Genomic DNA, 42,288 nt, shown 5'->3' with positions numbered 1-42,288 from the left:
ACGACCGGCCCCCTGCGCGCCGCGCAGCCACCACGGCTGGTAGCGGAAGATCGCGTCCGCCGGCTCGGTGAAGGACTCGAGCTTGACCTCGCCACGCACGCCGAACGCGCCGCGGATCCGGCCCAGCAGAACCTGCTTCTGCGGGGCGGACGGCGGCGCGTCGGTCATGGCGATGCGGGGCGCGGGCGCGCCGCGGATCAGGCGGCGGCCTTGCTGGCCTGCTTGTAGAGGTCGGCGACCTTGTCGGTCAGCTGCGCGCCCTGGCCGATCCAGTGCTGCACGCGCGCGACGTCCAGTTCGACCCGCTTCTCGTTACCGGCGGCGACCGGGTTGTAGAACCCGACGCGCTCGATGTTGCGGCCGTCGCGGGCGCTGCGGCTGTCGGTGACGATGATGTGGTAGAAGGGGCGCTTCTTGGCGCCGCCACGGGTAAGGCGGATCTTGACCATTGCTTGATTTCCAGTGTTGCCCAGTCGCCAGGATGGCGAGGTAAGCTGGCTATTCTAAGCCATTGAACGGCGGAAGGAAACCGCCCCTCAGGCGGGGATTTCCCAGGCCTGGCTGGCCAGGGCCGCCCTCAGCCGCGCCATGAGGGCCAGATCCTGCACATAAACGACCCCATCAATGCCCAGGATGGCCTGCAGGCCGCTGGCGTTGGTGGCGAAGGCGGCCTGGAAGCTGCCTGCCTCGGCCAGATGGACCGGGCGGACCCGCTGCGGAACGCCCTGCTTCGCCAGTGCGGCCTGGAGCAGTTGCTCGCAGGTGCCACGCAGCGCCGGGGCCTCGGGCCAGACCACCGTTTCCCCGTCCCAGAATCCCAGGTTCCAGATGGAACCCTCGCCGACGGCGCCGTCCGGCGTCACGAACAGGGCGTCGTCGTAGCCGTCGAGCAGCGCCTGCCGCCGGTAATGGAACAGCGGAAACGTGCCGACATGTTTCAGGTGAGGTTGCGACCGCAGGAACGGGTAGGACTTCACCCGCAGTGCCGGTTTGTCTTCCGGCGCCGCCGGCCCGAGGGTGATCAGCACGTCCGGCGTCACCGGCCGCAACGGCTGGCGGTAGTCGAAATCGCGGGCGAACACGGTGAAGCGCAGCGAGGCGTCGGCGGGGCCGGCCCGCAGCGCGGCCAGGATCTCGCCGACGATGCGTTCCCGCGCCAGTTCGGCGCCGAACAGTTCGCGGTTGGCGCGTTGCAGGCGGGCGACATGGAAATCCCAGCCCTGCACCGCCCGGCTCCGCACCTGCATGGCGGTGAAGTGGCCATAGTTCACCACCGCCAGCGCGCGCAGCGTGTCGGCGTCGGCGGGTTGTCCGTTGAGCAGGGCGATGGACATGGTTCCATCTCAACCGTTGTTGTCGAACACCGTTGCGGGAGCGGCTTCAATCGCGAAATCCCGGAGGTTCCACCGCCATCGAATCGCGACTGACGTCGCTCCCACAGGAGGAGGCATCAGGCTCAACGGAACGGCAGGCCGCCGCGCGCGCCCATCATGCCCTTCATGCCGCGCATCAGCCCCTTCATGCCGCCGCCGGCCATCTTGCTCATCATCTTTTCCATCTGCTGATACTGCTTCATCAGCTTGTTGACGTCGGCCGGCGTGGTGCCGGAACCGCGGGCGATGCGCGCGCGGCGCGAACCGTTGAGCAGCGCCGGGTTGCGGCGCTCCTTCTTGGTCATCGAACCGATGATGGCGATCATCCTCGGCACTTCCTTGCCCTGGCTGACCTGCTGCTTCACGTGATCGGGGATCTGGCCCATGCCCGGCAGCTTGTCGAGCAGGCCGCTGATGCCGCCCATGTTCTGCATCTGTTCCAGTTGATCGCGCATGTCGTTGAGGTCGAACTTCTTGCCCTTGGCGACCTTAGCGGCGAGTTTCTCGGCCTTCTCGCGGTCGAAGTTCTGTTCGACCTGCTAGACCAGCGACAGCACGTCGCCCATGTCGAGGATGCGGTTGGCCACGCGCTCGGGATGGAACACGTCCAGGCCGTCGGGCTTCTCGCCCACGCCGATGAACTTGATCGGCTTGCCGGTGATGTAGCGCACCGACAGCGCCGCGCCGCCGCGCGCGTCACCATCGGTCTTGGTCAGCACCACGCCGGTCAACGGCAGCGCCTCGCTGAACGCCTTGGCGGTGTTGGCGGCGTCCTGGCCGGTCATCGAGTCGACCACGAACAGCGTTTCCACCGGCTTGACCGCCGCGTGCAGCGCCTTGATCTCGGTCATCATCGCTTCGTCGATCGCCAGGCGGCCGGCGGTATCGACCAGCAGCACGTCGACGAACGACTTGCGCGCATCGTCGATGGCGGCGCGCACGATGGCTTCGGGCTTCTGCGAGGCGTCGGACGGGAAGAACAGCACGTCCACCTGTTCGGCCAGGGTCTTGAGCTGCTCGATCGCGGCCGGACGGTAGACGTCGGCGCTGACCACCATCACCTTCTTCCTGCGGCGTTCCTTCAGGTGCTTGGCGAGCTTGCCGACGGTGGTGGTCTTGCCGGCGCCCTGCAGGCCCGCCATCAGGATGACCGCCGGCGCCGGCACGTTGAGGTTCAGGTCGGTCGCCTGCGAACCCATCACCGCGGTGAGTTCATCGCGGACGATCTTGATCAGCGCCTGGCCGGGGGTCAGCGACTTGAGCACTTCCTGGCCGACCGCGCGCACCTTGATGCGCTCGATCAGGGCCTGCACCACGGGCAGCGCGACGTCGGCTTCCAGCAGCGCGATGCGGACCTCCCGGGTCGCCTCGCGGATGTTCTCCTCGCTCAGGCGGCCACGGCCACGCAGGCGCTCGATGGTGCCGGAAAGACGCTGGGTGAGGGACTCGAACATGGGGGGCGGGAACCTGGGAAAAACGGACGCGGATTATAGCCCGGCGCGCCTCGTGCTCCCCCAACGCGGGCTCCGGCCCGGTTCCGCGCTGTTCCCGGTTCCGGCCCTATGCGACACTTCGCCGATGACAATCGTTCTCATCGCCGTCCTCTGCTACCTGGCCGCCACCGCACTGCTGGTCCGCGCGGCCGCGCAATCGGCGCTGGACACGCGGCGCGGCTGGCTGTGGCCCGCGCTGGCGGCGGTGGTCCTGCATGGCGGCTACCACCTGCTGGTGGCCTGGCGCACAGTCGGCGGGCCGGACATGCATTTCTATTCGGCGCTGTCGCTGGTCAGCCTGGGCATGGCCGCGCTGACCACGCTGGCTGGCGCGCGCGGACGGATGGCGGCGCTGGGCGTGGTCGCCTTCCCCTTGTCGGCGGTGCTGCTGCTGGCCTATCACCAGCACGGCCACCTGCCCAGCGCGGGTCTGGACTGGCGGCTGCAGCTGCATGCCTGGCTGGCCCTGCTGGCCTACGCCACCCTGGCCATCGCCGCGCTGCTGGCGGTGATGCTTTGGGCCCAGGAGCGCGCGTTGCGGCGGCGCCAGTTCCACGTCTGGCTGCGCGCGCTGCCGCCGCTGACCGAACTGGAGGACCTGCTGTTCCGCACCATCGCGGTCGGCTTCGCCCTGCTCACCGCCACGCTGCTGACCGGCGTGCTGTTCGTCGAGAACCTGCTGGCCCAGCACCTGGTCCACAAGACCGTGCTGAGCGTGCTGTCCTGGCTGGCCTTCGGCGCGTTGCTGGTCGGGCGCTGGCGCTACGGCTGGCGCGGCAGCAAGGCGGCGGGATGGACCCTGTTCGCGATGGCGCTGCTGCTGATGGCGTTCTTCGGCAGCAAGTTCGTGCTGGAACTGGTGCTGCGTCGCGCCTGATCGCGGGCGGGACGGCATCCCCCCGATTTTCATCGCCGCCACGACCGGGTTCATCGCCCGGCGCCGGCTTCCATCGGATCCGCCCGCCAGCCGGCATCGGCCCTCGCTATCGTCGCGTCTTCCGCCGTCAAGGAATGAACGCGCATGGCCGCATCCAACCCCGCTTCCCGCCCTCCCCGCCGCTGGCGCTGGCTGAAGCGACTGAGCCTGGCCGTCATCGCGCTCTTACTGGCCACCATCGCCTGGGACGTGGCCAGCTACGACGCGCGACCCTGGCTGGCCGACTACCAGCGGCTCAAGCGGGACATGGCGCAGGGCTACGCGAACCTGGACTGGATCGCCACCCACCGGCAACTGGATCTGGCCGCGCTGGATCGGGAAACCACCGTCGCGCTGAATCGCGCGCATTCACGCGTGCGCGCCTTCCTGGCGCTGCGCGGTTTCGTGCAGCGTTTCGGCGATCCGCACCTGCGGCTGCAACCCGCGCAAGGTCCCGCGCCGTCGCTCCCCGTCCCTTCAGCTCCAGTCGCAACCGAACCCGTTGATCCCCCGGCGGGCGCGGACTGCGAAGCCGCCGGGTACGAAGACGACGACCACGGCTTCACCCTGCCCTTCGCGCGGTTGCCGGACTGGCGCGCGTTGCCTGGCGGGCACTTCCCCACCGGCCGTTTCGGCGATGTCGGCGTGCTGCGCATCGCCCAGTTCGGCGAGCAACGCTATCTGGCCGCCTGCCGGCAGGTATTCCAGGCCGGCATCGGCCAACGCGCGTTGCAACTGCGCGTGCGCGCCCGGCTGCAATCGGAAATCGCACGGACGCTGGCGATGCTGCAGGCCAACGGTGCGCGCCGATTGCTGGTGGACGTGACCGGCAACGGCGGCGGCAGCGAATGGGTCAGCGAAGTCATCGCCCTGGTGGCGCCCGGCGAAATGGAGCGAGCAACGCCGCGCCGGGTCGCACCGACCTGCGATCGCGACCGGATCTGGTACGGCGAGCCGGTCTGCCCGGTGCTGGCTCCGGCGGGCGAACGCGAGCGGCTGTCCGGACGCGGCGCATGGCATGGCCGCATGTTCATCCTGACCGACCAGGGGACCGCGTCGGCGTCGGAGGACTTCGTCGCCTGGCTGCAACAGAACCGGTTCGCCATCGTGCTCGGCGAACGCACGCTCGGGGCGGGCTGCGGTTATGTCGACGGGGGCGGTCGCACCGCGTTGCGCGTGGCGCCGTTCGACGTGGTGATGCCCAACTGCGCGCGCTTCCTCGCGAATGGCGTCAACGAGATCGAAGGCATCGCGCCCGACATTCCGGTCGCGCTGCATGAAGAGGATGGATTGCAGCGCCTGATCACCGCACTCGCGCAGCCCGCGCTGCGCGCGCCGCCGCTCACTCCGCCGCCGCCTCCAGCGCCTGCGACAGCCGCTCCACCGCGATCACTTCCAGTCCCTTGAACATGCCGGACTTGGGCGCGTTGCCTTTGGGCACGATGGCGCGCTTGAATCCATGCGTGGCCGCCTCGCGCAGGCGCTCCTCGCCGTTGGGTACCGGGCGGATCTCGCCGGACAGTCCGACCTCGCCGAAGGCCACGGTCTTGTCGGCCAGCGGGCGATCCCGCAGCGACGACAGCACCGCCAGCAGCACCGGCAGATCCGCCGCGGTTTCCTGCACGCGGATGCCGCCGACCACGTTGACGAACACGTCCTGATCACCGACCACGATGCCGCCGTGGCGATGCAGCACCGCCAGCAGCATCGCCAGCCGGTTCTGCTCCAGGCCGACCGCCACCCGGCGTGGATTGGACAGCGGCGACGCATCCACCAGCGCCTGCACCTCCACCATCAGCGGACGGGTGCCTTCGCGGGTGACCAGCACGCAGCTGCCCGGCTGTTGGGAACTGCCGCCGGACAGGAAAATCGCCGAAGGATTGGAGACTTCCTTCAGTCCCTTCTCGCCCATCGCGAACACGCCCAGTTCGTTGACCGCGCCGAAGCGGTTCTTGAACGCGCGCAGCAGGCGGAAGCGGCTGCCGCTTTCGCCCTCGAAATACAGCACCGCGTCGACCATGTGTTCCAACACGCGCGGACCGGCGATGCCGCCTTCCTTGGTGACGTGGCCGACCAGGAATACCGCGGTGCCGGTTTCCTTGGCATAGCGCACCAGTCGCGCCGCGCTCTCGCGGACCTGGCTGACCGAACCGGGCGCGGCGGTCAGCGACTCGGTCCACAGCGTCTGCACGGAGTCGGCGACGATCAGCCGCGGCCGCGCGGCGGAAGCATGCTGGAGGATGTTTTCGATACCGGTCTCGGCCAGCGCCTGCAGGTTGTCCAGCGGCAGATCCAGGCGCACCGCGCGTCCGGCCACCTGCGCCAATGATTCCTCACCGGTGACGTACAGCGCCGGAAAGCTTGCCGACATCTTCGCCAGCGCCTGCAGCAGCAGGGTGGACTTGCCGATGCCGGGATCGCCGCCGACCAGCACCACCGCACCTTCCACGAGACCACCGCCGAGCACGCGGTCGAACTCGCCGATGCCGGTGCTCACCCGCGCTTCCTCGCTGTGACGGACGTCCTTGAGCGCGGTGATCTTCGGCGCGTCGGCCTTGCCCGCCCAGCCGCTGCGGCGGGTCGCCGGCGGACCGCTGGCGGCCTCCAGCGCGATCTGGGTCAGCGTGTTCCAGGCATTGCATTCGCCGCACTGCCCCTGCCATTTGTTGAATTCCGCGCCGCATTCACTGCACACATACGCGGTCCTGGCCTTTGCCATCGTCTCGCCTTGCCGAACTGAAGGCGCTCAGGATACCGGAGCGGGATCGCAGGGGTGGAGACGCGGCCGGCATCCATGACATCCCACGGAAATGCTCCGTCGTCCGCCACGCGACCACCCGTTGCTTTTTCAGGCGCTTTTCAAGCGCCCAATGGCTGGTCAAGAGGGGCGGGAAACGTCAGCCCACCACTTTTGAACATCCAACTTGCTTGAACTTGCTTGAAAAGGAACGGCAACGAAAAACCAACGCCTTCGCCACCCCTTTTGAAAAAAGGGGGATTGAGGGGGATTCGCCCCAGCAACCGGCACAATGCGCAACCTGGGTCAATTCGGGCCCGGCAGGCTGTCCCCGCGTCCCCAGGAACACCCCCATCGGATGAAACGCCCCGCCACCCGCCGCAGCTACGCCAACCGCATCGAGAAGGTCGTCTCGCACCTGGTCGCGCATCTCGACCAGCCGCTCACCCTCGAACACCTGGCGGAGGTCGGCCATTTTTCGCCCTATCACTTCCACCGCATCTACCGCGGCGCGATGGGCGAGACCGTGGCCGATACCCTGCGACGCATGCGTCTGCACCGCGCCGCGGTCGAACTGCGGCACGGCACCCGCCCGCTGTCGGCCATCGCGGGCCGCTGCGGCTACGGCAGCGCGGCGGCGTTCAACCGGGCCTTTGCACAGGCCTATGGCGTTCCTCCGGGCGCATTCCGCCAGCGCGGCATGGAAGCGATCCTTCCGCCGCGCCCCGACCTGTCCGAACCCGAGGATTTCCCCATGTACGAAGTCAGCATCCAGACCTTCCCCGACATCACCGTCGCCGCGTTGCCCCATCGCGGCAACTACCAGGACATCGGCGCGAGCTTCGAGAAGCTCGCCGCCTGGGCCGCCGGCCAGGGCGTGCCGCCGCAGGCGCGTTCTTTCGGCCTGTATTACGACGATCCCGAGAGCGTGCCCGCCGACGCGCTGCGCTCGGATGCCTGCGTGGAAATCGCATCCGCCAACGCCGTACAGGCGCCGCTGCGATCGCTGACCATCGCCGGCGGCCGCTATGCGGTGCTGGTGCACGTGGGGCCGTATGCGGAACTGGATCGTCCCTATCGGTGGCTGTTCGGCGAATGGCTGCCAGCCAGCGGCGAGGAAGCCGCCGACGCGCCGGTGATGGAGGAATACCTCAACGACCCGCGCAGCGCGCCGCCCAGCGAATGGCGCACGGCGATCTGCCTGCCACTGCGCTGATCGGCATCGAACGGCGCGGCGGTCGACACCGCCGCCGCGCCCCGGCGCATCAGCGCGCCTTGTAAAGCTCGGCCAGCCGATCCGGCTTGCCGGCGATGCGCTCCAGATGCGGGTACTGCAGGCCGTCGTAATACGCGATGCGCACGGTCTCGATTCGGTCGAAACGCTTGACCACCAGTTCGATCGGCGACTTGCTTTCCTTGGCCGTCGTCACCGCGTCCTTCAGCGCCTCGCTGCTGTACTCGCGGCCATTGACGCCCAGCAGGGTCATGCCCGGCGCCAGTCCCGCATTGAATGCGGGACCATCCCAGCGCACGTCGCCCAGCACGCCCGCACCATTGACGGACAGTCCCAGCGAATAGGTCAGGTTGGCGTCCTTGCGCTCGCTTTCCATCGCCTTGAACGCATCACTGGGCTTGTCCGTGTAGACCAGCTTCCAGCCCGCCGCCTCCAGCCCGCCAATCAGCGGACCGTGGCCATCCACGCGCGAACGCAGGAAGCCCGCCCAGTCGAACGGCGCGATGCCATCGAGCGTGGCGACGATGTCGTCGAAGGTGTACGGATTGACCTCCCACACGCCGTTGTCCATGCCGAAGAACGCCTTGGCGAAATCGTCGATGGAACGCTTGTCGTGGCTGAGCTCGCGCAGCTTGCCGTCCACTTCCAGCCAGATCATCTGCCCGCCGGAGTAGTAGTCCTCGCTCATCTGGTAATTGCGGAACGGCAGTGAGCGGCGCGACGCGATGGTCGGATCGTTGGTGGTGTCCTGGATGTTGCGCCAGGCCAGGCCGGGCCGGCCGCGGTCATACACGCCGGCCACCAGCGCGAGCGAGTCGCGCGCCTGTTCCTGGCTCCACAGACCCGAGCGCGCCGCCAGCACATGCCCAAAGAACTGGGTCTGGCCTTCGTACAGCCACAGCAGGCTGTCGCCCATCGGCACGTTGAAACTCGGCGTCGCCAGATCCGCGCCACGGCGGTATTTGCCGTTCCATGAGTGGTTGAACTCGTGCGGCAGCAGATCCCGTCCCTGCCAGGTCTTGTCCCAGTCGGTGAAGTAACCGCGCTCGCCGCTGTTCTCGCTGGAGCGGTGGTGCTCCAGGCCGATGCCGCCCAGCTTGTCGGTGAGGGCGAGCAGGAATTCGTAATGATCGAAATGGCGCGCGCCGTAGAGCTTGCTGGCCTGGGTGACCAGCGCCTGGTGCGCCTTGATGTGCTCGGGCTTGGCGTCCAGATCCTTGGCCTCGTCGGCGAACACGTTCAGATGCACCGGCTGCTTCGCGCCCGGATCCAGATCGATGCGCTTGTAGTGCTTGCCGGCGAACATCGGCGAATCGACCAGGTCGTCGTAGCGGATCGGTTTGAAGCAGACCGTGTCGCCGTTGCGGGTGTCGGTGGTCAACGCGGTGGCGTAGGACCAGCCCTGCGGCAGCTTCACGCAGGCCTGCGCCTGGATGTTGCGGCTGTAGTAACCCGCCGGATACAGCGAGGTGGAATCCCATTGCAGGTTGAGCATGTCCGGCGTCATCACCACCCGCCCCTGCGATCCGCCCTGCGAGGAGAGGAATTGGAACTCGGCAATCACTTCGTTCGCGCCCGCCGGCACCTCCACGTGGAAGGCGTAGACATTGAACTGATCCCGCACCCACGGCAGCCGCTGGCCGTTGGCGGTCACCACCAGCCCGGCCATCTTCTCGATCGGGCCGGCCGGCGAGTGCTTGCCCGGCAGCCACTGCGGATACAGCAGGGTCAACCGACCCACCTGCGCCGGAATGGTCTCGCGCACCCGGAAGATGCGGCGGTTCAGATCGGTGGCGTCCACCTCGATGCGCAGTTGTCCGCTGAACGGCACATCCTTCGGCGCGGGAACCTCATCCGCCCGCGCGGCGGAGGGGGCCAGCCCGAACAGGGGCGCCAGCAGGGACAGGGAGACGGCAACGGCAAGCGGTTTCATCGGCGATTCCACGAAGCGGTAACCGCCCGATGCTACGGGCTGGATCCGGGCGGATCCGTAGGCCATTGGTCATGGTGGCCGCCGGTGGCGGTGGTTTTCGCCGTGGCGGTGGCGGACTACCATGCCCGGGAAACACCGCCGTCACCCAGGGAGGCTCCATGGCAGAGTGGATCTGCAAATCGTGCAACGCCAGCAACGAAGGTGAATTCGATATCTGCTGGCAATGCGGCACCGGCCACGACGGGACACCGCCCGATCCGGCCTTCAGCCGCAGCCAGGAAACCCATCACGAATCCTTGCGGGTATTGCAGTGCCTGCGTTGCCAGTCGCCAATGACCCTCGTCGGGATCAAACGTTTCCACGAGGGCTCCCGATTGGCGCCCTTCCTGCTGGGCGACCTCGGAGAGTTGCTGGTCAACCGCGAGAGCTTCGAACTCTACGCCTGCAGCGCCTGCGGCAAAGTCGAGTTCTTCCTTTCATAGCAAGGCCACCGGCTCCCGTTGCCTCGCCTGATCACCGGAAAGTCGGTGCGTGACGGGCACCCGGCAGACGCATTCCATCAGCCACAAAACAAAGGCCCCGCCAAAGCGGGGCCCTTGTTTCAAGCTGGTGCCGGAAATAGGTGTCTCGGGTCAAATTCCACTGTCTCACGCTGTGAGCCGGTATGCGTAGATAGTAAGTGTCATCAATGGCTTGCGGGCTAATTGATTCACCTGCCCATTCAGCCTATCCCCGCTGAGAACCGACACCACTACGCCAGAAATTACGCCACGATCTCCCCATGCCATCTATACGACGCCGAGGCGAGTCTTGGCGTGCCGAGCTATACAAGGACGGTACGCGAGAGAGCCAGACCTTCCCCACTAAGCGCCTGGCTGTTGCTTGGGCAACCCAGCGCGAGGCTGAGCTTGTCGGGAAGCGACTGCCGGACCATACCGTAGGAGACGCGCTAAGGCGATACGCCAAGGAGGTCGCCCCGAAGCACCGAGGGCAGCGCTGGGAGCTTGCCCGCCTGAAGGCCCTAGAACGCGACAAGCTCGCCGCCGTGCGCCTGCCGTCACTTCGTCCTGTCCACGTCGCGGAATGGCGCGAGCGGCGCCTGAAGGAGGTCTTGCCGGCATCGGTGCTGCGCGACATGAACTTGCTCCAATCGGTCCTCAAGGTGTGCCGAAAGGACTGGGGCTGGCTGGATTCCTCGCCTATGAAGGACGTGGACCGGCCGCCCAATCCGCCGCCTCGCCGGAGGCGCATCAGCCAAGACGAGATTGACCGGGTGACGCTAGCCCTAGGATATGACGGGGGCGCTCCTGAGACAGCCTCAGAGCGTGTTGCTCTGGCCTTTCTGCTGGCCTTGGAAACGGCCATGCGCACGAGTGAGATTCTGGGGATGGTTTGGGCGGATGTCGGTGAGAAGTCGGTAACCCTCCCCCGGACGAAGAACGGCGACGTTCGCCGGGTCCCATTGTCGGCACGGGCGCGGGAAATCTTGGCCCTCATGCCAAGAGGCGGCGATACCGTCTTTGAAGTAGACCCGGCCACCAAGGACGTCCTCTGGCGGCGCGCCAGGGACGCTTCCCAGATTCAGGACCTGCACTTCCACGACAGCCGCGCGGAGGCCATCTGGCGGCTGTCCAAGAAGTTGGACGTCATGGAGCTGGCCCGGATGATCGGCCACCGCGACATTCGCAGCCTGATGTTCTACTACAACGCGGACCCGGACGAACTGGCGGACCGGCTATGACCTACCCCCGCCACGTCTGCGTCCTGAGATACGCCGCCCGGCTGGCCTCAATCTCGGCCCGAATCCTGGCCTCGTGACGCGCGGCCCACAGCTCTACACCGACCTTCCCGGTCTCGTAGCTGCGGCAGTCGCGGAGGATTAGCTTGTCGCCAGACAAATGCATGTCCAGGCGCACGTACCACTCGCCGCCAACCCGCTCCATCAGGCGGGCTACCTCCACGATGCCGAGTTGGTAGCTGATCAACCGGCGCTGCGGCTCAATCGCCATCGTCTTCCAGTTGAACTCGTCGCGGGCCATATCGGGAAGGCTAGCCCCGCCCTCCCTGGGTCGCTAGGTGAAAGCCTGAACTGGCCGCCGCAATGTTTGAGATTTGAGCATCAGCCCCAGGCCGTGGCGCCGCTCGGCAGGAAGGCCAGCGAGGTGGTGCGGATGCGAACCGAGGCGCTGTTCTGGAGACTGGCCGCAGGGTAATAGGTCTTACCGCTGGTGATGGGAATCAGGCCACGGGTAATGGCTACGCCGTTCTTGTAGAACTGGGCTTGATTGGTTCCAAAGTTCACGTCGCACGTCACTACGTCGCCTGCGTCGTAGCGCGGCGAGGTGTTCCCCGACTCATTGCCCACAGTCATGCGCTTGAACACGCGGCCTGTATTGGCAATAGCGCCCTGGTAGTCGTTGTATCCGAGCGTTTCCACGCTTCCCGAGTTGTCGCCAAGATACGTGGTGACCACAGATGCCGAGTTGGTCTTGTCGGCGATGCCAACCAAGATGGCGGATGGCGTGGGGTTCGCCAGAACAATCATCTCGAAGGCGTATCTGCCGCTATTCCGCCCCTGGGTGCCGTATACCGTTTGGTATCCGCTTGTGGTCTTGATGGCGTCCAGGTTCCCATTGGAAAGCGTGATGGCAGCGCCTTTCAATGAAGGGTCGAACGTCGAGGCCGAGACGACCACCTTGGGGCCAACAATGCCGAGTCCGGCAGGTAGGCACATCATGCCGCAGTGTCCCCGGCCAGCACGTACTCGGCCGCCGAGCCGCCTGAGTTTGAGCGCACGTACAGGGTCACCTCTCCCCACTGCCCCGCAATCTTGGTGTGCGATGAGCGATTGCGAAGGGTCGCACCAGACGCTGCGGAGAACGTCACCTGTCCTGCGCCCGTCTGAGCATAGGTGCAGCACCAACCCACTGGCAGATTATTCGGAAGTGTCGTGGTGATGGCCGAGCCGTTTGCGTGGTCGATGATTTTCCCACTGTCCGAGGTCTGTACCGTGTAAGTGGTGCCGGTTTGGAAATTGATGTTCCCGCGATAGCCGCTGATTTCGTTGTTGTCTGAAACAACAACGCCAGAACCTTGGATGACCTTGCCGGTCGTTCCATCCATGCGGACTAGCGTGTTGTCCGTACTGGAACCGGGGCCCGTCACGTCACCGGTCGCTGCGGATGTCCAGGCGGTGTCGTAGTCGGCTCCGCTTGCCTTGGCGAGCACCTGACCCGTCGTTCCGCCAGCAGGTACGCCAACGCCTGGGATGCCTACAAGCGAAGTCACCACGCCAGCATCGTCCTTGAACGACGGCTCGCCGTTCGAGCTGTCAAAGAAGAACGAATAGCGGCCAGTTGGCGGGGTCGGCACGTCAGCCGCCGCCATTTCGTACAGCCTCAGAAAGCTCATCAATCAACCTCTACGAGGATGCCTTCGACAATCAGCCCAGAACCTAGGCCGATGTCGATGGGAATGGTGAATGGTGCCTGTTTGTTCTCGCGGACCGTGTAGGTCTCGCCGTCCGGGATGGCGTACGGGACGGTGTGGTCGAACACAGGGAACGAATGGAATCCCTTAGCTCCTGATGCGTCGGTTCCGTAGTACAGCTCAGCTGCGGGCGACTCTTGGTCATTGACCAGCTGCAAGGTCACCGAACCGCTGGACAGACTGCCTAGCACCCGAACCGAGGCCGGCCCGACAATCCCTGCCGTCAGCGCCTCTTGGATTCGCTCTATCTCAGCCTGGATGTCAGCAATCTCGTCCTGCTGGTCGGACGAGGTGTTGAGGCTGGACGCGAGACGATTGAGGAAGTCGTACCACTGAAGGGTCGGGCGATAGGAGCCACGTTCACCAGGTCGCCCCGGCTCCACCATCGGAGCGAGGGCTTCAGGGATGGTTTCCCGACCAGCCATCAGGTCACCGTCTTGGTGCCAATGGCAATCCACAGGAACGGCACGGCATTGACGACGCCCGAGCCGCTGGAGTTACCCTCCGCCACGTCGAACCCGAAGCTGGCAGTGGTTATGCCGGCCGCAGACGTGCCGTACGCCACGATGGGGCCGCCGGACTGGGAGTTGGTCGTCGGGAACGCAATCGCGCCCCAGCACACGGTGAAGGCCTCTGGGTAGGTCACCGTCTTGGTGGTGGCCGTGTTGCCTGGCGCAGCCGGAGCCGTGTCCGTGCCCACCTGGATGAAGAATTTGGTGGTATCCGTGGACACACCGGCCCGGAACGACTTGTTGGTCTGGCTGACCACAATCTCCGGGTCGGGCACGTCCACATCAAACGGGGTGGCCGTCCACTCCCCATCCACCACCAGTGGGAAGTAGTTGTTAAGTCCGGTCGGGTCCGGGAGCAGCAGATGGGTGATGATTTGCCACAGCAGATTGGACCCGTCATTGGTTAGGAACGCCCCATTGACCAAGGCCGGGATAGTCGAATTGGCGGGGGTATCGGGCTGGACGTTGTTGAAGGTCCGGTAGACCACATCGTCGGCATCCGCCAGTTCCACCCCATAAGCCCCGTCGCCCCAGACATCGCTCTCCGGATACCCCTCAGCCGTCAGTTGCAACGGATTCGGGTTTGGAATCGTCAGGTCTGGGTCGGAGTACGTCGCCTTCGGGGTCGTCAGGTCCGTCTCGTAGAAGTACAGCCAACCCCCGTCGTTGACCCGGCCATCCGGCAGTAGGTACTGGGGGAACTGGCCCAGAGGGCGGTAGCTCATTCAGGTTGCTCCAACGAAAAACCCCGCCGGAGCGGGGTTGGGGATGGGGTGTGGTAGGGTTGGCAGGTCACGTGCCGGGGTTGCCCATGAACCTTCCTAAAGACTGGTCCAAGAAGCCGGATTGGCTGGATCGTGCTGCTGAGCCGAGCCACTTAGGTGTAAAGGAACGCGCCCTAGTCATCGGTACAGCTGTCCTATTGCTGGGCGGATTGATCTTGGCTGCGGTTTTCGTTGGCTCGCGCCTGTTCTAGGGCATCTGCAAGCGCAAGTACGTCCTCATCCTGGTCCTGTTCGCCAATACGCCGCAGAATCTGGATTTGCGCGGTTGCTGACCCAACCGGAACTGCCGTCGATCTAGCGAGCCAATTCACGACCTTCGGATTGGTCATAACGCGCGCCAAGCCATTCGCGCCAAGCCCACTCAGCACGAGGGCGCCGGTAGTGGTCATGCTCGGGTCGAGCAGAGAAAGCAAAATAGAGCCGCCATAGGTGAACGCCGCAGCGCGATTTGCGGTTCCAGACGAGTTCTGGAACACCTTCGCGCCGTCCTTGATGTTCTGGCTGACGCGGGCGATGCGGTCCATGTCGCGGCTGAATCCAGCCCCGAACCTGTTAAACAGCGCACTCTTGGCCTCGGGGCTAACACGGTTCCAGTTGGTCAGGAACGTGGCAGCACTGAACACATCACCAGCGGCATCCTGGTTACCGGGAGTTGCCATACCCATTCTCTTGAGGACGGCGGCACTAACTGCTTTCTGCCCATCTGGCGGGAGTGAGCGCATGACGGCGCGGAGTGTCGTGCCACCGTCACGGGTTCCCGCCATCGCGGCTTCATAGACCCGTTCGGGGCCGCCATTCTTGTCGACTACTCGCTGGACCTGCTCAAGGCGATTGGCGACAACCCGCGTGTAGTTATTAGCTCGCTTGGCGGCGCGTACGGCTTCCGGGCCAACGCTTCTTGCCGCCGCCTCCATGTCATCCGACAGTGCCCCATACAGCTGCTTGAGTTCCCTCGTCGGGGTATCCGGAGAGAGCGAGTAGTCAGAGATTGCCTCGCCTATATTGGTGCGAATGCGCTTCACAGCCTCGTAGGGAATCTGACCGCCGCCAGCGGCAATATCCTGCGCCAGAGTTTGCCGCAGTTGAGAAATTCTCGGGTTGATAAGGGCGCCTGTCGTTGCTGCGGCACCTGGCGATGGTGTGGTCAGTTGCGCCACCTTCTGCCAGGTATTGGCGAGGGGAACTTGCGTTGCTCCAGGAATGTGGCGGTCGGCATCCCAATATAGGGCCCGCTTGGTCGCGTTGGCGTTCTTCCCGAACAGCTCCACCCCGCGCTCGATGGCGCGCCCAGCGCGCTCTGCGCTGGCATTCCTACTCAGGTTGTTCGCCGCACCCTGCAAGCCTTCGCCAATATTACGGGCCTGCCGCTCAGCGAAGTTTCCCATCACACCGGCGCTGGTCGGGCCGCCGGCGAGCAGGTTTTCAGCGCCCTGAATCAGACGATTCCCCGATGCCTGCCCAACCGATGGGGTTGCGCCTAGGGACGCGAAGTCCTGAATGGCCTGCTCCATGTTGGCGCCGGAACGGCCACGAGTAAGCCCACGCAGGGTTGCGCCAGTTGCTGCGCCAGCAGCCCCAGGAGCCAAGCCGCCAGCCAATCCGGCAACCAACTGTGCGCCTTCGCCCCCACCCGCCTCACGGGTCGCGCTGGATGCGCCACTACCAGTAACGGTGCTGACCGTCTGAAGGCCAGGCTGCGCCTTCAGGAACGTTCCGACCCGGTTGGCGATGGAGGGCGCAACGGTGCCAGTCTGACCGCCGAGGTTTGCCAGAGCGCCGCCCACGCCCAAGGTCAAGGCGGTGCCGGTCAGTCCCTCGCCAATGTCCGAGATGATGCGCTCAGACGCGGTCTGCGGACGACGCATCCCCCACTCGTCCGCTTGCTCAGCTGCAGCCTGACGGTAGGTGCGGTCTCCAATGCCTAGCTGGTTGCCCCAGCCGATGGCGCGGTCGATGGGAGACAGCACGTACTCATTTAGCGCATCGCCACCCAGCGCCCCGTACAGGCCATACGCGCCCTGCAGCACCTGCCGTCCGCCAATCTCTCCCAAGAATCGAGTCGCGGCGTTTCCGCCCTTCGGCTGCGCAGGCTGTCCGGAGATGAGGCGCGCGAAGTCGGATTGGTTTGCGGGATTTGGCTGGACCTCGCTTTCACGGCGTCCGCCGACGATTTCGATGTCGAGGCCATTGTCATCGTCCCACTGTACGTCCGCTTCCGTCAGGGCGCCCTTCGCTGGCTCCGCATCCCACTGAACGGTGGCCGGGTCAATCGGCATATTCGATAGTCCCATCGCTGTATTGGACGACGCGGCGCCCATTGGCTGTGCCAGTGCGGGTCACCGTCTTTCCGCCGGCCGGTCTACTTGCGTATTTTTGCTGTAGGCTGCGAATGGTCTTCAGAGCGGCCATTCGCGTCTCCCTGGGCACGTTGGGATTGGCAAGGTCGCCGGCCATATCGCGATACATCTGAACATCCTTGTCAGATTGCGGGCCTTCCATGCGCGGCATGGATGCAGTCAGCTGCCCAGCGATGGTGCGCAACTGGGCAATAGCTTGTCCGCCCTGCGTGGCATAGCCACCGGCAGCAGCAGCTTGGTCAGCGACGCTCCCGGCCATGCTTCCAGTCGAGATGGGAATCAGGCGCTCAGCTTCCGCAAGCAGATTCAGGGTGCGGTCCGCGTTGACGGTCCGCGCCTGGGCAACGGCATCAAGTTTCGCCCTGTTCTCAATTTCGGCCTTGGCCTGCGCCTCTCTGGTTGCCTGGTTGACAGCGGCATCAGAGCGCAGGCCTAGTTCTGCCGGAAGGTTTCCTAGCTGCACGTTCGCCTTGGCCTGCTCAGTCAGTGCCGCCTGCTCTTCTGGCGCCCTTCCGACCGCAAGACCAGCCGCAGGCGACGTGACCTGTGTAACTCCAGCAGCACTGTTCATAACCTGTTCTTGCGCAAGCTGGGCAGCACGGATCTGCTCAGGCGTGAATCCCGCCTGCTGAAGCTGCTGCGTAAAGGCCTGCATCTGGCGGACAAATTGATCGTCCTCTGCCTGGGTCGTCGCTCGGCCTGGCGCCGTTGCAGGCGCGCCCTGAGGCGAACCACCGAGAGGCACCCATTGGCCGCCATCAAAGACCACATAGCTCTGGGTTGCGGGGTCATACTGATACGGACGTTCGCGACCATCCGCGCCAGTAATGGTGCCCACTTTCGGCGCTCCGGTGACCGCACGCGGGTCAAGTCCGAGGTTGACACGCCGTGCCTTCATCACGTCGTCCGGAGACAGGCCGGCCGTCATTGCGTTGAATGTCTTCAGTTCCGGAGTTGCCAGCGAGTTCCCAGCCTGAGCCATCTTGACTCGCTGCTCAATCTGCTCGAAAGCCGGGAGCATGGAGTCGTCCCACTGCGGAGGCACGGGGCGGCCGCCAGACATTTCTTGAAGGAAAGGGGTGATGGTTTGATGAGCGCGCTGGATAGCCTGTGGATTCTTGCTGTCAATCGCTTGCCGCATGATTCCAATGACATTCCCTAGGCGCCGATACTGCCGGTCGCTCGCATCTTGAAGTTCGGTCGCTGCGCCCGGATTGATGGCAGCTGCCTGGTTAAATGCCGAGGCATCGCCCTGTAACACACTTGGAGCAAGCTGGCGAAGTTGGTTCCGCTCCGCCTCAATCCGCTTTTGCTCCTTCTGGGCTGTGCCGAACTGGTAACCGCGCTGGAAGTTGCCAACGACATCAACAGGATTGACTGGCATCAGGAACCCCACCCACGGAAATTGTCTAGGTTGTTGCCGAAGTTGTTGACGGAGCCTTGGCCGGACGGTGCGCTGCCGCGACTACCCATGTACTGACCGAACAGGCCGCCAAGCTGGCCGACCGCGTTCCCCCAGATGTTGGCTTGGTTCTGGATGGAAGAAGACCGGATGTCACCGATGTTGCCCATGGCCGTGGAATAGGCATTGGCGTAGTTCTGACCAAGTCCACCAAGCGACTGGGACGCCGTCTGGCCCACATTGGCGAGACCCGCGTTTCGATTCCACCAGTTGCTGTAGTTCTGCGTCGCTAGTCCTTGGCCGAAGCGCGCCAAGTCTGCGGACTGGCCGCCGCCCCAGAAGTTTCCAGGCTGTCCTCGCTGAACCGCCTTCATGCCTTGGTCGTAGGCGAACTGGTAATCGGGGGAGTTGTAGAAATTGGAGAAATCTCCAGACATGGTCTGGTTCATTCTGTCTAGAGCGCCACGACCAGCGTCCAACCACGGAAGCATGTCCTGGCGCGACTGATCGTACTGGCGGCGCTGCTCCTCGATACCGGCAAGTTGGGCATTCTGGCCCGATTTTGCCGCGTTCTTTGAGCCCTTGCTTCCCAAGTATCCGGACACCAAGGTGGCACCCGCCACCGCTATATAACCCCAACTCATTCGGGCGCCTCCAATAGTTCAGTCTCGGGGACAATCAGGAAGGCCTCCAGCTTGTCCAGGTCGGTTTCCGTGCTTGCGTGGCACGTGGCAAACACGCAATCGGTATGGGTGTAGAGGACTCGCTTAGCACCCGGTTTCGAGGTCCAGATGCGCGGGGCCTCGATGGTCTCGGCCTCTTCGCCTGCGCCCACATCGCGGATGGTCACGCGCCCCTTCAGCAGGAACACGGGGTGTTCGTGACGGTGCGTCTTCCCAATCACGAACGTGTCGGCAGGAATGGCAAGCTCGCGGGTGTACAGGCCTTCCGTGAATCGGTGAACCGGCGTCAGCTCAACCTGAGGAAGCTGGCGAAGGTCTTCTTGGGCAATCCTTACTGCCTTAGCTACTTCTTGCGAGCGGGCATGCGCCAGCATCGACTCTTCGTATCGAGCCGCGCATTCGGGGTCTTTGAGCATTGTGGCTCCTAGCCTGTAGTGCCTTGCATCACCGTCACAGCCCCGAGAATGTCGCGCTTACGGGGGCTGGAAATTCGGAATTTGTACACGCGCTGGTAGGTGCTACCGAGGCGCGTCCAGACGACCTTTTGGCAGTAGTGGCCCAACTCGCCAATGGGCATGGCCTGCCAGTCGGACCAGGTGTTGCCACCGTCGTCCGAGTAGCTAAGGCGGACGTATTGGTCGGTCATGGCTTTGTGAACGAGATGCCAGCGAAAATATTGAGCGACCCGCTCGGTATGCCGTCGGTCACCTTCAGGGCAATGACATCACCTGGCTCAAATGTGATGGTCGCGCGCGAGTGGAAGTACTGCACAACCTCTAGGTCAACTTCGACCCCATTTAGCCACAGCGTTTCGCCGTCATCGTGGTAGATGTCTACGATGTACTCGCCGCCAAACGTGAGCGTTCTACGCAGCCATATGGATTGGTACAAGACGTTCGGAATTGAAGTGCCAATACCTAGCCCAGACCCAGGCGGCACCCAACTTCCGAATCCACCGGGGCCAACAGGCCACGCACTATCATCGTAGGTTGGGGACGAGTAGTCGGCGGTACTGCCTGGCGGCTCAACCTTGTACTTCCAGTTGTCGTCGTACTGGGGAGGAGAGATTTCTACAGTGTTTGTCACAGACGCCCAGAGCTGGTTTGCGTCTGTCGCCTTCACCGTGAACGTGTAAGTTCCCGGAATCGTCGGCGTGAACGAGGTGATTTCGCCTGAGTTTGTGAGCTGGCTGGCCTCTGCCGGCGGCGGTAATGCACCAGTGAATAGGCGGACATAGCGGACCGGCGCATCGCCAGGGCTTACCGTATAGCTGTAGGGACCATAGGCCTCACCCACTGTTCCGTCAGGCGCTTCTCCGGCAATCGTTGGGCCAATAGGCTGGCCTGGGAACTGAACCGGCTCTGTTAGCGGCTGTCCGGCGTCAACAATCAGCTCCAGACGACTGACGAGCATGCGGTTCTGATTGTCCGCCAAAGTCTGGGTGACACGCTCGGAGATGATTTCGTCATCCCCTTCCAGCACATAGTCCCAATCAAGCTTCCAAAGGCGTCCGTTCTGGAAGTCGCCAGCCACCCACTCACTGTTGATGTAGGTCAGGGTGTTGGGGCGCCACCGATTGAATCCGTAGGACTGACGGCGGTGCCACTGACCCGAGGAGATGTCGTATCCCCACGTCAGACCGTCCGGGAAAGTCCAATAGACCACCAGATGTCCGGCATCCGTCCACGTCTCGGCAAAAGCATTCTTCCAGTCCAGGCCGCGTATGGCCTGCTCGATGGGGCGCGTGGAGATGCGCTTGGGCGCATAACCTTCCAGCCTATAGAAGATGCCGTCATCGCCCAGCCAATAGACCGTCTGGTCAATGACCGCCGTCGTGAACGTGCCAGCACAGCCGCGCTTCTGAGAGATGCGCTTGGAGCGGAATGGCTGCTCCGTGGCACCCGTGTTCTCGAAGAACTCCATGGAGCCCTCGGAGAACAAGACCAGTTGGTTCTGCACGCTCTCCAGCGAGACCAGCAGGTCAGGCAGGTATTCGGAGGTGAACCGGTCCAGCGTGTTGTACGCCAGCGCGTCCGCAACTTCCGAGTTGAAGGCAAAGCGCCTGCGCGGCTCAATGCCAATGATATAGCCATCCATGAAGATGACTTTGATGGCGCCCGGGAACCCCTCGTCCGTGATGCGCTCGAACACCTGAGTCTGCGTGTTGAAGCAGTAGCCAGAAGTGTCATTGACAGTGACTAGCTGGTTACCCGTAGCCAGCTGGTTGTGGGCCATGCTGCATCGGCCAATGCCAGGAATGGTTCCCTGCGGGATGGCAACGCCTGACGGGGTGACCTGATACAAGGTCTGCCCCATCACCGCGAACAGCTTCCCCTCGCAGTTGTGGGTTCGCCTCACCGGGCCAATCGGACGCGCGATGTCCTCAGATGTGTCCAGGACCTGCACGAACGGGCGCAGGCCCGGAGGCGTCTTGAGCATCGTGGGCGTGCGTGTGCCGCCCTGCTCTGCAAACACCGGAAGGTAGTTCACCGTATCCTGAGACGAAAACGGACGGGTTTCGTCCGAGTACGACCCAGCCACGATGTCCAGCGGCACTTGCCTCATCCGACGTACCAGGTGCTTCCGTTGATGGTGCGGTTGGACCAGCCGTCAGGTGCAGGGATGTCGAGGATGGGCTGGATGGGCGTTGCGACGGCCTGATCTCTCCGAACCTCGTTCATGAAGTTACCTGCGGCTGCCACCACTTCAGGCATGACCGAGACGCCGTACTGAGGCGCAAGCGTCATGGCAACGGCGTACATCAGGCCCAGCTCCGTCTCCAGCGGAACCGGGAGCATTTCTCCCGGCGCACTGACGTTCTGCCACCCGAGAGCCGTTCCACTGGCCTCCAGGCGCGTAACGAACCGATTGAGGAAGCGAATGACCGTCTGCATGTCCGCATCGGATACGGGCTGCACCGGGTTGATGACTTGCAGGGTTCCCAGTACGTCCTTGGCGAACTCGGCGACGGTCGTCATGGCTTAGCTCGACGCGATGATGCCGGCGGCGCGCAGTTGGGCCAGAAGCAGATTTAGCTGAGTACCAGCCGAAGTGCCGTCGGCAGCCACGGTGCAGTTGGCCACGGCGGTCCCACGAAGCACGCCACCGCGCGTCGATGCAGTTGGGGCGGGCAATGCGCCAGTCGCCAGTGCCGCAACCTCGGCGGCCGTCACGGTGGACTTGCCACCGCCATTTTGTGAAACGTACAGCTTCTCGCTGCCGGTAGCGGCCATGCGATTCTCCTAAAAGAAGAGGGGGAGGTTTCCCTCCCCCTACTAGGTCAGCCTGCGCTGACGGTCAGAACGCCCGAGTTGCTCCACAACTGACCGGCAACTTGCGGGTCAGCGGTGGGCAGACTGCCGGCAACGACGTACACCGGGCCCGAAAGCACGGTGGCGTTGCCGATAGGGCCGGTGAAGAACGCCGTGTTGGAACGGTCGTCAACGTTGGGGTTGTCGTTGGTAGCCATTTCGGTCTCCTTATGCCGGGGTCAGGTTGGCCGGGTCGTTGGCGATACGGCACGCCCATTCCGGACGCAGAGCGCCGAAGCCCCACATGATGTCGAAGCGGGTCATGTTCATATCGTTGATGGCGTCCGAAGCTTCCACGACGCGCATGGAAATGCCTTCGAACTGGCGGCGGCTGTTCTTCCAGCCGGTCAGCTCGGGCAGGTCCACGGTGACGAAGGCGAACGCCTCGGGGCGGTAGGCCAGGTTGACGCCGTAGGTGTCGCTCGCCGTGCCCTGAATCACGACATCGCCACCATCGGTCGGCGAGGCGGTGACGTTCTTCTCCGAGCCGGAGGTGACGATGGCCGGATAGATTTGCAGGTTGCCGGGACCAGCCAGGTCTTCGGTCACGGTGAACTGACGCAGATAACCCAGGCTCTGCTTGGTCTGCGGGTGAACCGCAACGCAGCCAGCGAAGGTCACGATGTCGCCCTTCAGGAACGTGCCGCTGCCGGTGTCGATGGCAATGGACGAACCGGTCTGGTTGGCGCCGTTCACGTCGTAGGACGCGTTGGCGGTACCGCGCTGGTGAACCGGAGCCACCGTCGAGGACACCCAGTCGAAGCCAGAGGCCCGACCCATCACGCCCTCTTCGTACTGCACGTCAATCTGACGCTGGGCGTTGAACAGGCCAGACAGCGCCGGGATGATGGTCGTATCCGCAGCGTTGTTGGTGAGCATCTTCTTGGTGCCCTTGCCGCCGCCGTTGTCCTCGATGTACTTGCGGGCGATGTTGGCGTAGGCGAGCTGCGTCCACTGACCGTCCGGCGTGCCGGTCTGGTTCGGGATGGACTGGTACGCAAGGTTCTGGACCGCAGCCTCAACGTTGACCGCCAAGTCGGCGACCTGCTGGCTGAGGTAGCGGCGGTCGAACTCCTCGATGTCCAGAGCCAGCTCAGCGCTGGTGTACTGGATGGAGAAGTTGACCTGGTCCTGGATGGTGACGGGACGAACCAGGGTCTTCATCGGCGCCGGAGTGGCGACGCGACCGTGGTTGATGACCGCGTGCTGCGGAATCGGAACACGCAGGGTGTCGCCGATGGCCGGAGCGCCCGTCTGGAAGGACGAGTCGTAGGTGCGCGGGATGGTCTTGGTGAAGGACAGGGCTTCGCTGAAGCGCATCAGAGCGCGGTCAGCAATCATGTCCGTGGTGAGTAGCTGGTTAGCCATTTCTAACTCCGAGAAGGGTTCAGGACTTGGCCTGCTTCCTCCACTCGGCGATGCGCTGACTGGTCGTCATTTGGGGGTCTTGGATGTCCACCGAAGGACGACCGGAGCCAGACACCGTCTTGGGAGGCGGAGGGGCCGTGGTGGTCTTCTTCGGAAGCACGGGCGCAGGCTTCTCGGGCTGCTTCCCGCTGAGTTGTTCGGCAATCCTCGCGACCTCAGCCGCCATCTTCAGCGGCGAGAGCTTGACCAGCTCTTCCGCCTTGTCGGGGTTGGATGCAAGGAAATGGGCGATATCGAGCCCGGACTCTTCGTCGCGGATTAGCTCGGCGAGGTGCTTGTATTCCGGGTTTTTGTTGAGCGGCGATGCGACGATTTCGTCCCATGCGCCCTCTCCTACCCGGTCTTCAAACGCCTCGATGCGCGCCTTGAACTTGTCAGCGGCCTCGGTCTGACGCTTCTTGTCCTCTTCCTCGCGCTGCTTGGCCTCTCGCTGCTGGAGACGTTGCTCCAGGCGGTAATCGAGAAAAGCCTCTTCGTCGTAGTCGAAGTCGGCCAGGGTCTTCTTGGCCGACTGTTCCTGGGCCGGAGGTTCCGGCTTGGCTTCAGGCGACTTGATGACACCCTGGTCAATCAACTCTTTGAGAACTGCGGCGCGGGTTTCGGCTTCAGTCGTCCGCCGGACCCTTTCCAGTCTTTTCTTCCAAGTGGACTTGCCCTGTTTGGGCTGCCCCTCGGAATCCGCCTCTGGTGCGTCTGTCTCGACCCCTTCCGGGTCGTGGTCGTCGTCGCTTTGCTCGACCTTGGGAGCTTCCACCTTCGCCGGCTCATTGGCCGGTTCGGGCTTGGCTTCCAGAATCTTCTTCACGACGCTGGTGTCGGTGGATTTCAGCGGCGCAGGCGCGCCCGCCCCCGTGGCCGACGCCACGTTGGTTTCATCAGTCATTGGTCACCTGTTGGTTACTGAGCGCTGCCCGGGAACGGGGCGGTGAACCCCGGAGGCAGCTCGAATCCACCCGTGGCTTGACCAGCCTGGGCGGCGGAACGAATCGCATCCGCTTGCGTGCGGACGGTCTCGGCTTGCGTCTTCTCTACGGCGGCAGGGGTCTCGGCGAAGATCTGCGCGGTCTCAGCGCGGGTCTTCTCGGTCTGCGCCTGTTTGAGTTCGGTCTCGGCCACTAGCTTCGGGTCCGGAGGCGGCGGAGCAGGCGGTTGTTCGTCGTCTCCAGGCTCAAGAAGCCCAATCTGCACCAACGCCCGACGGGCCGCCTCGACAAACTCCTCACTGCCCGGGATGTCGATGGACTTAATGAGCATGTACGAGGCCAGCATTCCAAACGGACCAGGCTGGGCGGACAGGGCCTGCGCAGCCTCTGCCAGCTCCATGCGGGCGGTGTCGTAGGACTTGCCAACGGTTACGGTGACATCGAACCTGCCACGGCTGAGGTCGTTCTCGATGATGACCTCGCCTGTCTGCTGGTCCAGCATGGGCTTGTTGATGCTGACGTACTTCTCGGCGTTGTCTTCGCCCAAGATGCGGATAGACCGCTCGGCGTCGTAGTAGTGCGGAATGGCATCTACCAAGACCTCGCCAAGGCGTTTGAGCGCCTTGACCTGGTTGTCAACGTAGACGAAGTTGGCAATCTCGCCTTCGCTCTGGCGAGCCAGGATGGCGCGGCCGCTGGACTCGTTGGATTTGGCGCCAATAGAGGCGTCGTAGACCCCCAGGTCAGCCTTCAGCTCCTCGGTCGCAATCGCGCTCAGGTTCGCCAGAGCAACGGGCAACACCGGAGGAGGCTCGCGAGTCGGCTTGGCCGTGGGGGCGTTCGGGTCCACGTTATAGAGCAGCACAGGGGCGTCGTCGTAGCCCATTCGCTCGTAGTACGACTCCAGCCCCTCAATCATCTTGGTGGTGGCTGTCAGCGGGCTGTTGGGCAGCTTCGCGACCACTTCCACCATCGTGGACAGCTCGAAGTTGTGGATGGCCTGGGCGTCACGACCAAACCGGGTCATGCCGGAGTAAATCTGCTCGCCGTTGATGCTGATGAGGTCGCCCCACTGAGGGACGATGGGAATCATCGAGCCGGCCCACTTCGTCGGCTCTTCCAGCGCCCCCTTGCCGTAGACCAGCGAGCTGTAGACGCAGTCAGTCTCCACCTCGCGCTCAGACTTGACCGTAATCGGTGGGTGCGCCGGCTGTCCTGTCTGTGGGTCGATGGGCGGATTTGCCCACTCGTCGCGCACCGGCTCCCAGTCCTCCTTGTCCACAATCGCGCCATCGGACAGGAGGTAGATGGTCTTGACCTCCTTCTCGACGTACCAGTACTCCGCAATGCGGACCATGTCCTTGAAGAACCATTCCTTGTCGTACTCGTCCAGGCTGGACGGTACGTCGAAGTCGATGGTTTCCTTGCCGGGCCAACGGTCCTTGAACTCCTCCTTGGTAATCAGCTCAGTTACGAACACGAACCGGGCATCCGAGCGGTCGAACTTGCGTGCCGCCGGGTCAAACCAGACAGTCAGCGGGTCCATGACGTTGACGATGCGCAGGCACTGGTCGAACGAATCGGGACCTTCGTAGTCGGCCACTACCCGTAACACGCCGTAGCCACCGCCACACGCCCACTGAAACGCCGTGTCGTAGGCGTTCTCGGCGGAGGACTGGACTTCGATGTTCTTGATAAGTCCGTTGTAGATGTCGGCGGTATCGACATCCGCTTCTTCCACGGCCCGCACCTTGATTTGCGGCTTGTTCTTGAGCTGCTGACCCGTCACGCGGCGGATGAGCTGCCGGATTCTGTTGAACTCGTAGTTCGGCTTGTTGCGGCGCTTGCCGGCGAGGTGTCGGTCCCACTGGTGGCCGGCCACGAAGGCAAACTTCATGTCCTCCAGCACGCGGCGTCGCTGCTCGGTATCGAAGGTGAATGTTTCCTGCGCCCGAGTCAGCATCCGCTGGGTCCAGGCGTCGCGCCCTTCCTTTTTCTTGGGCGCAGCATCCTGCGGCAGGTACGTGGCACCCGCCTTGGATTCCAGCTTCTTTGCCATCTCAGCCTTCGTAGATAGAGGCGCGCCGGCCAATGCCGGTATCGGTGAATTGGGTTGCGAAGTTCAGCTTCGGCACGGCGTCCTCGTTGCTCAGTCGCTCGGCGACGGTTGCCAGGTATCGGTACGCATCGGCGCCATGACTGAACTCGTCATGGACTGGCGCCCCTGGCTCTCCCGTGTTCACGGGGATACCGCGCCTGTAGCGCCTCAAGCACTCCATGAGACGGCCAGCACGGTTCCGGTCGATGTACGTCTGCGGGAGTGCCATGCGAGCCGAACGGATGCCTGTCTCAACCGGCTGCTTCGGCACGATGTCCACTTCCCACTTGAGCGCTTCCAGCAGCTGCTTGGCGCTCTTGCCAGTCTTGTAATCGCCGTGTGCGCCGTCATGCGGCAGCCAAAGCTTGCCCCAGTTGTAACGGCGCTCCTTCAGCTCAGACGACCACCAGTCCAGCGTCTTGAAGCTGTCTTCCAGGTACTCGATGACCCGAAGTGCAGACAGGTGCCGCTGAGCCAGGACGAGCGACATGCTGTCGTTCCACCCCAAGTCCCAGATGACATGGACCTTGAGGGCCGGGTCATACGGCACCTCGCAGAACCGGCCTGAAGCAACCATCGCCGTCACCTCATCGGCGTAGATGGCGCCCTCAGCCGCCGCCCTGCACTTGCCCTCCCAGATGTTCTCGTAGTCCGCCTTTGGCATCGTGGCCTTGGCGTGCAACCGCTCCTGCTCAAGCACAGGAGGAAACCACGGGTTGTCTGGGTAGTTAATCTCAATGACGGCCGAGTCTGGCGGCGGCGAGACGACGAACCGCTTCCACGTCTCATCCGTGTCCAGCTCGGGATTCATGGAAATCCAGATTTCGGACCCGTCCTTTCGGATAGTCGGTACCAGGATGTCCCAGGACCGCTTGCTGATGGCCTGCGCCTCCTCGCACCACACGATGTCCACGCCCTCGAAGGACTTGATGGACTCAGCGGTCAGGTCGGATAGGCCAGCAAACAGAACTTCCGTACCGTTGGCGCCCTTGATGATGGTCGCCTGGACTTCGTAGAACTGGCCTAAGCCTAGAGCCTGAATCTGGTCGCTCAGCAGCTTGTGAACCGAGTCCTTGATGGACTTCTGGATTTCTCGGGTACACAAAATGCGAAGGGGCCTTTCGGCCCCCTTAATCAACAACGCTCGCGCAAACCCCCAGCTCTTGGCCCCGCCCCGACCGCCATATGCCACCTTGTAGCGATGCGGCAGGAATAGGGGCCTGAGCTTGTCAGGGAACTTGACGGTCTGACTCATTGGGCCTTTCGAACCCGATGACTATTCCAGGCAGCGGGCTATGCGGGTCGCTTGCCAGAGTCGTAGGCAGGACTCGGCCAATCAGCGACAAGAACGCGGACGGGTTCTTGTCGGCCTGCTCGGCCAAATAGGCCTCGCCTCCGGCCATGTCCAAGGCACCGAGGATCATCTCCCTGAGCTGCTTGGTCTCTCCGTTGACTGACCCCTTCGGCCTTCCAGCTCCAGGTCTCGCTCCGCCGCGCGCCATAGATTCTTTCGATACTTTTTCTTAGGGGGCCTGCGCAATCAGGTAGAACGGCCCGTTCGCCAAGTCATAGACGGCCTCTGGGTAAAGCGGCGCATCCTTGACCGTGATGAAGAACTCGTAGTTCAGAGTGTTGCCTTGGTTGGTCTGGACAGTCGCCTTGATGGCGCCCCAGCCAGCGAAATTGAAGTTGACCCCGACCTTGACGCTCTTCTGGCCCGTCTCAACCGCTGCGTCGTGAATGGCCGTGGCCCAGGGGCTTGTTGCGTCCCAACGGACCTCGGTGATTAGCTCGCCGTCCTCAAGCGCCCCGTTGAAGTCCACTCGCAACGTGCGCTTCTGGTAACGACGAACGCGCAGGTTCTGGACTTGGGCTGCGCCGTAGTTGGAGGCATAGCCTTTGAGAAGGCGGCTCACTTGCGCTCCTCCTCTGTTAGGACGACGCCCACCTCAACCGGCTTACCCTTGAAGGTGAGAGCGCCACCCTCTGCCTTCATAGTCCGCTTGCTGAGCGCCTGAACCAGCCAAGACGGCGCCAAATCGCCATCAAACTCAAACCGAGGGCGCCCATTGACTAGGCCGACGAAGCGCGCCTCGCTGGCTCTGGTCGCTCCGCTCATCGCCTATCCGCCTCAATCACGGCCTGGAGGCCTCTGACCTGGGCGTCGCATTCGGCTGCGGCTCGAACAATTCGGCCCGCACTTTCTGCTCGGTCTGCGGCTTGGTCATGAGGTTGGCTGGCGCTGGCAACAGCACGGGACAGGTCGGCGGTGGCTGCTTGGGCTTGCCACAGCTGCCGAAGCCGGAGGTTGCCAGCACGCAGGTCAGCCACAACGCGGGCGCTTTCAGTTTCGATGGCACGCTTCTCGTCCTCGTACTTGGCGGCGATGGCCTGGGCTTCCTTGGCCTTGCGTTGTTCGGTGTCTCTGGCGACCTTCAGCGCATTGACCTCCGCGCGAGCCGAATCTCTCTCCGACTCGGCCTGCTCGGCGCGGGCATCGGAAATAGCGGAATCCCCGCGAAAGTACAGGGCCGCACAGATGGCGATGACCGCCAGCACCGCGAGAACGTAGGTGGACAGGCGCCACAAGGGGTTCACTTGCCTACTCCGTGTCGCCCATGCCAGCGATGAATTGCTTGATTGAACTCGCCCAATTGCCACAGGCGCTTGTTCGTCAGCCATGTCTTTCGGGCAAACCAGGCCCTCAAACCGGCCCTATACGCACTTCTAGCCATTTGGGCCGACTTAGGCATTACGTTTCCGCTGCCCCTCAGTGAAACGGCCCGCTCAGCCACCACGCGTAGGCGATGACGGCTCCGATGGTGCACAGGATTCCGGCCAGCAGGCCGAGCACGAAGCGCTTCACGGACGAACTCCGTACATGCACATGCTCCGCTCCGCCTGCCGTCGGTTCGCCAGTCCCTGCACGAACTTGTACTCAGGCCGACCATTGGGCAGCTTCTTGCCCGTCTTGACGTAGCTCCAGACCGGACGGTCGGTGTCGGACAGCGCCAGACGGCGGCAGCCCAAGGCCCATTGCTCAGCGTTCCATGCCCGCATCGCGGAGCTACTGCACGTGGCAACTACCCCGTTGTTCCAGGCATGTGATGTAGCCGCATCAAACACCTCTTGCGGAGGCGGGTAAAGGAAGCAGGTCGCAAGGCTGCGTTGGACGTTGTGGATGGCCTTAGCCTCCTCGGTCGCGCACTTTTCCTCGCTCCAGCGCTCCCCCACGACAATCGGAGTGCGCGTCACGTGCCGCGTGATGCCCTTGCACACCGTGGGCAGCCCTTGAGCCAGCTTGTCGGCGTAGACGACATACTCACCCTCGCCCTCCCAGTCACCCAAGAACTTCTGTAGCGCTGGGGACGCGGCCACCAGCGACGCGCCAGCGACAATGATGACGCCGGCAGCAATCTTGGATTTCATCAGAGGTCGCCGGTTGCCTGATTCATCATTCCTTCCTCTTGGAATCTCGCCGCCACTTCCAGGCCAAGTACCCAATCTGGAGGACCAGATAGGCGGCAGTAAGTAGCAGGACGACGGTATTCAGGGTTACCCCCGACACCACGGCAGCGGCCACCGTCACCGGAGGCGCAGCCTTCAACGTAGCTGCGGTCGCGGCTTCGGCTAGCTCATGTTTCACGTGGATCCCCTGTTCCTCCGGCGCACCTTGGCGACGGGCTCGATTCGTAGCGCCTGCACCGGGTCACTGGTGTAGGGGTCAATCTTTGCGACCTGCTTCACTGCGTCCCCAGCGCTCGCCCCTGCCCGCATGGCGAGCATGGCGGCCTGGGCGCCGCTCCCGATGGCCGCCTCTTTGTCCAGGAGAGGGAAGGCCGGGAATTCGTCGTCAGCGACCCAAAGAGAGCCATCTGGCCGCAGGATGAGCAGGCTTGCGCCCTTCATCTTGGGCGGCTCGCCCTCTTCCCCGTTGACCATCCACTGAGCTGCGGCATATCCGCGCCCGGCGTTCCCGGCCATCCCAACAACACCGCCATCCTTGAGGCGAAACACCTTCTGGACCCGGATGCTGTAGTCCCAGGTGCATTGGGTGTCGGCGGCCATCTCGCCCGCTTTGGCGGCGACGGTGGTCATTCCAGTCCCAACGCTTGCAGCTTGACCTGGCGTGCAGCCTCTTCGGTGTAGGCCATCAGCCCAAGCAGGTCGCTCGGACAGCGAATCGTTGCCTCGCGCGCCTCAGCGGTTCCGTAAACGGCAAACAGGTCCAGAATTTCCCCAGCCTCGGCCCGCGCCAGGATTTCCTTCAGCGCCCCGATAATCTCCGCGTCCGGCTCCGGCTTTCCGGATTGGACGAGGCGAAGGGACATGCTGGCTCCTTGTAGGTGCCCGGCCACGCTTCCAACGCTCGCCGGGCATGCCCGCCGGTTATGGCTTGGCCGCAACGTGGAGCGTGCCGGGAAGCTGTGCGGGCATTTCAATCGAAAGCGAAAATATTTGGCCTGAATCGATCTCGACAGCGACGCCGTACTTGGTCGTAGACGGCAATATCCAGTGATCCAACCTTCACAGGTCCACCAGCAACGGCCGCCACGATTTCTGAAAAACACTCTATGGCTGTCCGCGCCGCATCGTCATTTGCAGCAGCGAAAAACCACTCGCCCCGGGCATGGTGCCGCCTCAAGGCGACGTGGCAGCGCTTTTCCGCAATTCTGGCGAGTTTGCGTGAGGGTAGATACACGAAGTCAACCCGCTCAAACTCGAAAGGACATCCCACCTGGAGGCTTGGCAGTCGGTCAAGAACATCGGCCGCCAACCCAATTTTCGCGTACATGTTGCCTGCGGCGTCGCGACAGGCCGCCATGTACACGGCGGCTCGCTTTGAGTCAGATGGCATCCTGGGAAGATGGGCCAACAATCGCATTTCTGCGGTTGCGTTCAGCATTCCGCTCGTAAAGGATGATGTGCCGGTATGCCGCGCCGAGCCGAATCCAGTATTCATCCAGGCTACCCGCCATGCTGACGTACAGATGCGACCGCAGGCGCTTGTACGTGCTGTGGTGAACCCCTAGTGCTTCAGCCGTCTCCGCATAGGGCTGAATCTGGCGCCGGAACAGGACCATGTGCAGCGCGTCCCATGCGGCGACGCAGGCAGTCTCTTCGCTGTATGCCGATTTCTTCATACCCCCGGTTGTGCAGTAGGCGACCGAGAATGCGACGACCCAATGCCGCAGACGGCTCAGGTAGAGAGAGTCCCCCGCCAGTGCCGAGCGGTACAGCATCCAGTTCGGGAAACCGTTCTTCCACTCCAGCCTCACTAGCCGGTCTGCATCGATGATAGTCGGGGTGATTGGCCCGACGAGGGCGGTGTCAAAGTCCTGCCCCCGAACGTCCCAATCACCTACTGCTTCAACCTTGTTCATGGCGTCCTTGCCCCGAATACTTACTGCCGTGCCGCCTGGATGTACATGCGGAAGCCTGGAACGGCGCCTCCTGCATATTCCCCTGACACAGGATTGAAGGGGCCGGATTCGCTATTGCCAGATCCGTTGTCCAGCCACACCTCTTTCTTTGTGGCCTTAGCAACAATCGCGTCCTCGCGAGTGGTGTGACCCGCCCCGCTCAAGCACACAACCACCTTGTCGCCCTTTTTGAACTCCATCACGCCACCCTCGCCAATGTCAGTTTGTATTCCGCGTCCTTGATGGTTTTCCGCAAGTACGTGCCCAGCGATATGCCCTCGTACTTTCGGCACAGGTAGTCCAGAGTCAGGGGCATGACGCAGTAATCGCCATCCCTTACCTCGTTCAGCACAACGACGCCGCGCCAGTGGTCTTGGCCCTGATTGCCTCGGTAGTCCTCGTCGTGCAGGTAGGCGCTGCCAGCAACCAAGCCGTGCCATGTCGCACCGCTAGCCTGGATGCGCGTGCCGTACCGGAATCCCTGCTCGTGGCCCTGCACGAAGCTCGCGCCAATCTTGTTGAGGCGATTGTCGATGGACCCGCCGATGGCATGGCTGCTATGGCTGGACTGGAAGTAGTGCGAGTACACGAGACCGTCCTGCCAAACGCGGGTTAGGAACGGCTGTCGCTCCCAATCGCGGGTCAGTAGGTGATGTTCGCCAATCGTGCCGGCCCACTTCGGGGCGTTGTTGATGGCCCGGTTGATGCGGTTCTCGTGATTCCCGAAGCAGAACACCTTGCGAGGCGTCCAGCGGGCGCGATGGTTACGCTCCAGTCGGGCTTGCTCAGCCTCCATCGGGGCGCAGAGACGGGCGAAGGCGTAATTGCCTGCCTGCACGTCATCCTCGTACCGCGCGCCTTCCATCCGCTGGCTGCCGGGACCGTCGTGCATCGACAGGCTAGGCATATCCCAGTGGTCGCCTATGTGGACGATGGTGTCCGGGCGATAGTCCACGATGGCCTGAGCAATCCAGTCGATGTGCGCCAGCGGCACGCCGGGGCGGACCTGGGTGTCTGGAATAATGAAATGGCGTGTCGGGTTCATATCCATCCTTGGGGCCGTCCTTGGCCGGCTGTCCTTTGGCAATGTCCTAGTCGCCGGTGTTCTGGGATACGGGGTTCAGGGCTTCGCCCATGTCTGGTTGCGGAACAGGCTGGAACGCCTCATCGCATACCGATTCGAGCAGGCTGGCACCGCGTTGCGCGGCGGCTGGGGATACGAAGTCCCGGGAGATTCGGGTCTTGCCGTCGTCTAGCTGGTGCCAGTGGACGGCCATGGCTAGCGCTTCCTATCCACGAACAGGCAGACTCCAATGAAGCCAACGAGGATGCCGATGAACAATCCAATGCAAATCAGCATCGGCGACAGCACCCACCACCAGGACCAGGCGATGACGCCGGTCAGCTTGAGGGTGATGAATGCGATGGTGAGCAGGCCAGCGAAGCCAATCCCGCCACTACTCGAAGTCTGTTTGTCGGCCATCTCGATCTCCTATCGGATGGCGGCATTAGACCAAGCGAGTGTCCGATTCCCAATGGTGAAATGAGACAGTTTGTTAAGTGCCCTATCTCGCAACCGGTACACCTTGGCGCGGCTGCATCCGCGATCGCGCGCCACTTCGGAAGCGCCCCTTTCCTTCAGCTCCAGCAGCAACTGGCGCTCGGCACGGTTGCTTGCGATTAGAGACTGCATCAGGTCACTCTCGGCACGCATCAGGATTTCCGCCGCCCTGGCAGCTGGCACGCCGGCCTGAACGGCCTTTCGCTCCGCGTCCTGAATCAAGTCTTGTACGACTTTGAAGTCCATCTATCCCCCTAACTGCTTGGAAGCAGCGTATGCAACCCCTAGGGCGGCCCATGCGTGCGACGAGACGCCGTAGGTTGGGCCGGGCGCACGTTTGGTTCCTTTAGGTCCAACCAGCGCAAGGATTGCTCCGTTCACGTCCTTATCCTTGGCCGAGCCCATCAATCCAAGGGCCTTTTTGACCTCAAGACGCTTAATCTTGATGACTTCCCCTGGACACGCCCATGCCTGCTGGAATCTGCCAATCCACTCGCAGGTATCGAAGGTGTCGTTGTTGACTACGTTCCCGTAGCTGACAATCTTCTCTATTGCCAGCGCATCGCTTCGGTCGTCTTCCACAACTCGCAACAGGTCTTCGTTCGGCATCACGCCAGAGGACAGAACCTTGCCGTCGTACAGCACGAAACCGGACTGGGTGGTGCCTGGGTCTATGGCGAGAATCCGCATCACCAAGCCCTCGCAAAAATGTGGCCCGGCTCTGCGCCGCGCCAACCGTTGAATGCTTCATTGGCTGCTTGCTCCGCTTTTGCTGCGCGGGCATTCCGCAGCGCGTCGCGCCTCTCCTGCTCGTCTGGCGAGTGGTATTTCTTCCGGTCAGCTGAATAGCTGCACGGCTTGCACCACGAGGTGTAGCTACCAGGCCGCTCCTTTCGTGGCCAGAACGAATCCAGCGGCAGTTCGTGCCCGCATTTCGTGCATCGCTTGCTAGTCATTGCCGCTCCAACAGTTCGTTTTGGTACTTCTGCCATGCCTCGGTGCCGCGTCCGTACCCAGGGAGGCAGTCATAGGTCCACTCCCTGAAATCCGCCGCGCTGTAGAAACTCGGCCCGTACAGCTCGCGCATGTCGTAGGTCGAGTGGCCGGGGATTAGGACTCCGTTGTGATGCCAACTACAGAGCGCCACCACCGCGTCTTGTCCCAATTGCTTGGCGCCGTGCCAGTCGTTGAAGTTGCGATGATGGATTTCAGTAGCCCCGGCCTGCCGGTCCTGCATTCCATTCGCCATTCGGAAACGGCAAACGACACAGCCCAGCGCCCTAGCGCGGTCCTGATAGTCCTGCTGCGCCATGGTCGGCGGCTTGCGTTTGGCGAGGGTCATGTTGGGTCCTCGATATAGCCGAGCTTCACGCCAAGCAGGTTGAAGAGTGCGTCAGCGGACTCTCGGGATATCAGGACACCTTTGACCCTAGCGCCATTCTGGATCTCGACCCACAAAGCGCCGCCTTCATCAAACACGGCAACCCAGCTGTCAGTGCCAACATCGACGGAATGCCAGCCGCTATGAATTTCGCTTGTGCGCATTTCGCTGATAATCACGCCACTTTCTCCATATCCCCAAACACGACACCGTGCTGCGCCCCGAATGCCTCAATCAGGGTTTGCAGCTCAACCATGTCGCCCACGGTCATCTTTGACGTGCGGGCGCCTAGCATCACGAACCCGCCCTCGATGCCAGGGCTGACACGCTGCCCCTTGCGAAGCGCAGCGGTGAACACATCCTTCCAGTCCTCCGGCGACAGGTACGTCTCGCGCCCGTCCACCGACCACTTCACCTGCCGTGCTACGTCGTGCAGCAGCGCCCAGAGGCGGGAGTTTTGCTCCAGGGAGCGGGTGGGCTTGCATTCGGACAGTTCCAACTTGACCGACTGGCCAAGCTCAAGATACGAACAGGCGTCACGCCACGCGGCGGTCATGCGTGGCCGTGCGTTCTCGGGTCGTAGGATGTAGGTGGTCATTTCACTCGGTCCTGTTCTACTGCCTGCTTGCATCGGTCCAACGCGCCATCGCCTCTTTCGGTGGTGAGTCGCGCATCGCCTTTGGTTGCCGTGTAGACCATGTCTTCTCCGCAAAACGCCTTGCTGATGAAGTACGGGCCGCTCTGAATGCAGTACTCGGAAATCCGCTTCCACATCAGAACTCCTCGCGCGACAGGTCGGCGAAGCGCATGGTCTTCTCGATGAAGGCGACTCGTTTCAGACCCGTCGGTCCGTGCCGGTTTTTCTCGATGAGAACTTCAGCGATGCCTTTGTCGCGCGTCTCGTAGTTGTAGACCTCGTCCCGATACAACATCAGGATTTGGTCGGCCTCACGGGTTAGCTCGTCGCTGTTGGCAAGGTCGCCTGCGCGCGGACGCTTGTCCTCGCGGCTGTCCACGCCCTTGATGACCTGAGCCAGCGAGACCACGGGGATTTGCAGGTCGCGGGCGAGGTTCTTCATTCCCCGGGCGACTTGGGATACCTCGGTGATGCGGTCAGCGCCCGGAACCGTGATGCGCTGGGCGTAGTCGATGTACAAGACGCCGATGTCGTGGGCGTGCTTCCACTTCCGAGCGATGGCGACTAGCTCATCCAGCGTCACCGCGCTGCGGTCGTAAATCCACATGTCGCGAGGCATGGCTTTCGCGATTCCAGCCTGTAGCGAACCCCAATCCTCTTCCTCGAACTTACCCGCCCGAAGGTGGGCGGCACCAACACCCGACGAGGCAGACAGCCGACGCAACCCCAGCTGCACAACGGGCTGCTCGGCGCTGATGATGCCCGGACGTTTTCCAGCATCCGCCGCAGCCTCGGCCATGCAGCCCATGAAGGCCGTCTTACCCATCGCCGGACGCGCGCCTAGGATGATGAGGTCCGAGTCATGTAGGCCGCCGAGGATGTCGTCCAACCCGCGCAGGCCGGTGGTGATGCCCGGCAACACTCCGCCGTTCGCGTATGCCTTCTCCACCTCTCGCCATGCCAACTGCAACGCCTGCTTGCCGGTGTACTCGCACTCGGTCACCGTGGCGTTCAGGGCCATCAGGGCGGCCACTGCATGGTCTACCGCGCCCTCCTCCCCTGCCCTCGCGCGGGAGGACAGCTCCAGCCCAATCTGCACGGCCTCGCGGCGACGCCAGTTCTCCCGGACGATGGTCGCGTACGTCAGCACTGCCGAGGAGCCAGGAACATTGCTCGCCAGCTCGATGGCGTCGTCGTACAGGTCTGGGTGCAGCTCGCCGATGGTCACCGCGTCGGCCGGCTCGCCAGCCAGCACCCGGTCGCGGATGGCCGAGAACAGGCGGGAGCGCGGGGCGCTGGTGAAGTGGTCGGCAGACAACAGTGTCGCCACGTCATGCAGGCGGTCGTTCTCCAGCAGCAGGCCGCCCAGCAGGGCTTCCTCGGCAAAGGTCGGGGTGACGGTCACAGCGTCACCTCCTTGCGAGGCGGGCGCGGGACCGCCGGGCTGTTGAACTGCCCCGCCGGCTTCGGTTCGTACACGTCCTGCCAACCGGAGCGGATGGCGGTGTCCATCAGGGCCAACACGTCGTGACCCTTGGCCTTCAGGTCGCCCAGGTGCCGGAGCATCCGCTCCCGCGCCTTGTCGGTCATCGGCTTCCGACTGGCTTTCCGATGGTCCACGAAGTCCTGCCATTTTTCGGCAGGCAGCCAATCGGGCAAAACCTCCCTTTGTAGATCTTTCTTCTCTTCTCTTCTCTTCTCTTCTCTGGTCCGCATTTTGTCCGCTTGCGATGCGGACATTTTGCGGACAGATTGTTTGCGATCGTTATCCTGTGCTCGGCGCTTCGCAGACTGGCCGTTGTGCGCGTCAAACCTAGGCAATTCAAGGCCTTGCGAATCGGCCGTCAACCACTGGACAGCAACCATCTGCTCCGCGAACCCAATCCAACCGAGATGTGCATCCAAGGTTTCTAGGGTGTAGCCGTCGAGTTTTCCGTCGATGGAATGCGCATCAAACAGACACCATGCGGACATTAGTCCGCCAACCGTCCGCAACTTGTCCGCTTTCAATGCGGACGAAATGCGGACAACTTTTGGGTGCGTGAACAGGTCCGCACGCATCTTTATCCAGTCGCCGGCCATCTCTTCCCTACTCCCCCTGAAACAAATCTCGTTGCGGTGGGCGCTGGATTCGGTCCCAGGCTTCCGCGTCTTTCTGCTTGCGCTGTGCGTCGTAGTGGCGCGCCTCCCACGGCAGGAGGGGTTTCGACGGTCCGCCGGCCAGCTCCTTGCAGATGCGCGCCCATTCGCTGTGGGGTGTCATGCGACCTTGTCCATGCGGTTGGAGTGGCCCAGGTGGTATGCGCCGCAGCGGCACCGGAACACCATCAGCGGGCCGTGCCAGAACTTCGCGTCCTGGTGGTCGTGGCGCTGGGTCTTGTCCCGATGCAGGCGCTCTGTGTGCGCCTTGGCGGCCGTGACGAAGGACTGCTTGCCGGTATAGGGGCAGCGGGTCATGCACCCACCTCCTCCACCCCCTCCACCTTCTCGGTGTTCAGGCGGTCCATCAGCTCTTGGAAGGATTCGGTGCCGGCGCGGCGGCCGGATGGGAGGATTGGCTCAAGCTGCTCCGGACCAAACCCAATAGCCCAAATAAGGAAGCCGTCTTCGGGATCCTCCTCCCACTCAATCGGAAGAATGTCCAGCCCGTAGGCAATCTCTTCGCCAGGCACCCCATTTTTCAGTTCCGCTATTTCAGCGATGCGACCCTGAGCACCAAGGAGATGTGCATTCATGGCTTGATAGATGCGAACGATGCGCACCCTCTGCCCCACGAAGTACTTAGTCATCACGCAGCCCTCAACATGTCGGCGTAGGCGTCGATGACGTTCCGCGCCTCGCGCTGCTCGCGAACCGCAGCCAAGGCGGCCCGCAGTTCGATGTGCTGGGCCAACAGGTTCGACCCGGACAGGACGCAGAACGGCTTGATGAACCAGCGTGGCACCGGGCGCTTGCCGGCGGCGATGAGGCTGATATACGCCTCGGATTTGCCCAGCTGGGCGGCGTACCAAGATTGCTTGAACCCCTTCGCTCGCATGGACACGGCCACGGCTTCCGACTCGCTGGAAATCCTTGCTACGAGTGCGTCCGGAGCGTCTTTCGGCGCCGGCATGACACTCAAGAACGGGAAACTTGTTTGCATCTGTTGACAGTCCTTAACTAGCCTTTACAAGCCCGTTCGGGCGAAAAAATAGGCTCCAGCCCCAAAGGACCGAGCCGCGATGAATCAATCAGTGCTGTGCTGTTCCGCGCCCTGCACTACGCAGGCGGGAGGGGTGTTGTCGTTCCGGAACAGGAACGAAGCCGCCAGCAGGACGACCAGCGCCCAGATGAGGAAAAACGAGGCATCGAAATCAGTCGGGGGCGCCATATCGACGCCCCGGCGGCGGTCCATTGCAGGTTGGTTAGTCATGGCTCCACATCCAAATCAGGTGGCCGAGGAGGACCAGCAGTGCGACCATTTGCAGGGCCACCAGCCAGCTGGTCGCGGGGAGGAACATGGACAGCGAAAACAGCACAAGCCAGGCGGGGCTCAGGCGAGACGCCCTGCTCGCCCTACTTCCGTTGGCGGTGTCGCTCTGGGTCTTGTTCTTCACGAAAGCACCGCCCGACGTGAGGGAATGGCTTTGGCTAACCACCCGAATCGGGTTTGTGGTACTCGCCGCCCTGAACCTCGCCTACCGCGTATGGCGGTGGCGGAAGTGGTCGAAGTAGCACCCACACCGAACCTCCTGGGGGTTGGTTGTGGGTGATTGTCAGTTCAATGACACACAATGTCAATACACTGACGGTCAGGCCGGCTATCTTGTTGGTATGGCTGACAAAGACCTTTACGTCCGTGCCCGACTCGCTAGGAGCCGGGTAAAAATGACCCAGCAGCAAGCCGCCAAGGCAATTGGCTGCTCAAGAAGTACTGTTGCTATGTGGGAAAGTCCTGGCGGCATCCAGGGGATCGAAGAATATTTGACTTCTGCATCAAAGGTTTACCGAGTTCGGCCCGAGTGGCTTCAGCTGACATCGGACGAAGATGGATACCCTTGGGGAGGCGAGGATCCAGCCAGTATCACAGCCAATGAGACTGACTCATCCTACCTTCGCATTGAACAGTTGGACGCGGAGGGGGACATGGGCGCAGGGGCGATTAATGCGGACTACCCAGAGGTAGTCAGATCAATGGATTTCGAAGAGAGCTATATACGAAGCTTGATCGGCTTCGTGCCGCGTCGTGGCCGACTGAAGCTGATGACTGGTCGGGGTGACTCCATGGATCCAGTCATTAGACCTGGTGACGTCGTTGTGGTGGACACTGGTTGTCAGACCTTCGAGGGCGACGGGCTTTATCTCATTAACTCGGGGAACGGCCAGCAAATTAAAGCGCTGCAAGATCGTGGCGATGCTGTCTATGTTGTAAGTGCCAACTCAACAGTCTATCCACCATTTCCTGTTCCCCATGGAACGCTGATCGGCGGCAAGGTCTACTTAAGGAATCGTTTGGACCGCATGAACTGAAGGAGATTCTTATGGGGCTGAATGGATGGCAGCGGCTGTATGTTGTTCTCCTACTGGTGGTCGGCTTGCCGCTAGGTGTGGCTGGGTTTTATTCAATGCCAAACGAGCACGAAGGCCATTACACCGGTTGCGAGAAACCGAGCTACGCAGATCCAGCGGAGGCTGGGCGACTTCTTGCAACAGGAGAATGGCGGGAATGGCCATCAAGTCGAGAGCCCACCTGCATGTTCGCTTTGCGAGAAATTGCGGATGGAACTAAGTACCGACAGGCAATGCGAAGTTGGCGTGACAGCGTCCAGTCCGGAATTATTGCTTTTGTCATCCTCTTCGGCGCCATCTATTTGTTTGGCCTTGGTATCGGATGGGTCTGGCGAGGATTCTTCCCAAAGAAAAACCCCGGCTAGGCCGGGGTTTCTTGTTCTACATGTCATAGAACAGATCAAGTTGCGCTTCGGATTTCTTGAAGACTCTTCTGAACTTCGCTCTGAAATCATCCATGTTGTCACAGAGGTTCATGATAGTGACAACCTTGGTGATCTGCTCTGTGACGCGCTCTTTTCCGTACCCCTTGAGCCATTGGTGATGATTCCTGCCATGCTGTGGATCGGGGTTTATCTCACGCAACTTCTTGCCAACATCTTTATCGATGGCGTCGTACACGAAGGCCATGATGTATTTGCCCCATCGGAGAGGCCTGGATTTGGGGGAGTACTTGATTCCCTCAAGCCTTGCTAACTCTAGCCAGAATTCATCTGGAAATACCCGTGCCCACTCCTGCATTTCTTCCGCGATGAAGGCTTGCAACTTAAGCTGCAGGGCCCTTTTCTCGCGCATCTTTTGAAATCCAGTCGCCTCATCTACCAAGGCGATAATGCCCACCTTCGCGCATGCTCGGATGATGATCTGAGCTTGCTTGGCAAGTTTGTATTGGCTGGGTTTCAGTAGCTTGCGGTCGTATGCCTCTAAATATCGTTCGCAGATTTCGATGAGAGTTGTAGCTTCACGGCCGATAGAGGTGGTCGCCCTGTCTACGCGAAAATGGATTTCTGCGCCCGGCTCCAAGTCATTGGAAAGTAAAGGATTTCTGTCGAAATATGCCCTCAAATTGCCACTTTCGCGCCCGCCACTAATCGCCTTGACGATCTCGCGTTGCGTCAGCACACGCCGATAGTCGCTGAGGACGTGGCATTCGAGTTCTAGGTCACCTATCCGAAGCGTGCCTCGAAGCAGACTATGAGGCATTACCTCCACATTCGATTTATCCGCCTTTGCAACCTCTTTTCCCTTTTTCGCAGCCATCTTCCACTTCTCGTCCTGTGTGGGATGGCTGCTGAAGCTACCCCTAGCGAGTGTGACGGTCAACACCATTTCATGACCTCTTCACCCGCTAGGTAGAAGTTCCGGGTACCGTTCGTCAGTTAGCTGACATAATGCCTGTCAGTGCATTGACATTTACCGTCAGTGCACTGACAATTTCCCCATCAACCCAACGGGAGATGGGGAAAGTGGACATTCGGGAAATCCGATTCATCCGAGAGGGCGAGACGTTCGTCCTCATGTCAGGCGACCGCCAGGTTGAGCGGTACAACGCCGCCGAGGTTCTGGAGCTGGGCCGACTGGCTTTCGCTGGTCTGGCTGACTTGCAGAACGAGCTACGGCCCTCCGCTTCCGGGCTGGACGTGGTCCGCTACGAGCCGGTCGATGACACCCTCTCACCCACCCAGCAATCCGAGGCCGAGATGGCCCAGGAGCGTGGCTAGTGGGCGCCCGGTTCTTCAATGCCACGCTGCTGGCGACGGCGGTTTACTTCGTGGCAGTGGCACCGGCGCTTGTGCGCTGCGCGCGCCACGACGTTAATGCACATCAGGGCGAATTGGCAGGTCAGTACGACGGTCAGAACGAAAAGGTTGGGCGCCAGACTGAGAATGGCTGCACGAAGCTCGACAGCCTTAGCTGGAATCAGGCTGCTGGCGCTGTGAGCGGCAGCCATCAGCCCAATCGTGTAGAAAATCCCGAAGATATTCAGGACTCCCACAACCCAAATCGCAGGCCATGCGAACTTGTGGAAGAGGTGGAAGTCCGTGAAGGCCAATCTAGCCATGC

At 62.5% G+C, this 42,288-nt stretch carries 52 protein-coding genes and 2 pseudogenes (1 of these 54 running past the window's edge); 6 read left to right on the top strand and 48 right to left on the bottom strand.

All coding sequences use genetic code 11. From position 1 onward, the window contains the following. The 4 genes and pseudogenes from ACTHN1_RS08775 to ffh all read right to left on the bottom strand — a co-directional run. Positions 1-168 (bottom strand): annotated as a pseudogene (locus ACTHN1_RS08775) (ribosome maturation factor RimM); the annotation flags it as partial. A gap of 29 nt (positions 169-197) precedes the next feature. Next, positions 198-449, bottom strand: coding sequence for a 30S ribosomal protein S16 (gene rpsP, locus ACTHN1_RS08770; RefSeq protein WP_440470568.1), 252 nt, complete (start codon positions 447-449; stop codon positions 198-200). An 87-nt stretch (positions 450-536) separates the two neighbouring features. Continuing rightward, a complete protein-coding gene (locus tag ACTHN1_RS08765; protein ID WP_440470567.1) occupies positions 537-1,334 on the bottom strand; it encodes an aminotransferase class IV family protein in 798 nt (265 codons plus the stop codon). 122 nt (positions 1,335-1,456) lie between these two features. Then, a pseudogene (ffh, locus tag ACTHN1_RS08760) lies at positions 1,457-2,827 on the bottom strand (signal recognition particle protein). A 124-nt stretch (positions 2,828-2,951) separates the two neighbouring features. Between ffh and ACTHN1_RS08755 the strand changes: the two are divergent. Continuing rightward, a complete protein-coding gene (locus tag ACTHN1_RS08755) occupies positions 2,952-3,743 on the top strand; it encodes a cytochrome C assembly family protein (protein ID WP_440470566.1) in 792 nt (263 codons plus the stop codon). A gap of 144 nt (positions 3,744-3,887) precedes the next feature. Further along, positions 3,888-5,189 carry a S41 family peptidase gene (locus ACTHN1_RS08750; RefSeq protein WP_440470565.1) on the top strand — a complete coding sequence of 434 codons (1,302 nt, stop codon included), beginning with the start codon at positions 3,888-3,890 and terminating at the stop codon, positions 5,187-5,189. Here the strand turns inward: ACTHN1_RS08750 and radA are convergent. Next, positions 5,125-6,501, bottom strand: a complete 1,377-nt coding sequence (gene radA, locus ACTHN1_RS08745) for a DNA repair protein RadA (protein WP_440470564.1) — start codon at positions 6,499-6,501, stop codon at positions 5,125-5,127. The two genes, ACTHN1_RS08750 and radA, sit on opposite strands and share 65 nt — an antisense overlap. A gap of 376 nt (positions 6,502-6,877) precedes the next feature. Here radA and ACTHN1_RS08740 point away from each other — a divergent pair, with 376 nt between their 5' ends. Then, positions 6,878-7,735 carry an AraC family transcriptional regulator gene (locus ACTHN1_RS08740; protein ID WP_440470563.1) on the top strand — a complete coding sequence of 286 codons (858 nt, stop codon included), beginning with the start codon at positions 6,878-6,880 and terminating at the stop codon, positions 7,733-7,735. A gap of 49 nt (positions 7,736-7,784) precedes the next feature. Here ACTHN1_RS08740 and ACTHN1_RS08735 read toward each other — a convergent pair whose 3' ends face one another. Next, positions 7,785-9,686 carry a M61 family metallopeptidase gene (locus ACTHN1_RS08735; RefSeq protein WP_440470562.1) on the bottom strand — a complete coding sequence of 634 codons (1,902 nt, stop codon included), beginning with the start codon at positions 9,684-9,686 and terminating at the stop codon, positions 7,785-7,787. 158 nt (positions 9,687-9,844) lie between these two features. Between ACTHN1_RS08735 and ACTHN1_RS08730 the strand changes: the two genes are divergently transcribed. Both ACTHN1_RS08730 and ACTHN1_RS08725 read left to right on the top strand, forming a co-directional pair. Continuing rightward, positions 9,845-10,168 (top strand): hypothetical protein, encoded by a 324-nt coding sequence (locus ACTHN1_RS08730; RefSeq protein WP_440470561.1) that lies wholly within the window; start codon positions 9,845-9,847, stop codon positions 10,166-10,168. A gap of 563 nt (positions 10,169-10,731) precedes the next feature. After that, the gene (locus tag ACTHN1_RS08725) at positions 10,732-11,427 is read left to right on the top strand and encodes a site-specific integrase (protein ID WP_440470560.1); all 696 of its coding nucleotides are present in this window, start codon (positions 10,732-10,734) and stop codon (positions 11,425-11,427) included. 1 nt (position 11,428) lies between these two features. On the opposite strand, the gene ACTHN1_RS08720 is transcribed toward ACTHN1_RS08725, so the two are convergent. The 40 genes from ACTHN1_RS08720 to ACTHN1_RS08525 form a co-directional block, all read right to left on the bottom strand. Next, positions 11,429-11,725 (bottom strand): hypothetical protein, encoded by a 297-nt coding sequence (locus ACTHN1_RS08720; RefSeq protein WP_440470559.1) that lies wholly within the window; start codon positions 11,723-11,725, stop codon positions 11,429-11,431. An 80-nt stretch (positions 11,726-11,805) separates the two neighbouring features. Continuing rightward, positions 11,806-12,423, bottom strand: a complete 618-nt coding sequence (locus ACTHN1_RS08715) for an SPRY domain-containing protein (RefSeq protein WP_440470558.1) — start codon at positions 12,421-12,423, stop codon at positions 11,806-11,808. Beyond that, the gene (locus ACTHN1_RS08710) at positions 12,420-13,097 is read right to left on the bottom strand and encodes a hypothetical protein (RefSeq protein ID WP_440470557.1); all 678 of its coding nucleotides are present in this window, start codon (positions 13,095-13,097) and stop codon (positions 12,420-12,422) included. The genes ACTHN1_RS08715 and ACTHN1_RS08710 overlap by 4 nt, the downstream gene beginning before the upstream one ends. Further along, positions 13,097-13,600, bottom strand: coding sequence for a hypothetical protein (locus ACTHN1_RS08705; protein WP_440470556.1), 504 nt, complete (start codon positions 13,598-13,600; stop codon positions 13,097-13,099). Before ACTHN1_RS08705 ends, ACTHN1_RS08710 begins: the two co-directional genes overlap by 1 nt. Beyond that, positions 13,600-14,412, bottom strand: coding sequence for a hypothetical protein (locus tag ACTHN1_RS08700; protein WP_440470555.1), 813 nt, complete (start codon positions 14,410-14,412; stop codon positions 13,600-13,602). Before ACTHN1_RS08700 ends, ACTHN1_RS08705 begins: the two co-directional genes overlap by 1 nt. Positions 14,413-14,606: 194 nt before the next feature. Continuing rightward, the gene (locus tag ACTHN1_RS08695) at positions 14,607-16,748 is read right to left on the bottom strand and encodes a hypothetical protein (protein ID WP_440470554.1); all 2,142 of its coding nucleotides are present in this window, start codon (positions 16,746-16,748) and stop codon (positions 14,607-14,609) included. Then, on the bottom strand, positions 16,738-18,213 hold the full coding sequence (locus ACTHN1_RS08690) for a hypothetical protein (RefSeq protein ID WP_440470553.1): 1,476 nt from the start codon (positions 18,211-18,213) through the stop codon (positions 16,738-16,740). Before ACTHN1_RS08690 ends, ACTHN1_RS08695 begins: the two co-directional genes overlap by 11 nt. Beyond that, positions 18,213-18,875, bottom strand: coding sequence for a hypothetical protein (locus tag ACTHN1_RS08685; RefSeq protein ID WP_440470552.1), 663 nt, complete (start codon positions 18,873-18,875; stop codon positions 18,213-18,215). Before ACTHN1_RS08685 ends, ACTHN1_RS08690 begins: the two co-directional genes overlap by 1 nt. Beyond that, on the bottom strand, positions 18,872-19,330 hold the full coding sequence (locus ACTHN1_RS08680) for a hypothetical protein (RefSeq protein WP_440470551.1): 459 nt from the start codon (positions 19,328-19,330) through the stop codon (positions 18,872-18,874). Before ACTHN1_RS08680 ends, ACTHN1_RS08685 begins: the two co-directional genes overlap by 4 nt. A 226-nt stretch (positions 19,331-19,556) precedes the next feature. After that, positions 19,557-21,470 (bottom strand): hypothetical protein, encoded by a 1,914-nt coding sequence (locus ACTHN1_RS08675; protein ID WP_440470550.1) that lies wholly within the window; start codon positions 21,468-21,470, stop codon positions 19,557-19,559. A 5-nt stretch (positions 21,471-21,475) separates the two neighbouring features. Further along, positions 21,476-21,892 carry a hypothetical protein gene (locus tag ACTHN1_RS08670; RefSeq protein WP_440470549.1) on the bottom strand — a complete coding sequence of 139 codons (417 nt, stop codon included), beginning with the start codon at positions 21,890-21,892 and terminating at the stop codon, positions 21,476-21,478. Between the two features lie 3 nt (positions 21,893-21,895). Next, on the bottom strand, positions 21,896-22,147 hold the full coding sequence (locus ACTHN1_RS08665; protein ID WP_440470548.1) for a head fiber protein: 252 nt from the start codon (positions 22,145-22,147) through the stop codon (positions 21,896-21,898). A gap of 47 nt (positions 22,148-22,194) precedes the next feature. Continuing rightward, a complete protein-coding gene (locus ACTHN1_RS08660; protein ID WP_249887504.1) occupies positions 22,195-22,383 on the bottom strand; it encodes a hypothetical protein in 189 nt (62 codons plus the stop codon). Between the two features lie 10 nt (positions 22,384-22,393). Then, on the bottom strand, positions 22,394-23,593 hold the full coding sequence (locus ACTHN1_RS08655) for a P22 phage major capsid protein family protein (RefSeq protein WP_440470547.1): 1,200 nt from the start codon (positions 23,591-23,593) through the stop codon (positions 22,394-22,396). 19 nt (positions 23,594-23,612) lie between these two features. Beyond that, positions 23,613-24,536, bottom strand: a complete 924-nt coding sequence (locus ACTHN1_RS08650) for a hypothetical protein (RefSeq protein ID WP_440470546.1) — start codon at positions 24,534-24,536, stop codon at positions 23,613-23,615. Between the two features lie 14 nt (positions 24,537-24,550). Next, the gene (locus ACTHN1_RS08645) at positions 24,551-26,635 is read right to left on the bottom strand and encodes a portal protein (RefSeq protein ID WP_440470545.1); all 2,085 of its coding nucleotides are present in this window, start codon (positions 26,633-26,635) and stop codon (positions 24,551-24,553) included. A gap of 1 nt (position 26,636) precedes the next feature. Continuing rightward, the gene (locus ACTHN1_RS08640; protein WP_440470544.1) at positions 26,637-27,929 is read right to left on the bottom strand and encodes a PBSX family phage terminase large subunit; all 1,293 of its coding nucleotides are present in this window, start codon (positions 27,927-27,929) and stop codon (positions 26,637-26,639) included. A gap of 268 nt (positions 27,930-28,197) precedes the next feature. Beyond that, on the bottom strand, positions 28,198-28,590 hold the full coding sequence (locus ACTHN1_RS08635) for a hypothetical protein (RefSeq protein WP_440470543.1): 393 nt from the start codon (positions 28,588-28,590) through the stop codon (positions 28,198-28,200). A gap of 199 nt (positions 28,591-28,789) precedes the next feature. Then, positions 28,790-29,272: an endopeptidase gene (locus ACTHN1_RS08630; RefSeq protein WP_440470542.1), complete on the bottom strand. Its 483-nt coding sequence runs from the start codon at positions 29,270-29,272 to the stop codon at positions 28,790-28,792. Between the two features lie 264 nt (positions 29,273-29,536). After that, entirely contained in the window at positions 29,537-30,103 is a 567-nt protein-coding gene (locus tag ACTHN1_RS08625; protein WP_440470541.1) for a lysozyme, read from the bottom strand. Between the two features lie 213 nt (positions 30,104-30,316). Further along, positions 30,317-30,772, bottom strand: a complete 456-nt coding sequence (locus ACTHN1_RS08620) for a hypothetical protein (protein WP_440470540.1) — start codon at positions 30,770-30,772, stop codon at positions 30,317-30,319. Then, a complete protein-coding gene (locus ACTHN1_RS08615; RefSeq protein WP_440470539.1) occupies positions 30,769-31,005 on the bottom strand; it encodes a hypothetical protein in 237 nt (78 codons plus the stop codon). Before ACTHN1_RS08615 ends, ACTHN1_RS08620 begins: the two co-directional genes overlap by 4 nt. 107 nt (positions 31,006-31,112) lie before the next feature. Next, entirely contained in the window at positions 31,113-31,499 is a 387-nt protein-coding gene (locus ACTHN1_RS08610) for a GIY-YIG nuclease family protein (RefSeq protein WP_440470569.1), read from the bottom strand. Between the two features lie 22 nt (positions 31,500-31,521). After that, positions 31,522-32,058, bottom strand: a complete 537-nt coding sequence (locus ACTHN1_RS08605) for a hypothetical protein (RefSeq protein ID WP_440470538.1) — start codon at positions 32,056-32,058, stop codon at positions 31,522-31,524. 238 nt (positions 32,059-32,296) lie between these two features. After that, positions 32,297-33,142, bottom strand: coding sequence for a hypothetical protein (locus ACTHN1_RS08600; RefSeq protein ID WP_440470537.1), 846 nt, complete (start codon positions 33,140-33,142; stop codon positions 32,297-32,299). 46 nt (positions 33,143-33,188) lie between these two features. After that, positions 33,189-33,374 carry a hypothetical protein gene (locus ACTHN1_RS08595; protein ID WP_440470536.1) on the bottom strand — a complete coding sequence of 62 codons (186 nt, stop codon included), beginning with the start codon at positions 33,372-33,374 and terminating at the stop codon, positions 33,189-33,191. Between the two features lie 2 nt (positions 33,375-33,376). Next, positions 33,377-33,580 carry a hypothetical protein gene (locus tag ACTHN1_RS08590; RefSeq protein WP_440470535.1) on the bottom strand — a complete coding sequence of 68 codons (204 nt, stop codon included), beginning with the start codon at positions 33,578-33,580 and terminating at the stop codon, positions 33,377-33,379. Positions 33,581-33,589: 9 nt separating this feature from the next. Then, positions 33,590-33,904, bottom strand: coding sequence for a hypothetical protein (locus tag ACTHN1_RS08585; protein ID WP_440470534.1), 315 nt, complete (start codon positions 33,902-33,904; stop codon positions 33,590-33,592). Beyond that, complete coding sequence (locus tag ACTHN1_RS08580) at positions 33,905-34,348, bottom strand: hypothetical protein (RefSeq protein WP_440470533.1); 444 nt, start codon at positions 34,346-34,348, stop codon at positions 33,905-33,907. A 262-nt stretch (positions 34,349-34,610) separates the two neighbouring features. Further along, positions 34,611-35,000 (bottom strand): Ref family recombination enhancement nuclease, encoded by a 390-nt coding sequence (locus ACTHN1_RS08575; RefSeq protein WP_440470532.1) that lies wholly within the window; start codon positions 34,998-35,000, stop codon positions 34,611-34,613. After that, positions 34,997-35,218: a hypothetical protein gene (locus tag ACTHN1_RS08570; protein ID WP_440470531.1), complete on the bottom strand. Its 222-nt coding sequence runs from the start codon at positions 35,216-35,218 to the stop codon at positions 34,997-34,999. Before ACTHN1_RS08570 ends, ACTHN1_RS08575 begins: the two co-directional genes overlap by 4 nt. Further along, a complete protein-coding gene (locus ACTHN1_RS08565; protein ID WP_440470530.1) occupies positions 35,215-35,637 on the bottom strand; it encodes a recombination protein NinB in 423 nt (140 codons plus the stop codon). Before ACTHN1_RS08565 ends, ACTHN1_RS08570 begins: the two co-directional genes overlap by 4 nt. Then, entirely contained in the window at positions 35,634-35,813 is a 180-nt protein-coding gene (locus ACTHN1_RS08560) for a hypothetical protein (RefSeq protein ID WP_440470529.1), read from the bottom strand. The genes ACTHN1_RS08565 and ACTHN1_RS08560 overlap by 4 nt, the downstream gene beginning before the upstream one ends. Further along, positions 35,813-37,081: a replicative DNA helicase gene (locus ACTHN1_RS08555; RefSeq protein WP_440470528.1), complete on the bottom strand. Its 1,269-nt coding sequence runs from the start codon at positions 37,079-37,081 to the stop codon at positions 35,813-35,815. The genes ACTHN1_RS08560 and ACTHN1_RS08555 overlap by 1 nt, the downstream gene beginning before the upstream one ends. Then, positions 37,078-37,758 carry a hypothetical protein gene (locus ACTHN1_RS08550; protein ID WP_440470527.1) on the bottom strand — a complete coding sequence of 227 codons (681 nt, stop codon included), beginning with the start codon at positions 37,756-37,758 and terminating at the stop codon, positions 37,078-37,080. Before ACTHN1_RS08550 ends, ACTHN1_RS08555 begins: the two co-directional genes overlap by 4 nt. Positions 37,759-37,935: 177 nt before the next feature. After that, positions 37,936-38,133, bottom strand: a complete 198-nt coding sequence (locus ACTHN1_RS08545) for a hypothetical protein (RefSeq protein ID WP_440470526.1) — start codon at positions 38,131-38,133, stop codon at positions 37,936-37,938. After that, complete coding sequence (locus ACTHN1_RS08540) at positions 38,130-38,465, bottom strand: hypothetical protein (RefSeq protein ID WP_440470525.1); 336 nt, start codon at positions 38,463-38,465, stop codon at positions 38,130-38,132. The genes ACTHN1_RS08545 and ACTHN1_RS08540 overlap by 4 nt, the downstream gene beginning before the upstream one ends. Continuing rightward, a complete protein-coding gene (locus ACTHN1_RS08535; RefSeq protein WP_440470524.1) occupies positions 38,465-38,818 on the bottom strand; it encodes a hypothetical protein in 354 nt (117 codons plus the stop codon). The genes ACTHN1_RS08540 and ACTHN1_RS08535 overlap by 1 nt, the downstream gene beginning before the upstream one ends. 84 nt (positions 38,819-38,902) lie before the next feature. Beyond that, entirely contained in the window at positions 38,903-39,088 is a 186-nt protein-coding gene (locus ACTHN1_RS08530; RefSeq protein ID WP_440470523.1) for a hypothetical protein, read from the bottom strand. Continuing rightward, positions 39,081-39,272, bottom strand: a complete 192-nt coding sequence (locus tag ACTHN1_RS08525) for a hypothetical protein (RefSeq protein WP_440470522.1) — start codon at positions 39,270-39,272, stop codon at positions 39,081-39,083. The genes ACTHN1_RS08530 and ACTHN1_RS08525 overlap by 8 nt, the downstream gene beginning before the upstream one ends. Before the next feature lie 217 nt (positions 39,273-39,489). On the opposite strand from ACTHN1_RS08525, the gene ACTHN1_RS08520 reads away from it, so the two are divergent. Continuing rightward, a complete protein-coding gene (locus tag ACTHN1_RS08520; RefSeq protein ID WP_440470521.1) occupies positions 39,490-40,185 on the top strand; it encodes a S24 family peptidase in 696 nt (231 codons plus the stop codon). Between the two features lie 420 nt (positions 40,186-40,605). On the opposite strand, the gene ACTHN1_RS08515 is transcribed toward ACTHN1_RS08520, so the two are convergent. Then, a complete protein-coding gene (locus ACTHN1_RS08515) occupies positions 40,606-41,484 on the bottom strand; it encodes a P63C domain-containing protein (protein WP_440470520.1) in 879 nt (292 codons plus the stop codon). 457 nt (positions 41,485-41,941) lie between these two features. Continuing rightward, positions 41,942-42,288: the 3' portion of a hypothetical protein gene (locus ACTHN1_RS08510; protein ID WP_440470519.1), read on the bottom strand. The gene runs 67 nt beyond the window's last position; 347 of the gene's 414 nt are visible here — the last part of the coding sequence; its start codon lies beyond the right edge, outside the window — the gene reads right to left on this strand; it ends in the stop codon at positions 41,942-41,944.

This window comes from Pseudoxanthomonas sp. (assembly GCF_051953815.1).
GTDB lineage: Bacteria > Pseudomonadota > Gammaproteobacteria > Xanthomonadales > Xanthomonadaceae > Pseudoxanthomonas_A.
Note: the sequence above shows the minus strand (reverse complement) of the source record. Positions and strands in the feature narration are given on the sequence as shown.

Bases quoted from the DNA above. Each gene is read 5' to 3' on its own strand.
- rpsP (WP_440470568.1), bottom strand. From the start codon at position 449: ATGGTCAAGATCCGCCTTACCCGTGGCGGCGCCAAGAAGCGCCCCTTC.
- ACTHN1_RS08765 (WP_440470567.1), bottom strand. From the start codon at position 1,334: ATGTCCATCGCCCTGCTCAACGGACAACCCGCCGACGCCGACACGCTG.
- ACTHN1_RS08755 (WP_440470566.1), top strand. From the start codon at position 2,952: ATGACAATCGTTCTCATCGCCGTCCTCTGCTACCTGGCCGCCACCGCA.
- ACTHN1_RS08750 (WP_440470565.1), top strand. From the start codon at position 3,888: ATGGCCGCATCCAACCCCGCTTCCCGCCCTCCCCGCCGCTGGCGCTGG.
- radA (WP_440470564.1), bottom strand. From the start codon at position 6,501: ATGGCAAAGGCCAGGACCGCGTATGTGTGCAGTGAATGCGGCGCGGAA.
- ACTHN1_RS08740 (WP_440470563.1), top strand. From the start codon at position 6,878: ATGAAACGCCCCGCCACCCGCCGCAGCTACGCCAACCGCATCGAGAAG.
- ACTHN1_RS08735 (WP_440470562.1), bottom strand. From the start codon at position 9,686: ATGAAACCGCTTGCCGTTGCCGTCTCCCTGTCCCTGCTGGCGCCCCTG.
- ACTHN1_RS08730 (WP_440470561.1), top strand. From the start codon at position 9,845: ATGGCAGAGTGGATCTGCAAATCGTGCAACGCCAGCAACGAAGGTGAA.
- ACTHN1_RS08720 (WP_440470559.1), bottom strand. From the start codon at position 11,725: ATGGCCCGCGACGAGTTCAACTGGAAGACGATGGCGATTGAGCCGCAG.
- ACTHN1_RS08715 (WP_440470558.1), bottom strand. From the start codon at position 12,423: ATGATGTGCCTACCTGCCGGACTCGGCATTGTTGGCCCCAAGGTGGTC.
- ACTHN1_RS08710 (WP_440470557.1), bottom strand. From the start codon at position 13,097: ATGAGCTTTCTGAGGCTGTACGAAATGGCGGCGGCTGACGTGCCGACC.
- ACTHN1_RS08705 (WP_440470556.1), bottom strand. From the start codon at position 13,600: ATGGCTGGTCGGGAAACCATCCCTGAAGCCCTCGCTCCGATGGTGGAG.
- ACTHN1_RS08700 (WP_440470555.1), bottom strand. From the start codon at position 14,412: ATGAGCTACCGCCCTCTGGGCCAGTTCCCCCAGTACCTACTGCCGGAT.
- ACTHN1_RS08695 (WP_440470554.1), bottom strand. From the start codon at position 16,748: ATGCCGATTGACCCGGCCACCGTTCAGTGGGATGCGGAGCCAGCGAAG.
- ACTHN1_RS08690 (WP_440470553.1), bottom strand. From the start codon at position 18,213: ATGCCAGTCAATCCTGTTGATGTCGTTGGCAACTTCCAGCGCGGTTAC.
- ACTHN1_RS08685 (WP_440470552.1), bottom strand. From the start codon at position 18,875: ATGAGTTGGGGTTATATAGCGGTGGCGGGTGCCACCTTGGTGTCCGGA.
- ACTHN1_RS08680 (WP_440470551.1), bottom strand. From the start codon at position 19,330: ATGCTCAAAGACCCCGAATGCGCGGCTCGATACGAAGAGTCGATGCTG.
- ACTHN1_RS08670 (WP_440470549.1), bottom strand. From the start codon at position 21,892: ATGACGACCGTCGCCGAGTTCGCCAAGGACGTACTGGGAACCCTGCAA.
- ACTHN1_RS08665 (WP_440470548.1), bottom strand. From the start codon at position 22,147: ATGGCCGCTACCGGCAGCGAGAAGCTGTACGTTTCACAAAATGGCGGT.
- ACTHN1_RS08660 (WP_249887504.1), bottom strand. From the start codon at position 22,383: ATGGCTACCAACGACAACCCCAACGTTGACGACCGTTCCAACACGGCG.
- ACTHN1_RS08655 (WP_440470547.1), bottom strand. From the start codon at position 23,593: ATGGCTAACCAGCTACTCACCACGGACATGATTGCTGACCGCGCTCTG.
- ACTHN1_RS08650 (WP_440470546.1), bottom strand. From the start codon at position 24,536: ATGACTGATGAAACCAACGTGGCGTCGGCCACGGGGGCGGGCGCGCCT.
- ACTHN1_RS08645 (WP_440470545.1), bottom strand. From the start codon at position 26,635: ATGGCAAAGAAGCTGGAATCCAAGGCGGGTGCCACGTACCTGCCGCAG.
- ACTHN1_RS08640 (WP_440470544.1), bottom strand. From the start codon at position 27,929: ATGAGTCAGACCGTCAAGTTCCCTGACAAGCTCAGGCCCCTATTCCTG.
- ACTHN1_RS08625 (WP_440470541.1), bottom strand. From the start codon at position 30,103: ATGAAATCCAAGATTGCTGCCGGCGTCATCATTGTCGCTGGCGCGTCG.
- ACTHN1_RS08620 (WP_440470540.1), bottom strand. From the start codon at position 30,772: ATGACCACCGTCGCCGCCAAAGCGGGCGAGATGGCCGCCGACACCCAA.
- ACTHN1_RS08615 (WP_440470539.1), bottom strand. From the start codon at position 31,005: ATGTCCCTTCGCCTCGTCCAATCCGGAAAGCCGGAGCCGGACGCGGAG.
- ACTHN1_RS08610 (WP_440470569.1), bottom strand. From the start codon at position 31,499: ATGGCGGCCTGTCGCGACGCCGCAGGCAACATGTACGCGAAAATTGGG.
- ACTHN1_RS08605 (WP_440470538.1), bottom strand. From the start codon at position 32,058: ATGAACAAGGTTGAAGCAGTAGGTGATTGGGACGTTCGGGGGCAGGAC.
- ACTHN1_RS08600 (WP_440470537.1), bottom strand. From the start codon at position 33,142: ATGAACCCGACACGCCATTTCATTATTCCAGACACCCAGGTCCGCCCC.
- ACTHN1_RS08595 (WP_440470536.1), bottom strand. From the start codon at position 33,374: ATGGCCGTCCACTGGCACCAGCTAGACGACGGCAAGACCCGAATCTCC.
- ACTHN1_RS08590 (WP_440470535.1), bottom strand. From the start codon at position 33,580: ATGGCCGACAAACAGACTTCGAGTAGTGGCGGGATTGGCTTCGCTGGC.
- ACTHN1_RS08585 (WP_440470534.1), bottom strand. From the start codon at position 33,904: ATGGACTTCAAAGTCGTACAAGACTTGATTCAGGACGCGGAGCGAAAG.
- ACTHN1_RS08580 (WP_440470533.1), bottom strand. From the start codon at position 34,348: ATGCGGATTCTCGCCATAGACCCAGGCACCACCCAGTCCGGTTTCGTG.
- ACTHN1_RS08575 (WP_440470532.1), bottom strand. From the start codon at position 35,000: ATGACCCTCGCCAAACGCAAGCCGCCGACCATGGCGCAGCAGGACTAT.
- ACTHN1_RS08565 (WP_440470530.1), bottom strand. From the start codon at position 35,637: ATGACCACCTACATCCTACGACCCGAGAACGCACGGCCACGCATGACC.
- ACTHN1_RS08560 (WP_440470529.1), bottom strand. From the start codon at position 35,813: ATGTGGAAGCGGATTTCCGAGTACTGCATTCAGAGCGGCCCGTACTTC.
- ACTHN1_RS08550 (WP_440470527.1), bottom strand. From the start codon at position 37,758: ATGGCCGGCGACTGGATAAAGATGCGTGCGGACCTGTTCACGCACCCA.
- ACTHN1_RS08545 (WP_440470526.1), bottom strand. From the start codon at position 38,133: ATGACCCGCTGCCCCTATACCGGCAAGCAGTCCTTCGTCACGGCCGCC.
- ACTHN1_RS08540 (WP_440470525.1), bottom strand. From the start codon at position 38,465: ATGACTAAGTACTTCGTGGGGCAGAGGGTGCGCATCGTTCGCATCTAT.
- ACTHN1_RS08535 (WP_440470524.1), bottom strand. From the start codon at position 38,818: ATGCAAACAAGTTTCCCGTTCTTGAGTGTCATGCCGGCGCCGAAAGAC.
- ACTHN1_RS08530 (WP_440470523.1), bottom strand. From the start codon at position 39,088: ATGACTAACCAACCTGCAATGGACCGCCGCCGGGGCGTCGATATGGCG.
- ACTHN1_RS08520 (WP_440470521.1), top strand. From the start codon at position 39,490: ATGGCTGACAAAGACCTTTACGTCCGTGCCCGACTCGCTAGGAGCCGG.
- ACTHN1_RS08515 (WP_440470520.1), bottom strand. From the start codon at position 41,484: ATGGCTGCGAAAAAGGGAAAAGAGGTTGCAAAGGCGGATAAATCGAAT.